This window comes from Vibrio sp. R12-SW3-ISO1, assembly GCF_059834005.1.
Genome location: NZ_JCBDGK010000040.1, coordinates 173,015 through 227,337 on the forward strand (window position 1 = coordinate 173,015; position 54,323 = coordinate 227,337).

General features: G+C 50.2%; 49 protein-coding genes and 4 pseudogenes (1 of these 53 cut by a window edge). 17 read left to right on the forward strand and 36 right to left on the reverse strand.

Going from position 1 to position 54,323, the window contains the following annotated elements:
- Nucleotides 1-1,116, reverse strand: the 5' end (the start) of a protein-coding gene (locus AC6R0R_RS11505; protein WP_500626768.1) for a retention module-containing protein. Its footprint begins 13,503 nt before the window's first position; the window shows 1,116 of its 14,619 coding nt (coding positions 1-1,116); the start codon lies at nt 1,114-1,116; the stop codon falls past the left edge of the window.
- Nucleotides 1,117-1,406: 290 nt separating this feature from the next.
- Nucleotides 1,407-2,315, reverse strand: a complete 909-nt coding sequence (locus tag AC6R0R_RS11510) for an aldo/keto reductase (protein ID WP_500626769.1) — start codon at nt 2,313-2,315, stop codon at nt 1,407-1,409.
- A 93-nt stretch (nt 2,316-2,408) separates the two neighbouring features.
- Here AC6R0R_RS11510 and AC6R0R_RS11515 point away from each other — a divergent pair, with 93 nt between their 5' ends.
- The gene (locus AC6R0R_RS11515; RefSeq protein WP_500626770.1) at nt 2,409-2,807 is read left to right on the forward strand and encodes an XRE family transcriptional regulator; all 399 of its coding nucleotides are present in this window, start codon (nt 2,409-2,411) and stop codon (nt 2,805-2,807) included.
- 91 nt (nt 2,808-2,898) lie between these two features.
- Complete coding sequence (locus tag AC6R0R_RS11520; RefSeq protein ID WP_500626771.1) at nt 2,899-4,965, forward strand: alpha-amylase; 2,067 nt, start codon at nt 2,899-2,901, stop codon at nt 4,963-4,965.
- A gap of 108 nt (nt 4,966-5,073) precedes the next feature.
- Here AC6R0R_RS11520 and aroG read toward each other — a convergent pair whose 3' ends face one another.
- The 5 genes from aroG to AC6R0R_RS11545 form a co-directional block, all read right to left on the reverse strand.
- On the reverse strand, nt 5,074-6,129 hold the full coding sequence (aroG, locus tag AC6R0R_RS11525) for a 3-deoxy-7-phosphoheptulonate synthase AroG (RefSeq protein ID WP_500626772.1): 1,056 nt from the start codon (nt 6,127-6,129) through the stop codon (nt 5,074-5,076).
- Nucleotides 6,130-6,314: 185 nt separating this feature from the next.
- Entirely contained in the window at nt 6,315-7,211 is an 897-nt protein-coding gene (cyoE, locus tag AC6R0R_RS11530; protein ID WP_500626773.1) for a heme o synthase, read from the reverse strand.
- Nucleotides 7,204-8,295, reverse strand: coding sequence for a COX15/CtaA family protein (locus tag AC6R0R_RS11535; protein WP_500626774.1), 1,092 nt, complete (start codon nt 8,293-8,295; stop codon nt 7,204-7,206). The genes cyoE and AC6R0R_RS11535 overlap by 8 nt, the downstream gene beginning before the upstream one ends.
- Nucleotides 8,296-8,305: 10 nt before the next feature.
- Nucleotides 8,306-8,890 (reverse strand): redox-active disulfide-containing membrane protein, encoded by a 585-nt coding sequence (locus tag AC6R0R_RS11540; protein WP_500626775.1) that lies wholly within the window; start codon nt 8,888-8,890, stop codon nt 8,306-8,308.
- A complete protein-coding gene (locus tag AC6R0R_RS11545; protein ID WP_500626776.1) occupies nt 8,874-9,653 on the reverse strand; it encodes an SURF1 family protein in 780 nt (259 codons plus the stop codon). Before AC6R0R_RS11545 ends, AC6R0R_RS11540 begins: the two co-directional genes overlap by 17 nt.
- A gap of 46 nt (nt 9,654-9,699) precedes the next feature.
- Between AC6R0R_RS11545 and AC6R0R_RS11550 the strand changes: the two genes are divergently transcribed.
- Nucleotides 9,700-9,933, forward strand: a complete 234-nt coding sequence (locus AC6R0R_RS11550) for a DUF2909 family protein (RefSeq protein ID WP_500626777.1) — start codon at nt 9,700-9,702, stop codon at nt 9,931-9,933.
- A 51-nt stretch (nt 9,934-9,984) separates the two neighbouring features.
- Here the strand turns inward: AC6R0R_RS11550 and AC6R0R_RS11555 are convergent, their stop codons facing one another.
- The 4 genes and pseudogenes from AC6R0R_RS11555 to coxB form a co-directional block, all read right to left on the reverse strand.
- Nucleotides 9,985-10,869 carry a cytochrome c oxidase subunit 3 gene (locus tag AC6R0R_RS11555; RefSeq protein WP_500626778.1) on the reverse strand — a complete coding sequence of 295 codons (885 nt, stop codon included), beginning with the start codon at nt 10,867-10,869 and terminating at the stop codon, nt 9,985-9,987.
- Nucleotides 10,870-11,057: 188 nt separating this feature from the next.
- Nucleotides 11,058-11,594, reverse strand: a pseudogene (locus AC6R0R_RS11560) (cytochrome c oxidase assembly protein); the annotation flags it as partial.
- Between the two features lie 8 nt (nt 11,595-11,602).
- A complete protein-coding gene (ctaD, locus tag AC6R0R_RS11565) occupies nt 11,603-13,270 on the reverse strand; it encodes a cytochrome c oxidase subunit I (protein ID WP_500626779.1) in 1,668 nt (555 codons plus the stop codon).
- Nucleotides 13,267-14,427, reverse strand: coding sequence for a cytochrome c oxidase subunit II (gene coxB / locus AC6R0R_RS11570; RefSeq protein WP_500626810.1), 1,161 nt, complete (start codon nt 14,425-14,427; stop codon nt 13,267-13,269). Before coxB ends, ctaD begins: the two co-directional genes overlap by 4 nt.
- Nucleotides 14,428-14,944: 517 nt before the next feature.
- On the opposite strand from coxB, the gene AC6R0R_RS11575 reads away from it, so the two are divergent.
- Nucleotides 14,945-16,657 carry a phospho-sugar mutase gene (locus AC6R0R_RS11575; RefSeq protein ID WP_500626780.1) on the forward strand — a complete coding sequence of 571 codons (1,713 nt, stop codon included), beginning with the start codon at nt 14,945-14,947 and terminating at the stop codon, nt 16,655-16,657.
- A 72-nt stretch (nt 16,658-16,729) separates the two neighbouring features.
- Here AC6R0R_RS11575 and AC6R0R_RS11580 read toward each other — a convergent pair whose 3' ends face one another.
- Nucleotides 16,730-17,062: a winged helix-turn-helix transcriptional regulator gene (locus AC6R0R_RS11580; protein WP_500626781.1), complete on the reverse strand. Its 333-nt coding sequence runs from the start codon at nt 17,060-17,062 to the stop codon at nt 16,730-16,732.
- 183 nt (nt 17,063-17,245) lie between these two features.
- Here AC6R0R_RS11580 and AC6R0R_RS11585 point away from each other — a divergent pair, with 183 nt between their 5' ends.
- From AC6R0R_RS11585 to AC6R0R_RS11595, 3 genes are all read left to right on the forward strand, one after another.
- Nucleotides 17,246-17,659, forward strand: coding sequence for a YybH family protein (locus tag AC6R0R_RS11585; protein WP_500626782.1), 414 nt, complete (start codon nt 17,246-17,248; stop codon nt 17,657-17,659).
- A 159-nt stretch (nt 17,660-17,818) separates the two neighbouring features.
- A complete protein-coding gene (locus tag AC6R0R_RS11590; RefSeq protein WP_500626783.1) occupies nt 17,819-18,535 on the forward strand; it encodes an AzlC family ABC transporter permease in 717 nt (238 codons plus the stop codon).
- The gene (locus AC6R0R_RS11595; RefSeq protein WP_487902175.1) at nt 18,532-18,840 is read left to right on the forward strand and encodes an AzlD domain-containing protein; all 309 of its coding nucleotides are present in this window, start codon (nt 18,532-18,534) and stop codon (nt 18,838-18,840) included. Before AC6R0R_RS11590 ends, AC6R0R_RS11595 begins: the two co-directional genes overlap by 4 nt.
- Nucleotides 18,841-18,853: 13 nt before the next feature.
- On the opposite strand, the gene AC6R0R_RS11600 is transcribed toward AC6R0R_RS11595, so the two are convergent.
- The 3 genes from AC6R0R_RS11600 to lamB all read right to left on the reverse strand — a co-directional run bounded on the left by AC6R0R_RS11600 (nt 18,854) and on the right by lamB (nt 22,166).
- On the reverse strand, nt 18,854-19,468 hold the full coding sequence (locus AC6R0R_RS11600; RefSeq protein ID WP_500626784.1) for a fumarylacetoacetate hydrolase family protein: 615 nt from the start codon (nt 19,466-19,468) through the stop codon (nt 18,854-18,856).
- Between the two features lie 376 nt (nt 19,469-19,844).
- Nucleotides 19,845-20,756, reverse strand: a complete 912-nt coding sequence (locus AC6R0R_RS11605) for a MalM family protein (protein ID WP_500626785.1) — start codon at nt 20,754-20,756, stop codon at nt 19,845-19,847.
- 81 nt (nt 20,757-20,837) lie between these two features.
- Complete coding sequence (gene lamB, locus AC6R0R_RS11610) at nt 20,838-22,166, reverse strand: maltoporin LamB (RefSeq protein ID WP_500626786.1); 1,329 nt, start codon at nt 22,164-22,166, stop codon at nt 20,838-20,840.
- A gap of 450 nt (nt 22,167-22,616) precedes the next feature.
- On the opposite strand from lamB, the gene glgX reads away from it, so the two are divergent.
- Both glgX and AC6R0R_RS11620 read left to right on the forward strand, forming a co-directional pair.
- Nucleotides 22,617-24,569, forward strand: coding sequence for a glycogen debranching protein GlgX (gene glgX / locus AC6R0R_RS11615; protein ID WP_500626787.1), 1,953 nt, complete (start codon nt 22,617-22,619; stop codon nt 24,567-24,569).
- 4 nt (nt 24,570-24,573) lie between these two features.
- Nucleotides 24,574-25,440: a glycerol kinase gene (locus AC6R0R_RS11620; RefSeq protein WP_500626788.1), complete on the forward strand. Its 867-nt coding sequence runs from the start codon at nt 24,574-24,576 to the stop codon at nt 25,438-25,440.
- 18 nt (nt 25,441-25,458) lie between these two features.
- Here the strand turns inward: AC6R0R_RS11620 and AC6R0R_RS11625 are convergent, their stop codons facing one another.
- On the reverse strand, nt 25,459-26,349 hold the full coding sequence (locus AC6R0R_RS11625) for a LysR substrate-binding domain-containing protein (protein WP_500626789.1): 891 nt from the start codon (nt 26,347-26,349) through the stop codon (nt 25,459-25,461).
- Between the two features lie 205 nt (nt 26,350-26,554).
- Here AC6R0R_RS11625 and hisC point away from each other — a divergent pair, with 205 nt between their 5' ends.
- Nucleotides 26,555-27,634, forward strand: a complete 1,080-nt coding sequence (hisC, locus tag AC6R0R_RS11630) for a histidinol-phosphate transaminase (RefSeq protein ID WP_500626790.1) — start codon at nt 26,555-26,557, stop codon at nt 27,632-27,634.
- A gap of 22 nt (nt 27,635-27,656) precedes the next feature.
- Nucleotides 27,657-28,424 carry an ABC transporter substrate-binding protein gene (locus tag AC6R0R_RS11635; protein ID WP_500626791.1) on the forward strand — a complete coding sequence of 256 codons (768 nt, stop codon included), beginning with the start codon at nt 27,657-27,659 and terminating at the stop codon, nt 28,422-28,424.
- A 164-nt stretch (nt 28,425-28,588) separates the two neighbouring features.
- On the opposite strand, the gene AC6R0R_RS11640 is transcribed toward AC6R0R_RS11635, so the two are convergent.
- The 7 genes from AC6R0R_RS11640 to AC6R0R_RS11670 all read right to left on the reverse strand — a co-directional run bounded on the left by AC6R0R_RS11640 (nt 28,589) and on the right by AC6R0R_RS11670 (nt 34,915).
- On the reverse strand, nt 28,589-29,023 hold the full coding sequence (locus AC6R0R_RS11640; protein WP_500626811.1) for a YccF domain-containing protein: 435 nt from the start codon (nt 29,021-29,023) through the stop codon (nt 28,589-28,591).
- A gap of 68 nt (nt 29,024-29,091) precedes the next feature.
- Nucleotides 29,092-29,823 (reverse strand): sulfite exporter TauE/SafE family protein, encoded by a 732-nt coding sequence (locus AC6R0R_RS11645; protein ID WP_500626792.1) that lies wholly within the window; start codon nt 29,821-29,823, stop codon nt 29,092-29,094.
- 128 nt (nt 29,824-29,951) lie between these two features.
- Nucleotides 29,952-31,508: a cryptochrome/photolyase family protein gene (locus AC6R0R_RS11650; RefSeq protein ID WP_500626793.1), complete on the reverse strand. Its 1,557-nt coding sequence runs from the start codon at nt 31,506-31,508 to the stop codon at nt 29,952-29,954.
- The gene (locus tag AC6R0R_RS11655) at nt 31,509-32,849 is read right to left on the reverse strand and encodes a DASH family cryptochrome (protein ID WP_500626812.1); all 1,341 of its coding nucleotides are present in this window, start codon (nt 32,847-32,849) and stop codon (nt 31,509-31,511) included.
- A gap of 105 nt (nt 32,850-32,954) precedes the next feature.
- Nucleotides 32,955-34,160: an MFS transporter gene (locus AC6R0R_RS11660; RefSeq protein ID WP_500626794.1), complete on the reverse strand. Its 1,206-nt coding sequence runs from the start codon at nt 34,158-34,160 to the stop codon at nt 32,955-32,957.
- A gap of 11 nt (nt 34,161-34,171) precedes the next feature.
- Entirely contained in the window at nt 34,172-34,405 is a 234-nt protein-coding gene (locus tag AC6R0R_RS11665) for a hypothetical protein (protein WP_500626795.1), read from the reverse strand.
- Nucleotides 34,406-34,489: 84 nt separating this feature from the next.
- Nucleotides 34,490-34,915, reverse strand: coding sequence for a rhodanese-like domain-containing protein (locus AC6R0R_RS11670; protein ID WP_500626796.1), 426 nt, complete (start codon nt 34,913-34,915; stop codon nt 34,490-34,492).
- Between the two features lie 124 nt (nt 34,916-35,039).
- On the opposite strand from AC6R0R_RS11670, the gene AC6R0R_RS11675 reads away from it, so the two are divergent.
- Both AC6R0R_RS11675 and norR read left to right on the forward strand, forming a co-directional pair.
- Nucleotides 35,040-36,032 carry a helix-turn-helix domain-containing protein gene (locus AC6R0R_RS11675; protein WP_500626797.1) on the forward strand — a complete coding sequence of 331 codons (993 nt, stop codon included), beginning with the start codon at nt 35,040-35,042 and terminating at the stop codon, nt 36,030-36,032.
- 80 nt (nt 36,033-36,112) lie between these two features.
- Nucleotides 36,113-37,651, forward strand: coding sequence for a nitric oxide reductase transcriptional regulator NorR (norR, locus tag AC6R0R_RS11680; protein WP_487902946.1), 1,539 nt, complete (start codon nt 36,113-36,115; stop codon nt 37,649-37,651).
- 54 nt (nt 37,652-37,705) lie between these two features.
- Here the strand turns inward: norR and AC6R0R_RS11685 are convergent, their stop codons facing one another.
- From AC6R0R_RS11685 to AC6R0R_RS11695, 3 genes are all read right to left on the reverse strand, one after another.
- Complete coding sequence (locus tag AC6R0R_RS11685; RefSeq protein ID WP_487902941.1) at nt 37,706-38,179, reverse strand: peroxiredoxin; 474 nt, start codon at nt 38,177-38,179, stop codon at nt 37,706-37,708.
- Between the two features lie 87 nt (nt 38,180-38,266).
- The gene (locus AC6R0R_RS11690) at nt 38,267-39,232 is read right to left on the reverse strand and encodes a succinylglutamate desuccinylase/aspartoacylase family protein (protein WP_500626813.1); all 966 of its coding nucleotides are present in this window, start codon (nt 39,230-39,232) and stop codon (nt 38,267-38,269) included.
- A gap of 46 nt (nt 39,233-39,278) precedes the next feature.
- A complete protein-coding gene (locus tag AC6R0R_RS11695) occupies nt 39,279-40,457 on the reverse strand; it encodes an MFS transporter (RefSeq protein ID WP_500626798.1) in 1,179 nt (392 codons plus the stop codon).
- Nucleotides 40,458-40,572: 115 nt separating this feature from the next.
- On the opposite strand from AC6R0R_RS11695, the gene AC6R0R_RS11700 reads away from it, so the two are divergent.
- Nucleotides 40,573-41,067 (forward strand): GNAT family N-acetyltransferase, encoded by a 495-nt coding sequence (locus tag AC6R0R_RS11700; protein WP_500626799.1) that lies wholly within the window; start codon nt 40,573-40,575, stop codon nt 41,065-41,067.
- A gap of 4 nt (nt 41,068-41,071) precedes the next feature.
- Here the strand turns inward: AC6R0R_RS11700 and AC6R0R_RS11705 are convergent, their stop codons facing one another.
- Nucleotides 41,072-41,350 carry a GNAT family N-acetyltransferase gene (locus AC6R0R_RS11705; protein WP_500626800.1) on the reverse strand — a complete coding sequence of 93 codons (279 nt, stop codon included), beginning with the start codon at nt 41,348-41,350 and terminating at the stop codon, nt 41,072-41,074.
- 170 nt (nt 41,351-41,520) lie between these two features.
- On the opposite strand from AC6R0R_RS11705, the gene AC6R0R_RS11710 reads away from it, so the two are divergent.
- Entirely contained in the window at nt 41,521-42,258 is a 738-nt protein-coding gene (locus AC6R0R_RS11710) for a flagellar brake protein (RefSeq protein ID WP_500626801.1), read from the forward strand.
- Between the two features lie 57 nt (nt 42,259-42,315).
- Here the strand turns inward: AC6R0R_RS11710 and gltS are convergent, their stop codons facing one another.
- Nucleotides 42,316-43,542, reverse strand: coding sequence for a sodium/glutamate symporter (gene gltS, locus AC6R0R_RS11715; protein ID WP_500626802.1), 1,227 nt, complete (start codon nt 43,540-43,542; stop codon nt 42,316-42,318).
- Nucleotides 43,543-44,110: 568 nt separating this feature from the next.
- On the opposite strand from gltS, the gene AC6R0R_RS11720 reads away from it, so the two are divergent.
- Nucleotides 44,111-45,031 (forward strand): polyprenyl-phosphate transporter, encoded by a 921-nt coding sequence (locus tag AC6R0R_RS11720; RefSeq protein ID WP_500626803.1) that lies wholly within the window; start codon nt 44,111-44,113, stop codon nt 45,029-45,031.
- Nucleotides 45,032-45,077: 46 nt separating this feature from the next.
- Here AC6R0R_RS11720 and AC6R0R_RS11725 read toward each other — a convergent pair whose 3' ends face one another.
- From AC6R0R_RS11725 to AC6R0R_RS11755, 7 genes and pseudogenes are all read right to left on the reverse strand, one after another.
- Complete coding sequence (locus tag AC6R0R_RS11725; RefSeq protein ID WP_334552806.1) at nt 45,078-45,554, reverse strand: Lrp/AsnC family transcriptional regulator; 477 nt, start codon at nt 45,552-45,554, stop codon at nt 45,078-45,080.
- A 69-nt stretch (nt 45,555-45,623) separates the two neighbouring features.
- A complete protein-coding gene (locus AC6R0R_RS11730) occupies nt 45,624-45,857 on the reverse strand; it encodes a hypothetical protein (RefSeq protein ID WP_334552808.1) in 234 nt (77 codons plus the stop codon).
- Nucleotides 45,858-46,023: 166 nt separating this feature from the next.
- Nucleotides 46,024-47,511, reverse strand: coding sequence for a sodium/proline symporter PutP (gene putP, locus AC6R0R_RS11735; protein ID WP_487902934.1), 1,488 nt, complete (start codon nt 47,509-47,511; stop codon nt 46,024-46,026).
- Nucleotides 47,512-47,583: 72 nt separating this feature from the next.
- Nucleotides 47,584-48,120 (reverse strand): annotated as a pseudogene (locus tag AC6R0R_RS11740) (1-pyrroline-5-carboxylate dehydrogenase); the annotation flags it as partial.
- A 101-nt stretch (nt 48,121-48,221) separates the two neighbouring features.
- Nucleotides 48,222-48,306 (reverse strand): annotated as a pseudogene (locus AC6R0R_RS11745) (1-pyrroline-5-carboxylate dehydrogenase); the annotation flags it as partial.
- Nucleotides 48,303-51,458: a bifunctional proline dehydrogenase/L-glutamate gamma-semialdehyde dehydrogenase PutA gene (gene putA, locus AC6R0R_RS11750; RefSeq protein ID WP_500626804.1), complete on the reverse strand. Its 3,156-nt coding sequence runs from the start codon at nt 51,456-51,458 to the stop codon at nt 48,303-48,305. The pseudogene AC6R0R_RS11745 and the gene putA, both read right to left, overlap by 4 nt.
- 218 nt (nt 51,459-51,676) lie before the next feature.
- Nucleotides 51,677-52,492: a helix-turn-helix domain-containing protein gene (locus tag AC6R0R_RS11755; RefSeq protein ID WP_500626805.1), complete on the reverse strand. Its 816-nt coding sequence runs from the start codon at nt 52,490-52,492 to the stop codon at nt 51,677-51,679.
- 396 nt (nt 52,493-52,888) lie between these two features.
- Between AC6R0R_RS11755 and AC6R0R_RS11760 the strand changes: the two are divergent.
- A pseudogene (locus tag AC6R0R_RS11760) lies at nt 52,889-53,566 on the forward strand (SUMF1/EgtB/PvdO family nonheme iron enzyme); the annotation flags it as partial.
- A 98-nt stretch (nt 53,567-53,664) separates the two neighbouring features.
- On the opposite strand, the gene pdxH reads toward AC6R0R_RS11760, so the two are convergent.
- Entirely contained in the window at nt 53,665-54,300 is a 636-nt protein-coding gene (pdxH, locus tag AC6R0R_RS11765) for a pyridoxamine 5'-phosphate oxidase (RefSeq protein ID WP_500626806.1), read from the reverse strand.
- Between the last annotated feature and the right edge of the window lie 23 nt (nt 54,301-54,323).

Here is a 54,323-nt window from a genome sequence, read left to right on the forward strand (position 1 = left end):
TATCGTTCCCGTTACAATCGGGCTAACACTGCCTGCCTCCGTTCCCGTCGCCAAACTTGATTCTAGTGCCGTTTTACCGTCGATAGGAGACAGTGTCGGCGCCTCACCGTCACTGATCGCCGTGCTCACACTGACGGGTGAGCGTAATAGGTTACCTAAAGTATCCGCTCCCTGAATCTCAATGTTGATCGTGATTTGGTCATCATTAAACGCCACCAATCCTCCCGCCACTGACGGAAGATGATCGATCGGTTGACTCAGCGTTGTGGTGATCTCCAGATTGATGTCTCGACCAATATTGGCTGCGTTAATGTCAATGCGTAATACTTCCCCTTGCACATTGACACCAATAATTGCATTTTGCGAGTCATTATAGGAAAACAGGACATCCCCGCCATTCGAAGTGATATCACTATTGAGTTCTGTGAGCAGCGCGGCTATGGACGAGGTCTCAGGAACAAAAGACTCGGGATCGAGAGTAAGATCCCCGGCAGCAATGAGAGTGCTGCTGACAATAGTGGCAGGATAGGTCCCGAGAGATAACGAACCTTCAGACAGGGTGGCTGCTACGCTCTCGCCACCTTGAGAAAATTGAAAGCGGCGTCCAGTATCTTGCGTTTCAGACTGGGTCTGAGCATTGAAACCCGCGGTTTCGAAAAAGGTGCTCGCCAGTACTTCGGGATTATTGTACGCGATAGTAATGAAGCCGCCGTTGGCTGAGCCACTCGTCCCTGCACCCGCTGCCGTGGCTTCTAAAATCGCCGTCGGGTCAGCGCCCGCAAGAATAGCCTCTTGAATGGCCGCCAATTCATCACCGCTCAGTGCCCCTTCACCAAGTAGCGCATCATCAACCTGAATGTCGCCGCTGACTGGCGCGGTTGCCCAACCAAATCCGTCACCTGGTTCTATGCAGCTGACGCAATTTTCATCAATAAACAGTGTTTCTGATACGTCTTCGAGAACGAGCGTCCCACCTTGAGCGGTGATGATCACCTCACCGATGTTGATATTCTCACCGACTTGCGCTTTGCGCGCCTCCCCGTTGGGCGAGGCGATCACGACATCACCATTCACTTCTTTGACACGACTTGGCTGGCGAATGACTTCTACGTCCATAACATTTCCCTTTGTGTAGTAGCGTCCCACCTCTTTGAGTGGATACGGATATTGCACTAGAGCGAACTGACTGAAACGAGAATTTATTATTAGAGTTGTAATTTTAGAGAAGCAAAAAACATGCACATCTAACATCATCACTCAAACTCACAGCGAGAGTAAGCAAAGATTGAGCTTTTTCGCCACAGTCTCAACAATGACATGAGGCACTTTCAGTATAGGAGACGATAAAACAAAAAGAGCCAGCAAATGCTGACTCCCTTCTCATTATTGTTATTCTTTTGCGATTTCTATGGTACACCGTGCCCTTTCGATGCAACCCAAACACGATACCACTGCTCACGAGTGAGCTCGAACGGAAGCGACTCGACGGCCGATTTCACTCGCTCAATTTTGCCTGAACCGATAATAGGCAGCGGATTCGACGGTAGACGACGTACCCAGGCGTAGATCACTTGATCGATGCTGCTTGCGCCGATTTCAGCGCGGATCGCTTCCAGTTCATCACGTACGCGAGCAGCTTGCTCTGTGTCCCCACTGAAAATGCTGCCTCCACCAAGACAAGACCACGCCATCGGTAGCGTGCGAAGCATTTGCATTTGATCTAGGGTGCCGTCATGGACAACATCAAAATTGAGTGGGTTAATTTCCACCTGATTGGTCACCAAAGGCTGAGAAACGCGCGATTGCAGCAGTTCGAACTGACGAGGAGAAAAGTTCGATACACCAAAGTGCTTCACTTTACCTACTTTGCGTAGCTCGGTAAAAGCCTCTGCCACTTCGTCTGCGTCCATCAAGGCATCTGGACGATGGAGCAGCAATACATCAATCTGCTCCACTGCCAAACGCTCCAGTGAATTATTCACCGATTGGTAAATGTGAGCCGCGCTGGTGTCGTAGTGGTTCACTTTACGCTGCGGGAACTTATCCACGCACAAGTTGATATCGCACTTAGTGACAATCTCAATTTGGTCACGTACACAAGGATCCAGCTTCAACGCTTCACCAAACAGCTGCTCACACTCGTAGCCACCGTAAATGTCAGCATGGTCTACCGTGGTTACGCCTAGCTCAATGTGCTGCTTAAGGAACGTCAAACGCTCTTGCGGCGTCATACCCCATTCTGCTAAACGCCAGTAGCCTTGAATCATCTGTGAAAATTCGGGGCCCTGCGGCGCAATTGTTACTTTAGACACCATCTTTTACCTCCTAAAAAAGAACGCTTCTACCCTATTCTTGTTTGTTTCAACCTACAACGTATACTGTGCAGAATTTCGAACTGGAGTACGAAAATGAGTTTTGCACTGCGTCTTCAAGCCCTCATCGGTGAAGAGTCCATTTCTGGTTTTGCGCGTCGGGTCGAGCTCTCCGAAGCCCTGATTCGCAAATATCTCAAAGGCAGCGAACCTAGCTTGGCCAAAGCGAATCAGATCGCGATGAAGGCCAACTGCTCACTGGAGTGGTTAGCCACAGGGTGTGGCTATCTGTACAGGCAGGCGGAAGTGGTCGATATGCCCGCTTACAGCATGGCGTATGAGACCGTCATGGGCCAAACACCAGAGCCCATCGAGCAACATCGCAAGGTGATCGCGGCATACCAATATTTACGCGCCCATAAAAAATCCGATGGCTATCTTGACCAGGCGTCGATGCTGCAATTTCTTCATCGTCACAGCCCGAAAGAACTGTGACTAAGAGCAAAATTTAGGGCGTAGATCGGGGGTAGGATGTGGCGCCGCTTCGTTCACAGTATCCTGTCTAAAAAAACAACAAGGACAGAACGTGAAACGATATCAACCACACTGCATAGTGATTGGTGGGCTGTTGAGTGCGACTGCATTCGCGTCACCCACTCTCACTCTCTCAACCACAACCACCAGCCGAGATTTTCCTCTCAATAGCAATACGCCCTTGGTCTTACCGCTGCCCAAGCAAGAGTATACGCTACACATTTCCGCTACCGGTGGTGACTGCCCCACCACAAACCTCGAGCAGGTCAAGTTTAGGCAGCCGATTGCCCTGAACTGTCAAACGTCAACGACTCTGCCCGTCAACATCCGCTTTAGCGGCGATTACTCCTTCGAATACGATGCCGAAGCAAATACATTGGTGATCGCCCGCGAAGCGAAGAAAAACACCACCACGACATTCAAACGGCCGCTGCCGGATGTGAATTGTCGTCAATACGTGGGTGGCCCCGTCACGCTAAACTTAGGTGACACCTTCCCCGATGGTACCGAGCTAAAAGAGGCCTTAAGCGGTCAAATCGTCACCGTACGCGACAGTCAAGTCTCACTCGAACCGAGTGAAAACAGTGGTGGCGTCCTACTCCTTGAGCCAGTACTCACAGAGCCCGTAGAGCGCGACTTTACCTATCGTAACGCCAACATTTATTTCGCTATGGTGGACAGGTTCCACAACGGCGATACCAGTAATGATGCCAGCTACGGTCGTCGCAAGGATGGCAAAGATGAAGTGGGCACCTTCCACGGCGGCGATCTTAAAGGGGTGATAGAAAAACTCGATTACATTCAAAGCTTAGGAACGGATGTGATTTGGCTATCGCCCATAGTAGAACAGGTGCATGGCTTTGTGGGGGGCGGCGAAAAGGGCAGCTTCCCGTTTTACAGCTATCACGGCTACTGGACTCGTGATTTCACGAAAATTGACGCCAACTTTGGGCAAGAGGACGATCTGAAAACGTTAGTCGCCGAAGCCCACAAACGCGGTATGAAGATTTTCCTCGATGCCGTGATCAACCATTCGGGGTACGCCACCTTAGCCGATCTACAAACCGACAACATCGACGTTGTCAATGCAGATAAAATGCCGACCACTTGGCAAGATTGGCAGCCAAACGGTGATGAGAATTGGCACAGTTTCCACCAAGCCATCGATTACAACAGCCCACAATGGCAATCTTGGTGGGGTGGCGATTGGGTCAGAGCGGGCCTACCTGGCTACCCTGCACCGGGCTCCAGCGACATCGAAATGACACTGGCTGGGTTACCTGATTTCCGTACTGAATCACAACAATTTGTGACACCGCCGCAATGGCTATTGGACAACCCGGGCACACGCGTTCAACGCCGCGATAATTATCGCGTCTCGGATTATCTGATTGAATGGCAGAGTGACTGGGTTAAACGTTTTGGTATTGATGGTTTTCGTGTTGATACCGTCAAACACGTCGAGGGAGAAGTATGGCAACGACTCAAAGAACAAGCCAGTACAAGCTTAGAGCAGTGGCGTGAAGCCAATGGTCAATCGGGCGAGCCGTTTTGGATGATGGGCGAAGTCTGGGGGCACTCGGCTTACCGCTCTCCCTATGCCGACCAAGGCTTTGATGCCCTAATCAACTTTGATCTACAAAAGAAAATGGATAAGGGCGCAGCGTGTTTTAGCAAGATGCAAAGCACCTATCAAAACTACGCAGATTCCATGCAAGAAACGCCGGACTTTACCCCGGTAAGCTACATGTCATCACACGATACCGAACTGTTTTTCAGCCGCTTCAACTCGCTTGATGTGCAGCGTAGTGCGGCCAACGCGCTGCTGCTCAGCCCGGGAGCAGTCCAAGTCTATTACGGCGATGAAGTGGGACGTGAAATAGGCCCTTATGCCGATGACTTCCATCAAGGGACACGCTCAGACATGCTTTGGACACTGGATAAAGAGCGCCAGGCGCTTCTTGCGCACTGGCAGCGTGTGGGTCAATTTCGTCAGAATCACCCAGCGATTGGCGGCGGAGTCCACCGTGTGATTGACAACAACCAAGAGTACGTATTCTCTCGTACCTTAGGAGACGACAAGGTCGTTGTTGCCTTTGTCGGCACCAAGCGCGAGTAAAAAGTGAACGAGAACATTAGCCGCTAACGCACATTAGCGAGTGCAATAGAAAAGCAAACGGGCTCCGCGGAGCCCGTTTTTCTTGGAAAGAGGTCAAGAAGGTGAGAATTAACGGTTGTTACGACGCGTTTCGACCGCTTGAGCGAGTTGGCGCAGAACCTTCTCGGTATCATCCCAACCAATACACGCATCGGTAATGGATTGACCGTACGTCAGCTCACAGCCCGCCACCAAATCTTGGCGACCTTCCACAAGGTGAGACTCAATCATCACACCAAATACTGCGTCTTCACCGCCTGCAATTTGTCCTGCCACGTCCTCTGCCACAACCATCTGGTTTTGGTACTGCTTTGAACTGTTCGCATGGCTAAAGTCGATCATCACTTTTTGTGGCAACCCTGAGGCTTCCAGCTCCGCTTTGATGGTGCCGACGTGATCTGCGCTGTAGTTTGGCTCTTTACCACCACGCAAAATAATGTGGCAATCTGGGTTGCCTGCTGTCTCGACAATGGCTGAATGGCCAAATTTGGTCACCGAAAGGAAGTGGTGCGATGCGCCAGCGCTTCGAATTGCATCGGACGCGATCTTGATGTTGCCATCCGTGCCGTTCTTAAATCCAACCGGGCAAGAGAGACCCGAGGCGAGTTCACGGTGCACTTGTGACTCTGTCGTACGTGCACCAATCGCGCCCCAGCTGATCAAATCCGCCACATACTGCGGGGTGATCATGTCTAAAAATTCGCTTGCGGTTGGCATACCCATGTCGGTCAAATCCAACAGTAATTTACGCCCCATACGCAAACCATCATTGATCGCAAATGAGTCATTTAAGTACGGGTCGTTGATCAAGCCTTTCCAGCCAACGGTGGTACGCGGCTTCTCAAAATAAACGCGCATCACAACTTCAAGGCGATCGCCCAACTCATCACGCAGAACTTTAAGACGCTGACCATATTCCAGCGCCGCTTCAGGATCATGAATAGAACAAGGCCCGATGATGACCAACAAACGGTCATCATCGCCTTTTAAAATATCAGAAATCGCTTCACGCGAACGAAACGTGGTTGAAGAAGCTGACTCAGTCGCCGGAAACTTCTCTAAAACAGCAACAGGGGGTAATAACTCTTTTACTTGGTTAATTCGTACATCATCAGTTTGAAACATCGCTTACTTCTTCCTATTTTCTTGGCCTGAACACAGCATCAAAGACAGTGATGCAAAAATGTTCAATCTCTCGTCACTTTGTTCCCAGTAACTTATCTGCCAAAAACAAGGCTTGCAAGCATTATTTCATTTAAAAGGCAATATTATATCTAATTTTAAAATTTACACCGACTGTTCATTAATATTTACATCCAGTAATGATCAACTAAAAGTAGCAGAAACAGCAGCATTAACTGATAGATTGAGTACTTAAACGTCTCGATGGCTGATTTGTCGGTGGGAGCGAATTTCAGTTTCCAGGCATGAGCAACAAAGCCGAGGCAGAGCAAAGTTACCCCGACCCAATACATGGTGCCTGCCATACCGACTAAGGCAGGCATTAAGCACACCAATGTCAACAGCACGGTATAGAGCAAGATCGAGGTTTTTGTGTACTCCTCGCCATGCGTCACAGGCAGCATGGGGATGTCGGCTTTGGCATAATCCGCTTTGCGATGGATAGCCAGCGCCCAAAAATGAGGCGGGGTCCAGATGAAGATGATCATCACCAGCAACCAAGCATGTGCGTGCATCTCACCGGTGACCGCCGTCCAACCAAGTAAGGGAGGCATAGCCCCAGCGATGCCTGCGATAACAATGTTTTGCGGTGTCGCACGTTTAAGGTAGAGCGTGTACACCACCGCGTAGCCCAGAAGGCTCGCTAATGTCAGCCAAGCCGTGAGTGCGTTGACGCCAAAGAGCAACACCCCCATCCCCACGGCGCCAAGAGCAAAGGCGAACACAAATACATTGACCGCCTTGATGCGACCAGAGGGCAGAGGTCTTTGATAAGTACGCGCCATAATCGCGTCAATTCGGCGATCGATCAGGTGATTAAACGCCGCTGCTGAACCCGCCATCAAGGCGATGCCGACCAACCCAAGCACCGTTTGCTGTATGGGTAGTGAGCCTTCCACGGCCAAACACATCCCCACCAGCGCGGTAAGCAGCATCAGCGCCACCACTTTCGGCTTGGTGAGCGTGAAATAGTGATGCGCGAGTGATTTCTCCGCGCTTGAGGTAAACGTCGCGGTTTTACTCATGAGCACTCTCCTTAATGTCGATCACTGACTGGCGCTTTGGGGATTGCGCCCTCACAGACGCGGCGATTCTCGGGCTAATGCGCTGCGTCGCTTTCGTTGGCGCACTGACTTGGCTCAGCAAGTAATTGGCTCTCAGCGTGGCGACCAACAGCAGCGCTGCGCCAAGGTTGTGCGCAACGGCAATAGCCAAAGGTAAACTGAGCAGTACGTTACTTACTCCCAGTGCGATTTGAAGGACCAACAGTCCAAGTAGCCAATGGGCACAGAGGGTAAACTCTGTATTCCGATAACGCTTAAGCGCGACCACCAACGCGAGAACAAACAGCATCACCAGCATGGCACCAAAACGATGCGTGACATGAATCGTCATTCGCGCGCCATAGTCGAGAGTACCGAATTCGTAACTCTCACTCTTAGGCTGGATAAGCTCAAAGGCCGTCTCAAAATCCAAATATTGCGTCCAGTTTCCCTCACAAATCGGCAGCGAAGTACACATCAGCGCGGCGTAATTTGATGAGGTCCATCCCCCTAATGCCACCTGCGCTACCACTACCAATGCCGTGCTCCCTGCCAGCCAGCGCAGTCCACGAGATACTGAAATGTCACCCAGTCGGTGCGCCAACGGATAACGAGTCACATGCCAATAGCTCAAACAGAGCAGGCTAAACAACGTAAAACCACCAAGCAGGTGCCCCATGACGACAATCGGCATCAGCTTCATCGTGACCGTCCACATCCCCAGTAACGCTTGAAACACAATCACGGCAGGGAGTGCGAGAGACAGCCCAGCAGGTAAGGCTCGATGCTTCAAACCAAGGTAGGCGATGGCAAACACCAGCAAGCCAAGGCTGCCGGCAAAGTAACGATGGATCATCTCAAGCCACGCCTTGTCGGCTTCTACCGTCAGCTCAGGGTAAAGCGCGTTCGCTTTGGCCAGTTCGTGGCTTTCGTTGGGCACCGTTAAATGGCCATAACAACCGGGCCAATCCGGACACCCGAGTCCTGCGTCAGCCAAACGGGTATAGGCACCAAGAAGAATGACCATCAAGGTGAGCAGTAAACTGGCTCTTAGTAATGTAATCATACTTCCCCCCTTACCCGACCCGAGACAGCTTGAGCAATTTGCGCAAATCCGCCAGTAAGCCTTTACTTTGCGCGGGTAGTTGGGCGAGATCTTGCTCTGGCGGGTAACGCATCACTAGCTGCCCCAATGGGTCGATAATCACATATTCAAAGTCCCCGACCACTTGATGAAACGCGTCATTGATCGCAATGCTGGTCAGCGCGCCCTCTTCTAGGAGCGGTGCGCTTTTATCGGTGCGCAGCAATACTGGGGCGACGCGTTCTTGATATTTTCCTAGTGCAATGTGAGTTTGACCAAGAAGGTGAATTTGCTGTTGGCATCGCGCCTCACATTCGCTCGGCACAACGTAGCCTAGTTGCCATTGTTTGTGCTGAAAAGGATTGGCGACACCGAGCGACTCAAAGGTGGTGAGGGGCTCGATGAGAGTCCCTTGATTGGTCACGCCCGAGTTGTACCACTGCTTAACCAAAATCGCCTTGGCGGCAATCACGGGGAGAGTGAAAAACAGCACCAACGCGATCAGCGTCAAGCGCCCTCGGGTGACACGACGTGTATCGACCGAATTCGGGGTTCCCATTTTAGCGGCATGAGTCATGCGACACCTCCTTGTGAGTAGAGTCTAGGCTGCGATGATGCGCCTTGACCTCTGCAAGCGTTCTTTTGATGGTACGAAACAGAAGCAGTGAGACAATCAGTAGCAAAGCCAGCGCCATAGAGAACCATTGCACGGCGTAACCCAAATGCTTCTCTGGGCTCATCGATATGGGTTGCCACGGCTGAGGGTAGGGCCAACTTTCCCCAGTTGTTGCCCCCATCGACCAAGTGGTAGGCTGGGCGATAAATGTCGCCATCGGTGCGGCCCACTGTTTGGCAAGCGCCTCTGTATTGATATTTTGCACCCGCGCGGGGTTGCCCGCTTCGTAATACAGCTCATTGCTGAGCGGGTTGAACGATTTCTGATACAACCTTGCGCTCATCGAACCGGGCTCGTTCAACCACTCCACCTCAGGTAATACATCTCGCGTTGCTTTTGCTTCCACCCAACCGCGCTCGACCAACAGATGCTCATCCACACCCCGCACATCCACCAATTGAATCGCTAAGTAACCAACCTTGCCTTGGTATGACTGATTGTCGAGCAAGACGGTTTTTCCTGCGATGGGGGTGTAATCGAAACGTACCATCACACCGGTTGGCTGCACTCTCTGCGCTTGAGACAACGCACTGAGTGCGACAGGGCCTTGCTGCAAATGCTCGGCGACGCTTTGCGCTATCTGCGTTTTTTCTTCTGCGCGCGAGAGCTGCCACAAGCCAAGTTTGACCAAAAAGCAAAAGGCAACCACAGTTAACAGAACCATCAACGCAAAGCCTCGGGTATAAAACCGGCGACGTAAGGAATCTCGGATGATTTTTTTGTTTAAACTGCTGCTCGTTCTCTTGCTACTGTTCATTCTGTTTAATCTTGGCCTTGCATTAATTGAGATGGTCAAAGGCCCGCGCCAAGACACCTCCAAAGAAGACGACAAACCCATGAGTCACTATTTGGGGCGACGCGTGTTCCTCTCTGCTCTCGCGGTTATTCTGTTAATTGCCGCGCTTCTTAGTGGTTTCATTGAGCCGAACGTGCGCCCCTACTAACGGCTCTCATCTGCCTGTCTTTTTTCTTTGTCTACCTCGTCGTCTGCCTCTTTAAAGCACGTAGACAAAGACAAACAAACACAGCCATACCACATCCACAAAGTGCCAATACCAACTGCCCGCTTGGAAGGCGAAATGGTCTTTCGGCGTAAAATGATCTTTCGCCACACGTGCCAGCAAAATGATCAAAAACGTTGTCCCGAGCAGCACGTGCATGCCATGAAATCCCGTCAGCAAAAAGAAGGTGTTGCCGTACACCCCTGATTGCAGAGTGAGCCCTAAATCTTGATAGGCGTGCACATATTCCACCCCTTGGTAGTAAAGGAAGAAGCAGGCCAACACAATCGTGAGCTCCAACCAAACGATCAGGGCCATGCGATGATTTTTTTCCAAACTGGTGTGGGCCAAATGCAGCGTGATGGAGGAAGTCAGCAGCAACAAGGTATTGATCAGCGGGATGCCCTGCCAAGGCATCGCTGTGGTGGTCGTGCCTGAGGGAGTGGTGGTGAGCGGCCACAACGCCTCAAAAGCGGGCCACAGCACCTCATGAGTCATGGCGTTGTTACTCGCGCCGCCAAGCCAAGGGACAGAAACCATGCGCGCGTAAAACAGCGCACCAAAAAAGGCGCCAAAGAACATGATTTCCGAGAAGATAAACCAGCTCATTCCCTGACGAAACGAGCGAGAAAGCTGCTCGGAGTATTTGCCACTCATGCTCTCAGTGATCACATTGCTAAACCAACCTGCAACCATATAGAGTAAAAACAGTAAGCCTGCGGTTAAGATCAGCTTTCCGAAGACACTGGTATCGCCCCCTTCTGCCATACTCTGCACCGTGATCCCGGCGCCAACAGCAATTAAAAAGAGCGCCACGGCGCCGACAATCGGCCAGCTACTCTGCGCGGGAACAAAATACGGTTGATGTTTCGTACTCATGGGGTAACTCCTTGCTCAAGGCTTCCTTGACTCACCCTTTCTTGACTCACAATACCTCGACTTCCATTCCCTTGACGTCCATTACCTTGACTCCGACTACCTTGACGGAATATGTCTTGAGCCGCCAGTGGCACCGATGCGACCCGAGCCATCGCAGTGACAGGCGTTGAGGTGTCATCAACAACGGATGGCGTCTCTTTTTGCGTGATGTCGTACAGGGTGTAAGAGAGTGTCAGTGTATGAATCGAATCGGGAATGTCCGGTTCGATGTAAAAAATCAGTGGCATCTCGGCATCTGCCCCTGAATCTAGGGGTTGCTGATTAAAACAAAAGCACTCTATTTTGTTGAAATAGGTCGCCCCTAGACCGGGTGAGACCGACGGTACTGCTTGCCCCACTACGGTATGATTGGCGAGGTTTTTCGCCTGATACGCGGTTTGAATCACCTCGCCCGGGTGCACATCGAGATGGGTCAATTTGGGCTGAAACTGCCACTCGATACCCGGATTATTGTGCGCCATAAACTCCACTCTCACGGTTCGCGAGGTATCGATACTCAACCCGGCAGGTGCCACCACCGACTCGCTGTTGGTTTTGCCATTGATGCCCAACGCATCACACATCACGTCATACAGCGGCACGAGTGCAAAGCCAAAACCGAACATAGCGACGACCGCAGCGCACAGCTTTAAGGTCAATTTCTGGTTCGCATTTGCTTGGCTCATCTCTCACCTCAATCAATCTTAGGTGGTGTTGAAAACGTGTGATGTGGTGCAGGGCTAGGCACGCTCCACTCCAAACCTTCTGCACGCTCCCACGGTTTCGCGCTAGCCTTTTCTCCGCCGCGAATACACTTTATGACGAGCCACAAGAAGATCAGTTGAGAGAGACCAAAGGCAAACCCACCGATGGAGACGATTTGATTGACGTCGGCAAACTGAATGGCGTAATCAGGAATGCGTCTTGGCATCCCCGCAAGACCAAGGAAATGCATCGGGAAGAACAAGATATTGACGGAAATGACCGAGCACCAGAAATGCCACAAGCTCAGCCTATGGTCATACATGTGACCCGTCCACTTAGGCAACCAGTAATACGCTGCCGCCATGATCGAGAAGACTGCGCCCGAGACTAAGACATAGTGAAAGTGTGCCACCACAAAGTAGGTATCGTGATACTGGAAATCCGCGGGAACGATCGCCAACATCAAGCCCGAAAATCCACCAATCGTGAAAAGAATGATAAACGCGATAGCAAACAGCATCGGCGTTTCAAACGTCATCGCCCCTCGCCACATGGTCGCGACCCAGTTAAACACTTTCACGCCAGTCGGCACCGCGATGAGCATGGTGCAATACATAAAGAACAGCTCTGCAAACACCGGCATGCCGGTCGTAAACATATGGTGCGCCCAGACCAAAAAAGAGAGCAGCGCGATACTGCACGTCGCGTAGACCATTGAGTGATAACCAAAGAGCTTTTTACCACTAAAAGCGGGGATAATCGCCGAAATGATACCGAATGAGGGCAAAATCATGATGTACACTTCCGGGTGACCAAAGAACCAGAAAATGTGCTGGAACATTACCGGATCGCCCCCTCCAGCCGCATCAAAAAACGAGGTGCCAAAGTACTTATCGGTCAACACCATGGTCACCGCCCCCGCCAATACCGGCATGACCGCGATCAGCAGAAACGCCGTGATCAGCCAAGTCCAAACAAACATGGGCATTTTGAACCAAGTCATTCCTGGCGCGCGCATGTTGACGATAGTGACGATCACATTGATCGCGCCCATGATGGAACTGATGCCCATGATATGTACAGAAAAGACGAACAGCGCGGTGCTATCGGGGCCATAGGTGGTCGATAGCGGTGCATAGAACGTCCAACCGAAATCGGGACCGCCGCCTTCAGTAAACAGCGAGGCAATCAGAATCAAGAACGCAAAAGGCAGAATCCAAAAACTTAAGTTGTTCATTCGAGGTAGCGCCATATCCGGCGCGCCAATCATAATTGGAATCATCCAGTTTGCAAGCCCAGTAAAAGCCGGCATTACGGCGCCAAACACCATGATCAATCCATGAACCGTGGTCATTTGGTTAAAAAACTGCGGTTCCACCAGTTGTAGACCCGGTTGGAACAACTCAGCGCGAATCACCATCGCCATCGCGCCGCCAGTAAGGAACATGATAAAGCTGAACCAAAGATAGAGCGTGCCGATGTCTTTGTGGTTGGTGGAGTAAATCCAGCGGTAAATACCGCTTGGCGCATCGTGGTGATCGTCATGATGATCTTCTATCACCCCTTCAGCGTGCCCAGCGCGGCTTAGCTCCGCATCCGTTACAGGCGCAGATTTGACGTTGTCTGCCGTCATAGAGTCAGATTTGGACGTTTTCATTGTCCCTCCTCGGCTGCGCCAGCATTGTTAGCGCTTTTTGAAGCTTTATAGGCATCAACGTCTGACGCTTGTATAACGTCACCCGTGTTATTACCCAGTCCATTACGTTGATAAGTCACCACCGCCGCGATTTCTTTGTCGGACAATTGATTAGCAAACGCCTGCATGGCAGTGCCCGGGCGGCCATAGACAATGGTGTCAATGTGATTGTTTATCTCACCCGTAGCCACTTTACTGCCCGTGATTGCCGGAAACGCCCCAGGAATACCAGCGCCATTGGCTTGGTGACATACCGCGCAGCGATCGAGATAGACTTTCTCGCCCAAGGTGACGAGCTCTTCGAGAGAGAGTGTTGCCGTCAGTGACGCCGCAGCCTCTTGTTTGGCTAAAGCGAGCTGTGCTTTTTTATCCGCTAGCCACTGCTCGTACTCTGCTTCTTCCATTGCGTGGACCACGATCGGCATAAAACCATGCGCCCTCCCACACAACTCAGCACATTGGCCGCGATACACGCCTGGCTTATCGATGCGCGTCCACGCCTCGTTGATAAATCCTGGAATGGTGTCTTTCTTGACCGCAAAATCTGGCACCCACCAAGAGTGGATCACATCATCGGACGTCATCAAAAATCGTACTTTGCGATTGATCGGCAGCACTAACGGATTATCAACCTCCAGCAGGTAATGGGCGCCTTTTTCTTCAATGCCATCGATCGCTTTTTGACTGGTCGCGAGCAAGCTGAAAAACTCGACCTCTTCATCAAAGTAGCTGTAGTGCCACTTCCACTGCGACCCGGTGATTTTGATCGTTAAGTCCGATTGTGAGGTATCTTCCATGGCCACTAAGGTTTTGGTGGCGGGGATCGCCATCAAGACCAAGATGACTATAGGGATCACAGTCCAGATCACTTCGACTTTGGTGCTTTCATGGAAATGGGCCGCAACCGCACCTTTGGATTTTCGGTGGTGATACATGGAATAGAACATGATGCCAAACACCACCAGTGCGATGGCGCAGCAGATGTAAAAGATCAGCATGTGCAGTTCATACACCTGACCGCTGATATTGGTCACACCTTGTGTCATGTTGTAGGTGGTGTCTATGGGGCTTTCCTCGGCCGACGCGTGGGCGGGTAACACCAACCACACACTGGTTATTCCATAGCCAAGCCATTGCCCAAGTAATCGCCACAGTGCCTGCTGTACTCGTTTCAAACGATGTCTCCTTTGCTCGGTAGCCTACTGGCTATCTCGCTTGAACTCAGCGTTCCCTCACCGCACCTCGGCCTACTACACATCACCCGAAGGGAGTCGCTCAGTTGATTCCTATAAACAGCGAAATTTGGTTTAATTTGTTATATTTATGTTAACAAAATGAGTGTAATTAAAAGCTAGTTGGCGTTTTCAGATTGTGCAAGCGGTTGATCAGGTCCAATGATTTTTTTGTGACCCAATGTTTTTTATCGGCAAAGTAATTTTGTCGGCATAGCCATTTTGGCCGCATAGTGATTTAACGATTGCGCTCCTATAAATGATAATTGATATCAATTAAAATCATCACAACCCTATTTACACTGTCGTCCATTGCTGTAGTCCATTGCTGTAATAGATAGCTACAATACAAAGAGAACGACATACAAACCGTCAGTCGCAAGACCTACGAGGAACCCTTAACATGAAACAGTATGATCAATGGCTAGCACGCGATCCCGATCCCGCCACCCGTGAAGAGCTACAACGTCTCATCGAGCAGCAGCAACAAGCAGAACTGGACGATCGTTTTAGCCAACGGCTCGAATTTGGCACCGCGGGCCTAAGGGGCAAAGTTGGTTGTGGGCCTAACCGTATGAATAGGTTGGTGATTCAAGAAACCGCAACAGGGCTAGGTCACTATCTGCTAGCACAAATCCCGCAGGCAGCTGAGCGCGGCGTTGTGGTCGGCTACGATGGCCGCATCGATTCCAAACAGTTTGCACACGATACCACTGCGGTACTGACGGCCCTTGGGATTAAAGTCTTTCTCACGCATCACGTTGCCGCGACGCCTATCGTGGCGTTTGGTGTCAAACACTTTGGCGCGGCAGCGGCGGTAGTGGTGACTGCTAGCCACAACCCACCGGAATACAACGGATTTAAAGTCTACTGGGAGAATGGCGCTCAGATCATTCCACCGCATGATTCCGGCATTGCGAAGCACATTGAAGACGCCGCGACGGCGCCGCTCTCGCTGATGGATCTTAGTGATGCTGAGGATCAAGGCTTGCTCGTTTGGCTTGATGACGCGTACTACAACACCTATCGACAGGCCATCAACACTCACCCGCAACTCGGCCAAGCGCCAGCCCCCATTACCATCAGCTACACCGCCATGCATGGTGTCGGCGCAGAGATGGCAGAAGCACTGCTCAGCGATGCGGGCTTTAACCAAGTTTACAGCGTCAAAGAGCAGCGTGAGCCAGATGGCCATTTTCCGACCGTTAACTTCCCCAACCCCGAAGAAGCGGGCGCGATGGACAAAGTGATTGAATTAGCCAAGGCGCACAACGCCGATCTCGCCTGCGCCAATGATCCCGATGCGGATCGCTTTGCGGTGGCGGCAAGAACCGCGCAAGGCGACTATCAAATGTTAACCGGCGATCAAGTGGGCGCTCTGTTTGGTCATTATCTACTCAGTCATTTTGATCGCAGCCAAGGTGTCACACCGCTCGTGGGAAATACCATTGTCTCTTCAACGCTGCTCGCCAGCATCGCGCGCTCGCTTGACGGTGAGTACTACCAAACGCTGACGGGCTTTAAGTGGCTGACTAACGTTGCCATGAGTAAAGTATCGAGTGACCGCCCGTTCTTGTTTGCCTATGAAGAGGCGTTGGGTTATACCATTGGCAGCACTGTCTGGGATAAAGATGGCCTGTCAGCGCTGGTGGCGTTTGCTCAGTTGACGGCAGAGTTAGCACGCCAAGGAAAAACCGTGTGGGATCAACTGGAGACGATTTATCGTCAACATGGCATGGTGGTCAATGCGCAGCGCAGTATTGCCCTTGACCCAAGCGCACCCGCTATTGGAGAGAGCCTAAGAGCCTCACCAGTCAGCCAAATTGCAGGGCGTGACATCGAACGCGTCGACGATCTCAAAACGCTCACCACCACCTATCAAGATGGTCGAGCGGAGACCATAAATTTACCGGCCAGTGATGTGCTTATCTATCATCTCGCGGGTGGCGCGCGTGTGATTGTTCGCCCTTCCGGCACTGAACCTAAAATTAAATGTTATTACGAAGTGGTCGAAGCCTTCCCACATGAGCAAAGTTTTACCGAAGCCAGCAACCACGCCCAGCAAGTGATGGATTTACTCATCAGTGAACATCAAACTAGCTTAACGCACCTTTAAGCCTCTCTATCCCCAATGGGAGATCTTCTCCCATTGGGATGACACACACGAGCAAGCGGTGCTCACCAATGGCTAGGTTTGCTCGTTCCACCTCTCCGCTTTAGCGACTATCAAATCAACCACTTGCGCTAACTCTTTACCTTTATCCGTCAAGCCGTAATACACGGTCACTGGGATGGTGTCTTCCTGCCTGCGCCAAACAAAGCCCTCTTCCTTTAGCATTTTGAGCCGTTCGCTCAATACCTTGCTGGACACAAATACCAAATTTTTTCGCACCTGACCAAAACGGATCTCCGCCTGTTGGCCGAGTAGCCAAACGATGTGGGCCGTCCACTTAGTCGAGATTAAGGTTAAATACTTATCTACGCTGCAATACCCTTCGGGCTCTCGTTTATGTTCGCTCATAACTTACCTCTCGTCGTCAGTATATGACAGCGTCCTTCTCTCTGGTGATAGTTACTCGAAGGTAACTAGTTTCAAATAGGTAGCTAGTTTTCTTTAGTAACTAATTTTCTTAATCTTATCTTCATACCGCGCGGCACCACAACTTTTAACACGCGCTCACGCGCCACAATTTAGGTAACAATTATGAAGCAATTATTGATTCTACTCATTAGCACGCTCTCCCTGTCCGTTTTTGCCAATACGGGCTACCCAAAACCGCAAACGCCTCAAACGCTGCACCAATTGTTTGGCCAGTACTTTGCCAAGGAAGATCTCGATGGTCTCGGCTCTCTCTTTCATGAAGACGCGGTCTTTATTTTAGATGCCGAGGGGAATCAGGCGCGCGGAAAAGAGGCAATCAAAGCGGTACTCAAAACCTTCATGCAGGGAGATGTGGAAATGATCACCCACAGTGTCTCAATCCATGTAAACCAAGATGTGGCCCTGATTCGCTCTGAGTGGGAGATCCCAAATGCCGTCTCAGGTACCGCACTGGAGGTAATGCACTATATCGATGGCGGTTGGCTGTATGTGATTGATAATCCAAACGGCTATTAACCTCGCGTCTCTTGTTGTCTATCCATTAATCTCACGAAAGCGCTTTGTATAAAGGCCTCATTATCGATAAGCTAGCGGAATCAATGGCATGTCGCCTATCGCGCTGGCTTTTCACCTGGCGAAAAATAGAGACCAGTGCAAAACGGATAATTGAGGCTTATGGATACCGACACACTCCCCACCCACCAAACCCGTAGACGAGAACAACTTCTCAAAGGTAGCCTTGCTATGGTGCCTCTGAGTATTGCGGTGATCCCCTGGGGATTGCTCGCAGGCTCGTTTGCCATCGACGCAGGATTGACCAGTTTAGAGAGCCAAGCGCTCTCGGCAATTTTGTTTGCGGGTTCCGCGCAATTAGTCGCAACAGGCATGTTTAAAGCGGGCGCAGGGCTTGCCACTATGTTGCTCACCACCTTCTTTATTACTTCCCGTCATTTGCTGTACAGCGTGTCGATGCGCAATCGAATCAGTCCACTGCCACTAAAATGGCGTCTGACGCTCGGTTTTTTGCTAACCGATGAACTGTTTGCTATCTGTGGTCAGCAATCTGAGCAGCAGTTCGATCGCTGGTATGCCTTGGGCGCTGGCCTCAGTTTTTATCTGTGCTGGAACCTAGCCACATTAGCGGGCATTGTGCTTGGCAATCAAATCCCGATGATGAATGAGCTCGGTCTCGAGTTTGCGGTTGCTGCGACCTTTATTGCCATCGTCGTGCCCAATATTCAGTCGTCGCCAGTGATCGTTGCCGTACTCACTTCGCTGATCGTCGCGGTCACTTGTCACTATTTCTCACTCGATGGAGGACTGATGCTAGCGAGTATCAGTGGCATGTTGGCAGGTTATGTGACGGAGCAAGTGAAAGGGAGAGCGGTATGATTTTAGGGTCAATTTTAGCGATGACGGCGTTGGTGTTTCTCAGCCGCTACCTGTTTCTTGAGCCCAAATTACCACTCAAGCTCAATCACAGTATGCAGCGCTTGCTCAGCTACTCAGCGCCTGCGGTATTAACCGCCATTTGGGCACCGATTGTCTTTATACCGGAGGGAGAGCTATGGCTGTCACACAGCAATCCCTATTTAGTGGGCGCAGTGATTGCGGCCTTGATTGCTTGGAAAACCAAAAACGTATTACTGACCACCGTGATCAGTATGTGTCTTTTCCTACTATTGAAACTGATGTAACTCACACATCCGATTAATGTGCAATCCACTCAATCTCCATCAAGGTGGTGTCATCAGTTTTCAACCGCGCAAGGAAGCGATCGCCACTGTGCACTTCGCCCACACCTTGTGGCGTGCCTGTCATGACCACATCCCCGTCATATAGCGTGGTGTAGCTGCCGAGCTCTTGCAAAATTGTTTGTGGAGAATAGATCATCTGCGTGACTGCACCTTTTTGAACGCGCACGCAGTTGATGTAGAGCTCAATGCTCAGCGCATTCACCTCTATGCCATCGAGTGGCATAAAACGGCTAAGCACCGCAGAGCCATCAAACGCTTTTGCTCGCTCCCAGGGTAATCCTTTCCCTTTGAGAGACGACTGCAAGCCGCGTTTGGTCAAATCAAGCCCTAGCCCCACATGGCTATATTCTCCGTTCGTCACCACAAAACAGATCTCTGCTTCGTAATGAAGCGGCTCTTGATGAAAAGAGGACAAGGTTGACGTAATCGCACTGGCTGGCTTGTTAAACACCACCATCTGCTCTGGAACGGCGTTACCCAACTCGTGAATGTGTTCGATATAGTTGCGGCCAATACAGACGATTTTGCTAGGGGTAATCTCACTGCTGCCGAGTTTTATTGACGTCATTTTTCCATCCGTGGTCATCAATTGTCGTTGTCAACTAAAGCACCGATTCTAAATGAGTTTTTTGACAATTTAACCTACCAATCTGATAAATTCAGATCTGAGACTGTTATTTTTGGTTGTGTGTTAATACTTCTACCAACCAAAGGTATTACGAATGGGAAAAACTCAGTCGCACGGTAAACAACACCATAAATGACGAAAAGACATAGACCCTACTTTCAGTGGTGAGGCTAACCAACGAGGCGCCCATCACTGCCTCGCTTATGCCATCCAGACGGTTGGTTTATATAATCACGAAGAAGCCCATGGGATTCATCATCCACATGGGCTTCTTTTCAACCAATCGTAGGGTTAACTGCGTTCTGACCGCTAGTACTTATCGTACATTCACCGCTTGGATAAAGGTCTCTTGTGCACCTTCAACGTTGAGCGCTTTGGCTTCTTCTAGCAGGCTCAAGGCTTTGTCGAGTAACCCTGCATTTACCGCATTTTCAATGCTAGACAAGTAGAAAGACTGCTGAGCGTCAGTCAACAGTGATGACTCTGCTACTTCATCGGTGCTGATCACCGCAACCTCCGACGTCAGTTGATTCGCGGTACTCTTCTTCTCTGCCAACTCGTTTTGGAACTGAGCATGAGCGGTATCCGTGCTCGCAACGGTGATCGGCTCTTCAACGATGACCGCATCATCCACGGTTGCAACCAGTGTCAGCTGGCCAAATTCTGCATGAGGAATGATTGGGTTAGGGACATCCGGCGGATAGTTTCCGCGAGCAATAGCGTCAAGCTTAACGGGATGCAAGACTTCAGACTCCCCCGCGACCAACTCAGGCGTAGTAAAGACCAACAATTTTACTTTCTGTTTACCTACAGGCTGAACCGTCACTTCACTGACAAGGCGATCGCCATCAAGCGCGTACGCATGTTTGTATTCAAAATCGTCTTTTCCAAAACGCTTGAGGACTTGATTGTTTTCATTGAGCAGCAGCGCATTGGGGTAAAAGACCGTTTTTTTAAAATGACTAACGAGTTCTAACTCCAACTCTTTGCCTTGCGTATCGATAGTAAACGCCGCAATAGCACTGTGACCCGTTGCAAAGGTGTAGGTCTGGTTGGTGTCATCAATAGCAAAATTAATTCGCTTGGTTGGCGTGACTTCAACCCATTGAATATCCGAGTATGATTGAGCCAGTTGAGCGACACCCGTGGAATCAAAAACAACGGTTTCCGTCGCGGTACAGCCAAGTAGTGCCATGCTGATTGCACAGCTTAATACGAGTTGTTTCATCGCTACCTCTGCGTTAAACGAAAAAAGCCGACTATAATAAGCCGGCTTGGATTTATGGACTTATAAGACTAGGAAACTATATTACCACCAAGCTTCCATTTGAATACCAACACTGAACTCTGTGTCATCGGTATCATTTGCAAAGCTATCTGCTTCGTGATCCATGAAGTATGAACCGTAGATACGGATTTCAGGGCGCGCCCAAAAGCTAGAACCCGCAGACCATGCTTGTGCAATCGTTAGCTTAGAACCAGACGCGTCTGTCGTCGTGCCACCAGACTTTGTTTCGTCAGCAAAGTAACCCGCTTCAAAGATAGTACGCATGTTCTCATCCCACTTATACATTGGGCGAACAACTGCGTTGTATGCGGTGATGTCACCATCATCAGTATCATTTGCTTGTGCATACATGACTACGTGGCCCAATTCCCAAGCGTCACCCAGACCTGTTACACCCCAGTTGATGATACGGAAGCCATCAGCGTCATTGTTATCACCTGAGCGATCAAACCAGCCACCGCCACCGTAGGTCGCCATTTGCTTACCGTAAGAAGAGGTACCGTACTGAAGGACTGTTTGGTTAAAACCATTAGATAAACCTTGACCAATGACCGCAGTTAGCAATAGTCCATCATCAGCCGCCACTGTTTGGCCTTTCGCCTCAGAAGCAAAATCATAAGCCAATGCGAGCTCTAAGTTGGCATTTTCCCAAAGGTCGATACCCGCATAACGTAGGTCTAAAGTATAGCCGGACACAGTTTCATCTTTGGTTTTAGCTACCGTCTCATAATTTGTGGCATCGCCTTCGACAGAGAGCTCACAAGTTTTGTCTCCGTTACAATCAGCCCAAGCTTGAGATCCTGCTTTTGTCAACTGGCTCTGGTAACCATCATTAACCGTTTGCGAACCATCATCATGCATCAAAGCAACGGACAGTTTACCACCACCTAGAGATAGATTTTCGATACCGCCACCAGCACCACCAGACGTGTCTAGGAAGTAGAAGTCGGTGATATGAATGTCTTTACGTTGGTAGTAACGCTGACCGGCCCATAGAACGGCGTCTTTATCTGAATCGATCAAGCCTTTGGCTTGCACGTTCATCACACGTAATGCGTTAGAATTACCTTCCCAGTTATTGTTACCTGCTTGGCCGTAAGCAACCAATGACTCCAGTTTAAAAGAGACATCGCCTTTGTTGTACAGCTCAGCATTCAAGCCAATTTCTGCGTAAAGGTCGTCTTCATTACCAAGACGGCCTACTTTGTTTTTCTCGTAAGTCACGTGAGAACCTTCACCACTCAGGCCAACACCTGCACGAGAGTAACCGTGGAATTCCACATCAGCTGCGAAAGCACCAGCAGATAATGTCGCAGCCACTGCAGCAGCAATTACACTTACTTTTTTCATTATTTAACTCCATTTATAGGGATTATTATTCTTTTACTCTCTTCCTCTAAGGACATCCCGCAAGGCAGTAACGGAGTGTTTGAAAAAGAGAGGTAAGATAGGACTTGGCTTGCGCTTCATCCTCGTTCGTTTCAACTGTGGCTAGATTAACGAAGCGGGGTAAGGCTGACTTCCTCCACCTCAGATTAATTTGAGGGGGATGAGAAGGGAGGAGGAATGTGGGAGTACGCCGTTGATTTGGTTGAGATCACACTAATCGGGAGGAGTAGAGGAGGATCTCGAAACAAAGTTTCGCACCAAATGACACACGGCTCACGATTTGGTTTTTTGGTTTCATTAAATTGTAATTAAATTTCATTGAGAATTATTTTGGTAATAGGCTTGACCTGCTATAAACAAAACTATTTACTAAAGTGAGATTGAAAAACACACGACAATAAGTAAAAGACAATGCAGTGCTCTCGCCCATACCCATTAGGGGCCACCTTGGATGCAGCAGGTTGTAACTTCTCGATTTTTTCGCCTTCTAACCAAGACTTACAACTCGCGCTTTTTAAAGCCGATGGCTCTTATACGACGTACCCGCTCGATAATGAAGACGCGGGTATTAAGCACACCTATATAGAAGGGATTAAAGCGGGGCAAAAATACGGCTTTATTACCCGGGTCAACGATGCAGAGCATTATCTCTCTGACCCTTATGCCAAAGCCCTCGACAAGCCTCTCTTCTATGACCTCCCTTTCAATGCTGAAAAAAGTTTCCAATTAGCCAAGTGCGTCGTCACTAAAACCAGTTTTGATTGGCAAGGTGTCGCTAAGCCTCATCGCCCGCGTGACGAAATGGTGCTGTTTGAAACGCACGTCAAAGGGGTCACCAAACTTAACCCGAATGTGCCTGAATACTCTCGCGGTACCTACTTGGGCTTAGTCAGCGAAGCGATGATCCAATTTTACAAGCAGCAGAACATCAATACTTTGCAACTGCTGCCCGTCGCCGCTTGTATGCATGAGCCGCACCTGCTCAAGATGGATAAAGTCAACTATTGGGGTTACAACCCATACTTGTTTATGGTGCCTGACCCAAGATACGCGATGCACGACGCGGTGACTGAGCTGAAAACCACCATTCGCGAGCTGCATCGCAACGGTATCGAGGTGATTTTGGATGTGGTCTACAACCACACCGCAGAAGGTGGCGCAGATGGCCCGGTGTTTAACCTCAAAGCGCTGGATGTTAACTACTACTTGCGTCACGACGATCACTACGCCAACTACACCGGCTGTGGCAATACGGTGGATCTCTCTTACCAGCCGAGCCTCAACTTAGTTATGGACACCCTGCGTTATTGGGCGCAGGAGTTCCAAGTGGACGGTTTCCGCTTTGACTTAGCCGCGACCTTAGGTCGTGAACGTGAAGCCTTTAACCCCAATACCGCTTTCTTTAAAGCCGTCGCCCAAGATCCAATCTTGCGCGAGGTGAAGTTGATTGCCGAGCCTTGGGACATTGGCCCGAACGGCTATCAAGTGGGGAATTTTCCGGTTGGCTGGAATGAGTGTAACGATCGCCTAAGAGACATCACCCGCAGCTTTTGGCGTGGTGACCAAGGCTTTATGAAAGAGTTTGCGACGCGCATTATGGGCTCGCGTGACCTCTACAGCGCGGCGAATTGGCCCTATAAACTGACCGTTAACTACATCACCTATCATGATGGCTTTTGCATGCAGGACTTGGTCTCCTACAAGCAAAAACACAATGACGCCAACGGCGAACAGAACCGGGACGGTCACGGGGATAACCGCTCCGCAAACTATGGCATCGAAGGGCCAACCGACAATCCGCGCATTATCGAAAAACGCGAGCGGCAGAAACGCAATTTCATGGCGAGCTTACTGTTCGCCTTCGGCATTCCGCACATTTTGACCGCCGACCTCCTCTCTCACACCCAAGGGGGCAACAACAACGCCTACTGCCAAGACAACGAAATTAGCTGGCTCAATTGGTCTATGACCCAAGACAAGCAGAGCTTTCGTGAGTGGCTGGCGCAAATGGTGAAAGCACGTCAAACCTACATGGTACCGTTCATTCGCGCCTTTAGTGGCGATACCCGCAATGAAAACCGCGTACTGTGGCGACGCATTGATGGCACCTTCATGGAACATGAAGATTGGAACCAACTTAGTTGTGTCGCTTTGCAACTGGGCATCGACAAAGCAGGTGACGAGCTGTTCTACTGCATCAACCAAACCACGGCGCCCGCGCGCTTTACCTTGCCAGCAGAAAATCAACAAGAGTGGATGATGATCTGCAACACCGATTCGCACGAAGTGCATCAAACCATTGATCACAAACAAGTGCTCATCGCGCCAGGATCGATGGCGATTTTCCACTATAAGGCTAGTTAAGCCAGTGGCCGACAAACTCTCTACCACCGCGCTGGCAAAACAGCGCGGCTTGGATGCCAAGGCCTTGTTCAATCAGTTGAAACTGGCTGGCTACATCAATCGTGATGACGAGAGTTGGGTGCTAACGGAGCTGGGCAAAAAGTTTGGTGGTGACTACGCCACCCATCCCAAATTTGGCCAATTTATCGTCTGGCCAAGCAACCTACTGATTGATAGTGACGCCACCAGCGGCAAAACGCTCACCGCCACCGAGCTCGGCGAGCGCTTTTCCCTAGCGGCGAAAAAAATCAATCAACTGCTTCAAGAACTCGGTTGGATCCAAAAAACCGAACAAGGCTGGCAAGTGAGCCAGACGGGGCTCAGTGTCGGTGGTTACCAACGTGAGGATAAACAGAGCGGCCAGAAATTTGTCGTCTGGCATGACTCAATAGCGCGCAACAAACGCCTGAGGCAAACGGTGGTCGAGTTTTCCGGTCAAGATGCACACGCGCACGCGACGGATAAATCCCTCTCTAGCTTTCGGCAAAAGTTTGAAGCCAAACATCGCACCTTAGACGGGCACTATGTTCGCTCCAAAGGTGAGCTACTGATTGATAACTGGCTGTACATGAACGGCGTTGTCCACGCCTACGATAGACCGCTGCCTATTGAACAAGATGTGTTGAGCGATTTTTATCTGCCAACGGGCAACGTCTATATCCAGTATTGGGGCTCAGATAGCGGCGCAATGCCAGATGACCAACGTGAGACCCTTCGCGCCCTCTACGCTCAACATGGTTTTGAACTGATTGAGATACACCCAGAAGAGGTCGAGACACTCGATGAGTGTCTACCCGCCAAACTGCGCGCTTACGGTATCAAGGCGTATTAACCTTCCACTGGCCAAAGACTAAGGCGTATTCACCGACGCCAACCATTCAACAAAGGCACTCAAATTCGGATTGTCGCTGTCTGCGGGAGCGATCAAATAGTAGCCTTTGCCGGACAGCACCTCATGCTCAAAAGGCTGAATCAGTTGCTGATGCTCGATTTGACGTGCTGCCAGCGTGAGATCGCCGACCGTCATCCCGTAGCCCAGTTGCGCGGCATTCATCGCTTGATCTAATGTGGCGAAGGTTTGGTTGCGTGCGCCGCGCAGTTGACTTAACCCAATACTATCAAGCCACAGCTGCCAATCGGATTGCTCCGCATTCGCGTGCAGCCAGTTAACGCGCCGCAATGACTGGTAAGCATCACCGCCCCCCTCTTGCTGCGCTTGGTGCCAGATCTGCGGTGCACAAACTGGGGAAAGCCGCTCCTCAAACAAAAGCACCTGTCTCACACGCTTGGTCGCACTCGCTCGGCCATACATGATCACCAGATCAAAACTATCAAAGTTAGGGTGGAGCTGATGCTTGGTGGTCGAGGTAAGCTCAACATTGATATCCGGATGAGAAATCTGAAACGCCGTCAATTTTTCCAGCAAAAACGTGGTGATACAGCTAGGTGCATTGAGTTTAATGCGGTTGGCGCTCTCTGCGACCTCACGCACCGCATTTTGCAATTGGTGAATAACCGCTTCGGCCAGTGGCACAAACTTGAGTCCGTCTGGTGTCAGTGCCAAACCGCGAGCGTGGCGATAAAACAGGCTCACCCCCATCATGGATTCAAGTGACTGAATCTGACGGCTGATCGCCCCTTGCGTCATCGCCATCGCACTCGCCGCATGAGTAAAATTGAGATGCTCCGCCGTTGCCAAGAAGGCTTGCAAATTTTTTGTCGAAGGAAGTCGATGATTCATCGTCAATACTTGTCTGCCAGAATGCTACGACTCTAGCACAAATCATGTTAAAACCCCTAGCACAAGCCATGACAAAAATGCATGGCTATCATGTATTAATTTCGTTTCATCCAACTCCCATTTTTGACTAAATTGGCAATACAAACCGCTTATAAGAAATAATTTTTCATTTTGAGCGACTATAAAATCAGTCAAAGGAACGTAAATGGATTCATTAGCGGATAAATTAGCGCCTGAGAGCATAAAAAAATTAATACCTTATCAATCTGCTCGACGCATAGGTGGCCATGGACGCGTGTGGCTCAACGCCAACGAGTTAGAGACCCCGATCTTTTTTGATGAACAACAATCCGATTACTCCCGCTACCCTGACTACTTGCCTCACGACATCGCGCGCGCTTACCAAGCGTACTGCAATACCGATCAGGATGTGATGGCCGTGCGCGGTGCCGATGAGGCGATTGATCTGTTGGTCAGAACCTTTTGCCAGCCAGGTAAAGACAAGATCGCGATTTGCTCGCCAACCTACGCCATGTATGAGTTTTGCGCCGAATCCTTCGCGGTCGACACTATTGATGTCCCTTTGATGGGCAGTGCTTTTGCGTTAGATGTTGAAGGCATCAAATGCGCAGCGCCAAAGGTTAACCTTATTTTTCTCTGCTCGCCGAATAATCCGACGGGCCAACTGCTCGCCCGTCAAGACATCATTACCGTGCTCGAAAATACCGCGAACGACGCCATCGTGGTCGTGGATGAGGCATACATTGAGTTTGAACTTGGCGAGAGCGTGGTCGACCTTATCGATCACTATCCGCATCTAGTCGTCATCCGAACCTTATCCAAAGCCTTCGGTTTGGCGGCGGTGCGCTGTGGTTTTATCATCGCTCAACCAGCGGTTATGGACTATGTGAAAAAGCTCGTCCCTCCTTACCCGATGCCTGACAGCACGGCGGAGATTGTGCTTAAAGCGCTCAGCAACGAGGGACTAAAAAAAGTCGCCGCGGCGACCCAGCGTCTGATTGAGACCAAACAGCGCTTTATCGCGCGCATTGCCTCACTCAACTGGATCGAGACCCTCTACCCGAGCGCAACAAATTTTGTTCTAATTCGCACCAAACCCGGTGTGGATCTGTTTCAGTACCTCGCCGAGCATGGCGTGGTCACGCGCAATCAGGCTCATGAGCCAAGCTTGAAGCATTGCGTTCGTATTACCATCGGCTCAGAGCAAAGCATGGACGAAGTTGCCGAGCTCATGTGTCGCTACCCCGCCACTTCGGCGCAGTAACCCATTATAAAAAGGAACCACGATGAAAAAACTCCTCACTCTCATTGCTTGCACCGCAACTATGATGACTGCCCCAGCGTTGGCGAAAACCGTGCGTCTGGCGTCTGATTTCACTTATCCCCCTTTCAACTACATGGATGCCGATGGCAAACCTGCGGGCTTTGACATTGAAATCGCCGATGCCCTATGTGCTGAAGCAAAACTGGAGTGCACTTGGGTATCACAAGGTTGGGATGCGTTAATTCCAAGCTTACTCGCGCGTAAATCGGACGTCATCATGGCCTCGATGCGTATTACTGAAGAGCGTAAAAAGCGCATTCTGTTTACCGACAAGTATTACCAAACGCCAGCACGTTTCGTCACCGCTAAGCAAGGCGACATTGAGATCAGCCAAGCCGGACTGAAAGGGAAAGTGATCGGTGTGCAGTCAGGTACGATTCACGACCGTTACGTCACCGACAAGTTTGGTGATGTGGCTGAGATCAAACGCTACAGTGGTCAAGATGAAGTGTACATCGACATGCAAAACGGTCGTCTGGACGTCACCTTTGGTAACTCAGATCAACTCGCGCTTGCCTTCTTAGACAAAGAGATTGGTGCAGGGTTTGAATTTGTGGGTGAAGCGGTGACTGACAAAGCCTACATTGGTGAAGGCACTGCACTGGCACTACGTCAAAGCGACACAGCGTTAGCCGAGCAGTTTAACCAAGCCATTGCCGCCATTCGCGCCAACGGCACTTACGACAAGATCGCCAGCAAATACTTTAGCTTCGACATCTACGGCGAATAAATGACGGACGAACAAATAGAAGCTCGGCGAACCAATGACTCATTGAGTCACTGAGCGTAAGACGCGTTTTCCTAATCGTTCGTCTAACAGAGCGTCAAAAAGAGAGCCCCGCACACTGTTATATATAGTAAGCGGGGCTCTTTGGTGAGTGGTACTCGCGGAATCTACGGGCGATTTGAATAGCGTGCCCGAGCGGCTTGCTCGACGGGCACAACCGTTTTACCAATCGGTGCGAGCGAAATCAGCGCCAATTTCAGGTGTTGCAGCGCGAATGGGATACCAATGATGGTGATAAAGCACGCCACCGCAGAACAGATATGACCAATCGCAAGCCAAATCCCCGCCAGTAGAAACCAGATGATATTACCCACCAGCCCAAATGGACTGGTGCCAATGTCGACATCATTGGTCAGCTCTTCACGGGAAATCGCCTCTTGGCCAAACGGAAAAAAGGAAAAATTGCCCATCACAAAGCACGCACGCCCCCAAGGAATGCCAATGATGCTGATAAACGCCAGCAGACCAAATAACCACCACATCAGCCCCATAATGACGCCGCCGCACACAAACCAAATCACATTGCCTAGCATTCTTAGCATAGTCATTCTCAGATCTCCTCACTCACTGTTGGTCATCTATTCAAACACAAAACCGCTTCGCACGCTCATTAGCTGGCCAGTGCCTGCCACACAGCCGTGATACCACTGATACTGCACAGCAATAAGGCGCCCACGCGAATTTTCTCTTTGGGTAACGAATGCGTCGTCATCTGAGCCAGCTTGTAGCCTACCCAAGCAGCAGGGATCAGCGGCACGGTGATCCAGACATGGTGCCAATTCAAAAAGCCCGCTGGCATTTGAATCATCAGAGAAATGATAGAGCTAAAGACAAAGAACGCCGAGAGATTACCGCGCAACTGGTTTGCTTCTTGATGCTGCAACAAAAGCGCCATCGGCGGCCCGCCGATGGCGCTGCTGGTACCAAAAAAGCCAGAAAAGAAACCTGCGATGCCCATTTTGACGGGGGTTGGCTCAATACGAAAAGGCAGCAGACTCACCGCCACGGCAAACAGCACTAATAAACCGAGCCAAAGCGCGAGCATGTCGGTCGAGACCATCACCAGCAACACGCCACCAGCGATAGAGCCCGGCACCCGACCAATCAACGCCATTTTCAAGCCGCCAATTTCCACACTGGCGCGATACTTGAGCGCATTCAGCAGCGAGATAAACAGCGCAACGAGACAGATCGGGGCGGGAACATAATCCGGTGACACCAAGAACAGCAGTGGCGCCGCCACAATCGCCAAACCAAAACCGATGGCGGTTTGGACAAAAGAACCAATAAAAATAAGCAGCGCCGCAATCAGCGCCTCAGAAGTCATCCACTCAGCAAACATAGGTCAACGCAAACAAAAAACGGTGTTTACCGCTTTTGATAATCAATCAATAACGTATCTTAACTGAGATAGCGTCATGGAGATACCACAGATCACGCTAAGTACCTCATTGCTTGCAAGGTGCGGCGTTACAACACGTCTATCTGCGCTAGGTAACGCTCCGCCGTTGATAACACCTCTGCCTGCTCGGCCTCTGACAGCTTATCCCAACTGCGATAGATCATACCGATGCGTGGGTTACGACTGAGACGCTCACGATGAAGCAACATAAAACGCCAGTACAAACTATTGAACGGGCAGGCCCTATCTCCGCTGCGTTGCTTCACATCGTAGTGACACCCTTTGCAGTAATCGCTCATCTTGTTGATGTAGTTTCCGCTTGCACAATAAGGTTTGGTGGCGATGATGCCTCCATCGGCAAACAGCGCCATCCCTCGCGTGTTGGGCATCTCTACCCACTCTATGGCATCAATATAGATGCCAAGGTACCACGCATCGACCTCGTCCGGCGCAACACCAGCCAGCAAGCAAAAATTGCCCGTGACCATCAAGCGTTGAATATGGTGGGCGTAAGACCACTCAAGCGATTGACCAATACAGGCACGCATACACTTCATCTGAGTGCGGCCATGCCAAAAGTAGCTCGGCAAGGGGCGCTGGGCTTGCAGCTCATTGAGCGTCGCGTAGGTTGGCATGTTGATCCAATAAATACCGCGCATATACTCGCGCCACCCGATGATCTGACGGACAAAACCTTCAATCTGCGCCAAGGTAATCGGGTTGTCAATGCGCTGACTCTGGTGGTAACTCTCTAACGCTGCGTCCATCACCTCCCTTGGGCTGAGCATTTTAGTGTTGATCGCAAAAGAGAGTCTGCTGTGGTAGAGGCTCCATTGGCTAGGATGCTGATCGGTCATCGCATCTTGGAAGCGACCGAAAAGCGGCAGACACACTCGGCAAAAGTGCGCCAACAAGTTCAAACCTTGATGACGAGATATCGGCCAGACAAGACGCTCTTGCTGCTGCCCGATCGTCGGGATTTGATGACGCTTGATACGCTCATTGATCGATGTGACATCGTTGGCAAACAGCAAAGGTCTCGGCAGCGCTTCAATATCGGACTTTTTGAGCTTATTGCGATTGTCGCCATCAAAATTCCACTGCCCACCGACGGGTTTGTCTGCGTCCATCAAAATATCAAAGCGCTGGCGCATTTTGCGGTAGAAATTTTCCATCTTGACCGCTTTAACCGACTTAAAATAGTCGCCAATCTCATCAAATGGCAGCAAAAAGTGGTCACTCTCGACACAGCGCACTGTACATTGAGGCAGTGACAACAGTTCGAGCTGCCGCATCAGTCGGTATTCATCCGGCCTTTGATACTCGAACGTCTCGGCATTAACCCGCTCGACCCAATGCGCGATTAGTGAGGGCAGATCCTTGTAGGGCTCGGTGTCATCGAGAGTCAGATGCACCACGTGATGCCCCACTTCTTGTAGCTCACGCGCAAAGTTCGCCATTGCGGCAAAAAAAGCCGCGATTTTCTGGCTATGATGACGGGTGTAGTGCGCTTCTTGATGCAGCTCTGCGATGAGGTAAAGCACCCCTTCCTCTTTCTGTGCAAACCAAGCGTGCTGATGATTTAACTGATCCCCCAAAATGAGCCGAACGCAGGAATAGTTCACTTATCTCCCCTCCCCGCTATCCTCAATCGGCCAGCCATTGTAGTCGAAGGCATCTAAGCGCGAGAAGGCATCCAAGCACGAGTGCGAGGGTGTCCCCTGCCAACGGCGGATAAATTCACCATCAGGGTCGTAAGTTTGGGTCTGTTTCTCGAAATTAAATTGACGCCCGCTGCGTGGATCCGCTCCGACGCCCGCAAGATACTGCCAGTTTCCCCAGTTTGAGGCCACATCGTAGTCCACCAACTGCGTTTCAAAGTACGCAGCGCCATAACGCCAATCCATACTCAACTCATGAACCAAACAGCTCGCCACCAGTTGACGGCCGCGGTTGGACATATACCCTGTCGCACGCAACTGTTTCATGCATGCATTAACGATAGCATAAGGCGTCTCCCCTGCTATCCACGCCGCAAAGCGCTCCGGGTAAAACGACGTGAGCGGCGCTTGATCTGTGATACCTCGAAAAGCGAATAAACGCTGACGATGCAATCTTGCATACCAGTAGAAGTAGTCACGCCACAGTAGCTCAAACGCAATCCAATAGGTTGACTCGTTGGCTCCATGAGCCGCCTCATACTGCGCCAGTTTGGCCAAAATGGTCCGTGCACTGAGACAACCTTGAGCGAGCCACGGTGAGAACTTGGTCGAATAAGCCATGCCCTCAAGGCCATTGCGGGTCGTTTTATAGTGACTCGCGTTGGACGTCGAAAAGTAATCGTCACAATGAGCTAGCGCCGCGCCCTCTCCTCCCAGAAACTGTCCGCTTTGGCAGGGACTCGTCGTCACTAGGGGGTAGTCGACCTCAATCACACTTGGCAATGTCTCAACCACAGGCAAGGGCCCTGGCACTGCAAGGGGTTCGACACGGTTTCGAAATCGGCTAAAAGTGGCAGGCAGTTCGGCGAGTGAAAAAGGCAGCTCAGATTCATCAAGTATGTGGCCACTCTCTCTTTGGATGATATTGAGATCAGGACACGTTGCTTGCAACGCATCCACTATGCGCTGCTCATCTATACCGGCAAAACGTTGACAATAAAAGTGGGTAATGTCCTGCTCTCGAATGAGAGCTGCGAGCGAAGCGGCGCTAAGATCAGGCAAACAATAGAGGTTTTGACCCAATTTAGCCAAACTGGCCGCCAGATCGCTGGCCGATTGAGACCAAAAAGCCTCTCTGCTCGCTCCCAACTGGCACTGCTGAGAAAAGCGAGAGAGGAAATGGGTCATTTGAGGCGGGCTGCAGACGCAAAGCATCTCATCGACCTGCTCTGCTGCGGCTTGAAGTAATGGGTTGTCTGTCAGACGAAAATCATTGTGAAACCAGTACAACCCTCTTCGAGATATGGGGAGTGACAAAGCCTTGCTCCATAAAATCAATCACTCCCATTCAATACGCAGTTTCTACCATTATGGATTAGTTTAAGCTTTGGATTAGGTTGAACGGGCGGATTAGCTCGCAGCGGCCAATCTTGCCACAGGCTTGTCGTTGATCGGCAAATGAATCAATGCCGCAGCAAAAGCCAAGACCACGGTCGACCACCAAATCGGATCGTAAGAGCCATAGTAGTCATAAATTCGACCGCCTACCCACGCGCCAAGAAAGCTACCCACTTGGTGGCTGAAAAACACCAACCCATACAAGGTGGAAAGGTACTTCGCGCCAAAGATCTGCCGAACTAACCCCGACGTCAGCGGCACAGTCCCTAGCCATACAAAACCGATCGCCCCGCCAAAAAGCGCCGCCGTCGACTCAGTAACAGGCAAAGTAACAAACCCCGCAATGACTATAGTGCGCATAACATACAAAGCCGCCATCACGTGGCGTTTGCTGAATTTATCACCCAGCACGCCCCAAAAGTACGAACCAAAAATATTGAAGATACCGACATACGCCAGCGCCATCGCGGCCGTAGACGCAGGCAGGGCTTTATCGGCCAAATAACTGGGCAAATGGGTTGCAATGAACATCACATGAAAACCACATACAAAGAAGCCACCATGGATCAGCCAATACCCCTTGTGGGAGAAGGCTTCTTTCAGTGCCTGTTTTAGGTTTTGATCGTCCGCCACCTGTGTGGTCGCCGCATTCGTTTTAGGTGTTTTCATAAACAGAGCAAAAGCCACCATAGTAGAACAGAGCAGCGCAAACACCTGCATCGCACCCTGCCAGCCAAAATCAGACAGCAGAGCTTGAGCGCCCGGGATCATCGCAAACATGCCAAACGAGCCCGCGGCGGTCGTCAATCCAAACGCTTTGGCCGCGTGCTGTGCGGGGACCACTTTGGCGACGGCCCCGAGCACAATCACATAACTGGTTGCACTAAGGCCAAGGCCAACCAACACACCCAATGAGAGATACAACACGCTAGGCGCAGTGGCGATCGAGGTCAAATAAAGCCCCAATCCATAAGCCAGAGCGCCACCGACAATAATACGTTTGGCGCCGAAGCGATCAGCGGCCATACCAACAAACGGCTGAAACGCACCAAATAGCAGGTTTTGTAGGGCAATCGCGAAACTAAAAAACTCTCGACCGACCGTAAAATGCTCTGAAATAGGCATCATAAAAATGCCGAACGATTGGCGAATACCCAAACAGATGATGAGAATGGCAATGCCCAGCCAAACCATCAATGGAAATCGAAATACACTCATTATTGTTGCCCTTAATGATGGTGGTGAGAATGACTATTGCCGTGACTTGATGCACGTGAGTCTTGGCTTGAAGCATCATCGAACTCAAGATCTTGTCCATGACACCCCAGTGCCATCGCTTGTTCGGCCAGCGTACTAAGTAAAGAAGGGGAATGGTGAACACCCACCAAGACAAGCACAAGCACTAAGGTCATTCTCACAAGTTGAGCACTGAGTGATTGCGATAAAAGGGATGAAAAAAGCATACGTTTCAGCCTCAGTGACAGTAAAAAGAGCGCGGAGTGTAGAGCGCCGCGCGCCATGACTCAAATGACATTTCTACACTCATATTATGCATAAGATGCATTTTTCTGCTCGCTCTTAGAGCCCGTGACCAGAGCAAAGCCTTCATCCTGCCAACCTGTTACCCCACCAATCATCTTTTTCACTGGCCTGCCGAGGCGAGCCAAACGAACGGCGGCTTTTTCAGTGCCATTGCAGTGTGGCCCTGCGCAATACACGACAAACAGCGTGTCTTTCGGGTAGTGCGCCAACGCACGTTCATTCAATCGAGCATGGGGAATCGATACCGAGCCCTCAATATGCCCTGCGTCAAACAGCGCCTCACCGCGCACATCGATAAGAACGAAATCTTGTAATCCGTTACTTATCGCATGGTGTACGTCCCAGCAATCGGTCTCAAACTGCATTAACGATTCAAAATGGCGCAACGCTGCCTCACTGCTCGCTGCCGGTACTCTTGATACTGCGCTCATGGCTCTCTCCCTAGTTTATTGAGGTTAGCATCATTATCCGCACAAATTATTGCCCTTGCCATTGGCTTAAACGCCAATATGCGATAATAATAAGCCAAAAGCTGCATTCAGCTGGAGGCAAATAATGAGCACCGACAAACAGGGATTCACTGCAAAACCCTACGCACATCAGACCAAAACGGTGCGCGTTGCAATATTGGCCCATCAGCACGTGACTTTATTTGAGCTCTCCTGCGCGGTTGAACTGTTTGCCCTGCCAAGACCGGAATTCAAAGAGTGGTACGATACCCAAGTCATCACACTGGAAGACGCGCCAATTCAGACCACAGGCAACATGACCTTGGTCACTGAATCAGCAAGCTCGCTTGAGCCGTTTGACACCTTGATCATTCCCGGTTGGCCAACAGGGGATGACACCATCCCACCGCTGATTGCGAAAGAAGTAACGCGTTTTGTTAACGCAGGTAAGCGAGTGCTGTCTCTTTGCTCTGGCTCATTTTTGCTGGCCAGATTGGGGCTGCTCGCCGGTAGAAAAGCCACCACGCATTGGATGTACGAGAGCAAGTTTCGTGAACAATTTCCCGATGTGGACTATCAATCGGACGTGCTGTATGTGTTGGAGGGGCAAATAGGCTGCGCCGCTGGCAGCGCTTCTGCGCTCGATTTAGGACTGGCGATCATACGCGAAGATTTTGGTTACCAAATCGCCAACCAAGTCGCAAAGCGCTTGGTTGTCTCATCACATCGCACCGGCGGACAAGCACAATATGTCGAAACGCCCATGCTCAAAGTGCCGAGCTCGTTTTCCAACGCCGTTGAGTGGGCGAATGAACACCTCAGTCAAGCCATCAGCGTCGACGAATGGGCAAGCCACGCCAATATGTCGCGGCGCACGTTTGATAGAAAGTTTCGCTCAAGCTTCAACCTCTCCCCTAAAGCCTGGCTTATCAAGCAGCGCATTGAACGCGCCAAAGGGTTATTGGAAACCGAGCCGCTAAGCATTGAGCAACTTGCCCAGCAATCGGGTTTCGACAGCGCCGTCACGCTGCGCCATCACTTCCGTCGTTTAGTCGGCGTGTCGCCTCAGCAGTATCGGGAGAAGTTTAAACTGGGCTAAACAACCCAATGACATTGTTGATGTTAAAACAACATCGCAGTGCTACACTGCCTGCATGCCGATATGACAAAATGACAACCATGCAAGAGAAACTCAATCGCGTTTTACTCGATATCGCCCTTAACCTCAGTTCTAGCCAAAACAGTGAACGTCAATATCAAGTCTTAATTGACGGTGTAGATCGTGTCTTTCCCTGTGATGCGAGTGCGCTGTTCATTCTCGATCAGGATGGGCTGCTGACACCAGTCGCGGTAAAAGGCATTGCGGCGAGCATCTTTGGTCGCCGTTTCTATCCGAAAAACCACCCCAGACTTCAAGCCATCATGCAAAGTACCTCCCCGGTGCGTTTTGATGCTCAATGTGAGTTACCCGACCCGTTCAGCGGCATCATGCTCAGCGCAGAGAATGATTTGGATGTCCATGACTGCATGGGTTGCAGCTTGTATGTGGAGGGGCAATTGGTTGGCATCTTAACTTTAGATTCACTCACGGTCGGCGCGTTTGACAGCATCGATGTTGTCACGGTTGAAACCTTTGCCGCGCTCGCGGCGGCGACACTACGTAATATCTCGCAGATGAATGCGCTCAAAGCACAAAATCAGAAACAGAAGTCGGTGACGCAGACGCTCATCCAACAAGCACGATCGCAGACGGGTGAGATGATGGGTATCAGCCCCCAAATACGCCAGCTAAAAACCAACATCTCAACCGTGGCGCAGTCGGACTACGCTGTGTTGATCACCGGAGAAACGGGTGTGGGTAAAGAGTTGGTGGCGCACAGTGTCCACGCGCAAAGTCATCGCGCGGACAAACCGATGATTTACGTCAACTGCGCCGCCTTGCCAGAAGGATTGGCTGAAAGCGAATTGTTTGGTCATGTCAAAGGCGCTTATACCGGAGCCAGTCAGCACCGAGCAGGGAAATTTGAACTGGCCGATGGTGGCACGCTGTTTCTCGATGAGGTCGGAGAATTATCATTAACGCTGCAAGCCAAACTATTACGTGTGCTCCAGCAAGGTGAAGTGCAACGCGTCGGCAGCGATCAACGTTTGCTGGTCAATGTGCGCATCATCGCCGCCACTAATCGCGAACTGGAAAAGGCGGTCAATGCGGGTCAGTTTCGCGCCGATCTATTCCACCGCTTGAACGTTTTTCCTATTGACGTTCCTCCGCTTCGCAAACGCGAAGGTGATATTGCGGTGCTAGCGGGGTATTTGTTGGAGAAGGTTCGTAACCAGTTCCACATTCCTAATCTGCACCTGCATCCCAAATCCATTCTCTTGCTGGAAAAACAGACCTGGCCAGGCAACGTCCGAGAGCTAGAACACACCCTCACGCGAGCGGCCCTGCGCTGCATTCAGCAGCAGCAACATATTATTCAACCGAGCCATTTTGACACTGGGCTAACCACCTACAACACCGCATCACAACCGCACTTTTTACCCAAAGAGAGCCAGCCAATGCGCGAGCTTGTCGAGGCCTATCAAAAAGATCTGATTGTTCATGCGCTTGAAGTCACCAACGGCACTTGGTCAAAAGCGGCCGAGTTTCTTCAAATGGATCGCGGAAATTTGTATCGGATGGGCAAAAAGCTTGGGGTGATGGTGCAGGGGAAATGAAAGGCGTGTAAAAAAATGGCCCGCAATGCGGGCCATCGTTCAATAGGGCGTTGATTACAGTGTGTCGAGAATCGCTTCGGCGCTGCTTACCTCAAACTTGCTTGGCTCTTCGACGTTGAGTTGGGTGACAACGCCATTGTCGATCACCATCGCATAGCGTTGTGAACGCAGACCACCGAATGAAGCGGTATCTTTCTCAAGCCCTAACGCTTTGGTGAAGCTTGCATCACCATCGCCCAGCATCATAATTTCGGTGGCGTTTTGCGCTTCGCCCCATGCGTGCATCACAAAGGCATCATTGACGGAGACACAAGCAATCAAGTCAACGCCTTGCGCTTTGATCTTGTCTGCGAGCACAACGTAACCGGGGAGGTGCGCTTCAGAGCAGGTTGGTGTAAATGCGCCAGGTACTGCAAACAGAACCACTTTTTTACCTGCGAATAGTTCAGACGTTGAGTGTGACACCATTCCATCGCTCGTAAGCTCACTCAGTACCGCTTCTGGAATAGTTTGGCCGATCTCTATCATGGTGACGTTTCCTATGTCATGGGTTTCACTCATCATAGCGGTGAATAGCCAGATTAACCACGGGTAGATACTAAGGGTATTACACCCTCAGCAAATCAAGCGCACGACAAGTGACCCCGGCGCACGAACCGCTTCAACATTGTGGCTAATCACCGTCCCCGAGACTGGAGCGACGTATTCATCCACCACGTCGCCAAAACTGTCATATTGAGTCGCTAGCGACTGACCGACTTCAACTTTGGCCAGCAAAGGCACGTGACACAGGACAAATCCACCCTGGTTGGCGCGAATACTGACGATCTTTTTCCCTTCCACGCAGGGAGTTTCGCTGCGTGATACGGGTTCATCCAACATCTCATAGGCGCGCAAAATGTTCAGCACGCCTTGCGTCGCTCTTCCAACCATGTCGATGTCGGTGTAACGCCCCACACCCACTTCAATCGTAATAGATGGGATCCCCGCGCGGTTGTAGACGGTTTCCAAAATACCCGGGTCACCGGGATCATCAAGAATGACATCAGGATTGACGAGTCTTGCCATCGCAATGGCTTCTTCCAAGCGATAGTCGGCAAACACATACAAAGGATACGCTGATCCGCTGGTTTGCGAATGCAGATCAATCGCCAGATCTGCGTTGGGTTTGAGTAAGTTTTCCCACAAGCTGAAGGCATAGCGACTGGCATCGTCCCCCTCCGCACTGCCGGGAAACAGACGGTTAAGGTTAGCAGAAGAGCTGTCTGGCGCGGCTGAGTGAAAGTCGCGACTGTGTCGCTCGATACCCGAGAGGTTGACCGTTGGCACTATGGTCACCGTACCGGCTAACTTTCTGCCCACTAAGGCTCTTGCCAAACTTTGAGCAGTCAAGATGCCATTTTGTTCATCACCGTGAACGCCCGCCGTGATCATGACGCGCTTGCCCGCTTGCTCACCTTTGAACACTCTAACTGGCAAAGCTTGAGCGTGGCCCACCGCGTCGGTCGCCACCGCAAACCACAGTTTGTGCTCGCCGGGCGCCAGCGCATCGACATCCAACGCTTTCAACGTCGGATACATAGGAACGATATTTTGGTTGAGTGAGGTCGCCTCTTGTTTCACAGCGTTAGCTCCATCTTAATAGTCGGACTTCATTCCCTTCTTCAGGCTTGGCGGGAATGTTTAAAGATAACAGTAATGATACCCCTGCCATCGCCGCACCGATGTAAAACACCGCAGCGGGAGAGACAAGCCAAATAAAGCCAAAGGTCACTGGAATGACAACCGCAGCAATATGGTTAATCGTAAAGGAGACGCCCGCAGTTGAAGCCATATCAGCAGGGTCGGCAATTTTCTGCAGATAGGTTTTTATCGCCAATGCCAAAGCAAAAAAGAGATGATCAATCACGTACAAAGCGGCGGCCCACTCTGCGCTTTGCACTAATGCGTAGCCGACAAACACGCCAATCAAGCCGACATATTCAAACATCAAGGCTTTGCGCTCGCCCACATGGCCAATAAAGCGACCAATACGCTTAGCAAATAGGAAGTTAAACAGGTAGTTGATCAAAAACAGCATGGTGATATCGGCTGCCGAGTAGCCAAACTTCTCCACCATAAGGAAGCCGGCAAAAACGGTAAAGATTTGGCGACGAGCGCCGCTCATAAACGTCAATGCGTAATAGAGCCAATAGCGTCTGCGCAGCACCAACTTCTTATTTTGCGGGGTTTGTGCCTCAAATTGAGGAAACGCGAACGCCATCCAAGCGACCAACACCAGCCCGACGCCGCCAAACAGCAGGTACACCCATTTAAACTCCATCGCGAACACTTCCAAACACAGCCAAAGCGCGCCGTAGGTAACCAGAGAGGCAAGCGCGCCAACCGATATCAGCTTGCCGAGCATTTCTGGCGCTTCGTCTTTATTTAACCATTGCAGGGAGAGCGACTGTTTTAGAGTTTCAAAATAGTGAAAGCCGGTCGACATCAGTAACGTGGTCATCAATAGGCCAAATAGGGAGGGGAAGAACCCCGTAATCGCGGTGCCCAGTGTTAACGCCACCAAAGAGAGCAACATGAACTTCTGCTCACGGACAAACAGCAAAACAAACACTGCGGTAAACGCTAAGAAACCCGGTATTTCACGCACACTTTGCAATAGGCCGATGTCTGCACCATCGAAATTGGCCTTCTCGATCACAAAGTTGTTTAACAGTGCCATCCAGCTTGAAAAAGCGATGGGCACAACGATAGAAATGAGCAGCAGAAAGTTTTGCGGGGTTTTCCAAGAGGCAGAGCGATTCATAAGCCGTACATGTTGATGTGAAAGAAGTGTTACATTAATCGCAAACTGGCGACTTTACCAGTGCGGAATTCGCCAGTAATGTAGGTCAATCAGTACGCAAAGAGTATCAACAAACATGGATATCGTTATTCGCCCAGCCAAACTCAGTGATGCAGAAGCCATTTGTGACATCTACAGCCAGCCTCGCGCACAAGCGGAAACATTGCAGCTGCCCATGCCATCCATTGAACTCTGGCGTGAGCGGTTGGCGAATCAATCTAGCCACCATTACTGCTTTGTCGCTGAGGTGGAGGGTAAGGTGGTCGGCAACATTGGCTTCGAGCACTCAAAGCGGCCAAGAACCCAACATTGTGGCTCATTCGGCATCGGCGTTCATGACCAATACCACGGACTAGGCATAGGAAGTAAGCTCATTGAGTCTGTGATTGATTTGGCCGATAACTGGCTGCAAATCAAACGCATTCAGATTGAGGTCAACAGTGATAACGAACGCGCTATCGCCTGCTACAAAAAGTTTGGCTTTGAGATTGAAGGGCAAGCGCGCTGCTCAGTATTTCGCCACGGTCAGTACATTGATACTTACTATATGGCGAGAGTCAAAACCGATTAACATCTCACGCCACTAAATGTTGCCACTCAGGGTGACGCTCAAGGTAGTGGACAACGTAGCTGCAGACCGGGTGAATTTTTAGGTTTCGCTCCTCAAACAGGGGAAGGATCGCTTCCATCATAACCTTGCCATAACCTCGCCCTTGCAGCGCGTTAGGCACTTTCGTTGACGTAATGTGATAGACGTCTCCCACTTTATGGTAACGAACTAGTGCGTACTCTTCCCCTTCAAGGTGAACACGAATTTGACAGTTCGACTCATCGAAAATCAGTTTTTCCTGCATAATTACTCTTAAAAATGCTACTTGGCTCATAATTTTACCGCAAATAGATGTTTGAACAATCCTTCAAGCGTGAATAAAATCTAAGACTCTCGGAAACATTCTGACATGATTTTCGAAAAAATATGATGCTGACCGCAAAAACAACTAAAAAGCGGCAAGCAGGAGGCTAGATGACATCTCAGGCAGTGTTAAAACAACAACGACATTCGGGTTCGAAAATCAAAGACAAAAATAAATCCATAATTAAGAGCTCGGACGCTCTAGCCATGGTTGAGCATGGTGGAGAATTAACCATCGGCATCACGACTCCAGTGGGCACGACATTTCGCTGTAAAACCGCGTTCATCGGTTCGCACTCTGATAACTATGTGTTAGCCGAGTTACCCAAGGTCTCCGACGATGACCTTGACTATTTCTTCCAAGAAGGATTTTGGGCGACAGTGAGAGCCATCTCACCCCGTGGCGAAGGAGCGCTGATCCACTTCCGCTCACAACTCCTGCACGTTATGGTGTCCCCTGTGCCTATGGTTGCGCTTTCCATACCACAGACCATGGAGGTCACCCAACTTCGAAAAGAGCCACGCTACGATGTCAACCTCGCGGTCAAAGTGATTGCACAGTCCCATCGGCTGGACGGTGAAATTCGCGATCTCTCCAAAGGCGGTTGCCGATTCATTACCGCGCCACTGAGCCGTTCATTCCAAGTCGGAGAAGAAGTCTCTCTAAATGTGATGGTGCAAAGTGGTAAAGGGGTTGAATTTCAGCCTTTGTTTGGCAAGATCTGCAATCTTCAGCGCTCACACCATTACTCTCGATATGGTGTTGCCTTTACTGAATTAGGGGCAGAAAACGCGAAAAACCTGCTCGGTAAACTGAAGTTCGACGGCACCAAGCTCACCTTGAGATAAAACAATTAAAAAAGACCCAGCGTGGTAACACGGCTGGGTCTTTTTATACTCATTCTACTAACGGATAAAACTGATATAGCCTTGCAGAATGACCAAATTGACAATATCGATAAAAAACGCGCCGACAATCGGCACAACCATAAAGGCTTGAGGGGATGGGCCAAATTTATTGACCAACGAGCCCATATTCATGACGGCGGTGGGGGTCGCGCCGAGCCCAAAACCACAATGGCCGCCAGCAATCACTGCCGCATCGTAGTTTGCTCCCATCACCTTGAACGTCACGAAATAAGCAAACAGGCCGAGAATCACCGATTGCACGGCTAAAATCAGCAAAAACGGCAGCGCCAAATCAAAGATGTTCCACAACTTTAAGCTCATCAGCGCCATCGCCAAAAACAGCGACAACGATACAGTCCCTAGGATATCGACGGTTTCGGTGTCCACTTTGTGAGTTTTAGTGACTTCGAGAATATTGGTGATAAACACACCGATAAACAACGCATAAACAAAGTCGGGAATCATCAACCAAGAGATCGCCAACTCGCTGACCCACTGCTCTAGGTATTTAGCCCCCGTCACACAAAGCAGTAAGATAAAGAGCACTTCCACCACTTTTTTCGCGTTGACCTTGTCCTCTTCGTACTCGTTATAGGTGACAAGATCAGGAAACTTCTCGTGTGTGTGGCCGCCACAGCCATATTGAGATTCAATCTGGTGTTTATTAATCAGCTTCTGAGCCACAGGACTGCCAATAATGCCACCAATGATCAACCCAAACGTCGCTGACGCCATCGCGATTTCTAAAGTGTTCGGTAGTCCAAAGCTTTCGGAGAAGGTTTGCGACCAAGCCGCCCCTGTGCCGTGTCCACCCGACAAAGTTATCGAACCAGCGATAAGCCCCATGAGAGGATCAAGACCAAGCGCGGTCGCCAATGAGATACCTACGCCATTTTGAATCACGATGTAAAAAGAGGCGATCGCAAGAAACAAAAAGACCTTCGCCCCACCTTTCATCAATTGGGTATAGTTGGCCGCTAGGCCGACGGTGGCAAAAAACATCAACATGAAGATTTTTTGCAGCGGTAAAGAGAAGGTCACATCGACGTGGTTGAAATGCAGCACGGTAATGATGAGCGCCACCACAAGCCCGCCTACAATGGGTTCAGGGATATTAAAACGCTGCAAGATAGGAAGACGAGCATTGATAAACTGGCCGAGAAACAACACACTGATTGCGACTAAGAACGACTCTAATGGCCCAACGGAGATTATTGGATTCATATCACCTCTTTGACGTTGCTATGCCATCTTCCTTAATGACGTGGGTACTTTTCCTCTAGTGAAACAACTGGATAAAGACGATATCGACTGACAATCGGTCGTAAAAACTACCGTCTTTGTGCAATAAAAGCGGCCATTATGGAGAAAAAAGTGGGGATTTGTCGAGTTTTTCCGGAAAAAAGGCAAAAAAAAGAGCCAACCGCAATCGTGCGCTTGGCTTATATGTATTGTGAACAAAATTCATTCACTAACAACGTCAGTTGGCTAGGTGACCCTCGGCTTAAGAAGGGTCAATAATATAAATGCATGATGCATGCCAAGTTTATATTGGCCGTTTTAGCCTGTTGTATCGCACTTCTTGTCAGGCTTTGATTGCATTTTTGCAAAGTGCAATTGCATAATGCAAACAATGTGCATTTCAATAAGAAACTGATCTCTTATATTTAATTTTATCAATGGTAGCTATTGATGTTTTTTCCACATAGTCAGCGCTATACATAACGCGATAATTTAACTCCAACGCCTTAGGCGTTATACTCTCGCCACACAGAATAAGTGACCATAAACAATGAGCTATTTTTCTACATTTTTAAAAGGGTTAGCGATGGGCGCCGCGGATGTCGTCCCGGGCGTCTCTGGCGGCACTATTGCCTTTATCACCGGCATCTATGACACTCTACTCGAAAGCATTCGACGTATTAACCCAAGTCTAATCGGTGTGGTGAAGCGTGAAGGCATCGCCGCGGCGTTTTCTCATATCAATGGCCTTTTCCTCATCAGCTTGTTTGCTGGGGTATTTACCAGCATCGCCACCTTAGCCAAAGTGATCTCTTGGCTGTTAACCTATCACCCTATCCCACTCTGGTCGTTCTTCTTTGGTTTGATCTTAGTGTCAGTGGTACACATGCTTAAGCAGGTGCAACATAGATCGCTCAATCGACTGGTTTTTCTCGCGCTTGGCGTAGGGTTTGCCTACAGCATCACAGTGTTACAGCCCTTGCAGCTTGAACCAACCCACCTCAACGTGTTCTTAGCGGGCACCATCGCCATCTGTGCGATGATTCTGCCCGGTATTTCCGGCAGCTTCATCCTGCTACTTCTTGGCATGTACGCGCCAGTACTCGGCGCGGTCAAAGCTTTCGATCTGCCTATCCTGGCACTGTTCCTCACTGGGTGTGTGGTCGGCATATTGAGCTTTTCACATCTGTTATCTTGGCTATTGCGACGTTTTCGGGACTTCACTTTGGTCTTTCTGACCGGCCTTATGCTCGGTACACTGCCGAAAATCTGGCCATGGAAAGAGACCATCAGTTGGCGAGTGAACTCGAAGGGCGAACAAGTACCCTTGGTGCAGCACAACCTTTCACCGTTTGAATTTGAAACGTTAACTGCCCAGTCCTCACAGTGGCTGTTGGCGATTGTGCTCATGCTTTGTGCCGTTGGGTTGGTACTAGGATTGGAGAAGCTTTCCGAACGTAATGACGGCTAAGCACAGTACTATCTTAAGGAAAAGCGGGGCGCTTCAAGCGCCCCGTTTACAATTTCGCGATAAGATCTGGATTGATGCCAAAGCTGGTTTTGTGCTCTTCAATCACCACTTCACTGCGGGTTTGAATCACACCCGGTAATGTCCCCATCTTGCTCGACATGAAACTCTGATAAGCCTTCATGTCTTTCACTCGTACTTTGATCATGGTGTCAAAGTCGCCAGACAAGGAGTAACACTCTTCGATTTCCGGAATATCGGCCACGGCTTGGGCAAATTTATCAAAAATAGAGAAACTGGTTTGATCAAGACGAATATGGATGAAAACCTGGACATCTAAGCCCAACTTTTCTGGGTTGAGTTCGGCATGATAGCCTTTGATATAGCCTTCTTTCTCAAGGCGTTTCACACGATCGGAACAAGGAGAGGTAGTGAGATTCACCTGCTTCGCCAATTCAACAATGGGCAATCGACCCTTAATGTTTAAGGCGCGCAGTATTTCTTTGTCTATTCGGTCTAATTCCATTGCGTCTCCAGTCTCGCTTTGATTCCAATCGAGCTGGATTATACAACGAACATAAATAAAGTCTGAGTCTTACGCCGCTTTTGCGTGGTCGAAATCTCGGTTCGAAGGGACATGGGTCGCTTGGGTGTTGCAGACGCGACAGAAGCTTTGTTGCTCCATTTTCACGTAGTGTGCGCCTTTAAAAAGAGTAGAGAAAAAACACGCCAAACTTTTTACGACGGAATCATGGTTTTCATCACATCGTTTCATCACCGCTTTGTGCGCTGTTACCTTATCGCAGCAATGGCAGTACATTTGTGGCATTGTCCTCTCTCCTTTTCTATGCGTTCCATTTAATCGACATAGTTTTAATGACAGAGTTCCGAGTTCTCAAACTTTAGTTTAAAAAATGTGAGCTGTGTACAAATAATAGACTGGAAAATGTCTAAAGCCCTGCGAACAGGGCTTTAGACACTAGAGTGATGATTGATTAATCAAGGGTTTGCAGCTGTTTCTCATAGTCAGCAAATTGTGCTTTTACTGACTCTTCAGGCTCTGCGCTCAATAGACTCACCATCACGATCGATAGGGTAGAGAACACAATTCCTGGAACGATTTCATACACATCGAACCAACCGCCAGACAATTGCTTCCAAACCACGATTGTCACACCGCCGACAATGATACCCGCCAACGCACCATTACGATTCATGCGCGACCAGTACAAGCTCAATACTAATGCTGGGCCAAATGCAGCACCAAAGCCTGCCCATGCGTAAGAGACCAAACCCAGTACAGAGCTGTCGGGTGTCATCGCCAGTACGAGGGCGACAATCGAAATACCGACAACCGCAACGCGTCCAACCATCACAATCTCTTCAGAGCTGGCATCTTTCTTAAACACTTGTTTGTAGAAATCCTCCGCTAGCGCGGATGAAGACACAAGTAACTGAGAGTCCGCTGTACTCATGATCGCCGCAAGAATCGCGGCCAGTAGGATACCGGCAATCACTGGATGGAATATGGCGTTCACCAACAACATGAAGATGGTTTCGCCATCATCCACATTTCCACCGGTATTGGTCACGTAAATAAGCCCGACCATCCCCACCAAAAGCGCGCCAGCCATAGATAAGCCTGTCCAGATCACCGCGATACGGCGTGCCGTCGTCAGGTCCTTGTTGCTGCGAGATGCTTTAAAACGCGCCAAAATGTGTGGCTGACCAAAGTAGCCCAAGCCCCATGCCACAAGCGAAATGATCGCGATAGCAGAGAGTGGCTCGCCTTTGGAGTCATTCCACAGTGTCAGGAGTTCCGGGTTGATGCTATTGAGCTGAGCAGCAACATCAGAGAAGCCACCCTCCATCGCCACAACGGGAACGATCATTAACGCAGCCGCCATCAACAGCCCCTGAACCAGATCCGTCCAAGAGACCGCCAGGAAGCCACCAAATAATGTGTAAGAGACCACACACACCGTACCGATGATCACCGCCATGGTGTAATCCAAACCAAACACGGTTTCAAACAGTTTTCCGCCCGCGACCAAGCCAGAGCTGGTATAGAAAAGGAAGAACAGCAGAATGAAAAATGCGGAAATCACCTGAATCAATTTTGAGTTGTCATTGAAACGACGTGACAAGAACTCAGGTAGCGTTAGAGAATCGGTTGTAATCGAGTAGGTGCGTAGGCGTTTGGCGTTGATTAGCCAGTTGAGCCATGTCCCGACAAGAAGACCACCGGCCAACCAAAATGCTTCAATACCAGCTGCGTAGGCATAGCCTGGCAAACCCAGCAGCAACCAGCCACTCATGTCGGATGCCCCAGCCGATAGCGCCGCCGGCCAAGGGCCAAGCGAGCGACCGCCCAAAAAGTAATCCGACGAATTTTTCGTTCGCTGATACGCAATCACGCCAATCGCCAGCATCATGATCAGATAGGCGATGAACGTTGTTGTAATAGCAAAGCTATTTTCCATCTATATTGTCCTCTTTTAGAATTCGCTTTCCCTAAACATCCTCTTTCTTAGAAGAGGATGTCGCATTTAGGTTTAGTGACTTTCGCTACCGAGTTCGAGCAAGGTAGCGTTACCACCAACAGCAGTTATGTTTATCGTTCTAGTGCGCTCGGTAAGAAACCTCAGCGCCAAATGCGGATCCTGCGCCACAGGCAGCGCGGATAGATCCGTCTCTGAAACCAAACTGACAATCGCGCCAGAACGTTTCGCAAGTTGTCGGTTGAGGCGAACGAGCGCCTGCGTTTGACCGACATAACCGATACAGCGTATATCGGATTCCAATAGCTGCGGGTGCGCCTCTAAGGGGGCGACCTGCAGCACATGAGTAGGCAGTGATGAGTACGTGCTGGCGTCTTCTAACACTGTGCACAGTGTGTCGTCATCGCTGCATAAGATGACGCTATTGCCCGCGAGCAACGCCGTCGTCAGTTGCGCAAGCACAGACCACTTCGCTTGCGCTGATTTTTCTTCCTGAATAAGAACCGTCACACCGCGACCTGCAGCGTAGAGCTCGTTAGTCTCTCCGGTTGGGCCTGACAAATCATGGCAATGCGCCAACAGTGATGTCGCACGCGCAAGTTGAAAACGCATGACGTTCAGCCCAGCGTTCCAATCTGCGTCTTCACTGTGGTTTTTAGCCTTGCCCATCGCTTCAATCAGTGAGGAGACATCCTCTTTTTTAGAGGCAAAATCGGTCAGATTCCAATTCTCAAACGCAGAGAGAGCATCGGTATAACGTGTCACTTGATGAATCATGATAATTCTCCTGCCCCTGATGATTGAACGGCCTGCGTGTAGTGTGGCTCGGTAAAACGATACAAGTAGTGTGGGCCGCCAGCTTTAGGTCCAGTGCCCGATAAACCTTGGCCGCCGAATGGTTGAACCCCAACGACTGCGCCAACTTGATCGCGGTTGATGTAGCAGTTCCCCACCCGAGCGTGCTTTTCGATCCAGCGGTAGGTCGTTTCGTTGCGGCTGTGAATGCCCATCGTCAAACCAAAACCGGTCTGGTTTATTTTCTCTACCACTTGCACTAGCTCACGGGCTTTAAAGCGCACGATGTGCAAAATTGGGCCGAACTGTTCTTCGCTGAGCGCATCGATGGAGTCAATCTCAAACGCAGTCGGAGCGACAAAATCTCCATGCTGATGGGTCTCATCCAACGTCAACTGGGCGACAAGCATTTGTGTCCGCGTCATGGTATCAATGTGTTGATTGAGTTTCGCTTTGGCTTTGCCATCGATCACTGGTCCCACATCCGTTGAATGTAGATAGGGCGCCGCAACGCGCAGCTCTTGCATCGCACCTTGAATCAGATTGACGATGCGATCGGCAATGTCTTCTTGGATATACAAAACTCGCAGCGCACTGCAACGTTGCCCCGCAGAGGCAAACGCCGAGCGAATCACATCGCGCACCACCTGCTCAGGCAATGCGGTACTGTCGACAATCATCGCATTCTGTCCACCGGTCTCCGCAATAAACGGTACCGGGTCAACATCGCGCTCCGCCAACGTTTGATTAATGCGTTGCGCCGTCGCAGTCGAGCCCGTAAAGGCAACACCGGCAATGGCTTCATGGGATGTCAACGCGTGACCAATATCGCTGCCAAGCCCAGGCACAAGTTGGATAACACCAGCTGGAAAACCAGCTTCAAGCATCAACTCAACGGCACGCGCCGCAATTAAACTGGTTTGTTCAGCCGGTTTGGCGACGACGGTATTTCCGGCAACAAGCGCAGCGGTAACCTGACCAAGGAAAATCGCCAACGGGAAGTTCCAAGGGCTGATGCACACAAAGACACCTCTGCCTACTCGCTCAACCGTTTGAGGCTCACCACTTAGTGATGTAGTGGTCATTGGCGCTAGCTCATGAACTTGCTTGGCGTAGTAGCGACAGAAATCGACCGCCTCGCGGACTTCATCAATACTGTCATGAATAGTCTTACCTGCTTCTTGATGACACAGCGCCACCAGTTCAGCCATGTGGGTTTCTAACAGATCCGCCAACGTCTCCAAGCATTGTGCTCGCTCACTTGCAGGAGTGGCACGCCATGATGAAACATGCTGCGCCGCAACATCAATCGCTTCGGAAACATGATCAAGGTTGGCATACAGTACATGACCGACTTCAATGCGACGATCATAAGGGGCCGTGACCAGCACAGACTGGCCACTTTCCTTGATCATGCTTTCGCTCGGCACTTGACCATTGATCATCGGCCCTGCAAACCACTGGTGAGCTAAGAATTGCTCTACTTGCTGCTCAAACCCCAGTGCTTCACTTTCAATGTCAATATTGATCCCAAGCGAGTTTTTGCGCTCCGGGAAAATCGCGGGCGGCAGAGGAATGCTCTTGTTATCGAAGCTGTCAAAAGCGAGCAGCATATCGACCGGATGTTGTGTCAAAGAGTCAATCGGGCATCGCGCATCGACCAAACGGTGGACAAAAGAGCTGTTGGCGCCATTTTCCAACAAGCGTCTAACTAAATACGGTAACAAGTCTTTGTGACTGCCCACAGGCGCGTAAATGCGCACTGATTGTTGGTAGCTCGCCATCGCGTGGTGATACAGAGCGTCACCCATGCCATGCAAACGCTGAAACTCAAACTCTTTGTGCGGCGCCATCACTGCAATAGCACTAACCGTCTGTGCGTTGTGACTAGCAAACTGAGGAAAAAGTCGACCTCGCACTGAGTCACTGAGCAAAAATCGCGCGCACGCAAGATACGCCACATCGGTCGCTTCTTTGCGAGTGTAGACCGGATAGTTGTTATAGCCCGCCTGCTGAGACCACTTGATCTCGCTATCCCAATAGGCGCCTTTGACCAAACGCACCGGAATCATTGCTCCGACTTGTGCCGATAAGCCCGTTAACCACACCAACACAGGCAACGCACGTTTGGAGTATGCTTGAACCACAAGACCAAACTTGCCCCAACCTTTCACCAGATCCGTGCGGTAGATTTTCTCGAACAGTTTCAGTGACAGCTCAAGTCTATCGGCCTCTTCGGCATCAATAGTGATCGCCACATCAAGTTCAACAGCGCGTGACAGAAGCTGCATCACGGTGTCATACAGCTCGCTAAGCACACGCTCTTCGTTCGCCACTTCATAGCGAGGATGAAGCGCGGACAGTTTGATAGAGACCGACGGCGCCGGGCTGGTCTTCAATCCATAGTGATCGCTGCCAACGGCTTCGATCGCCATCAAGTAATCTTTGAAATATTTGTGAGCGTCATTGGTCGTCAGTGCCGCTTCGCCGAGCATATCGTATGAATAGGTGTAACCTTTGTCGCGCATGCTGCGGCCATTCTTCTGCGCCTCAGCGATGGTGCGTCCCAAAACAAACTGGTGCCCCATCACCTTCATCGCCTGATGCATCGCCTTGCGAATCACAGGCTCAGAAAGCTTATTGACCAATCGATTTACCGCACTGACTGGGCTTTGCGCTTGTGGCTCAGACAACCCAACGACTTTACCTGTGAGCATTAAGCCCCAAGTTGACGCGTTGACAAAAACAGAATCTGAGTGTTTTAAGTGAGATTTCCAATCGGCGACACTGAGTTTATCGCGGATGAGCGCATCGGCGGTGGCCGCATCTGGGATGCGCATTAACGCCTCTGCCAGACACATCAATAAGATCCCTTCTTGGGTATCTAGACTGTATTCAAGCAGCAGCGCATCAATCATTTGAATGGCTTTTTTGTCTGCGCGAATCGCTTTAATAAGCTGCGTTGTTTTTTCTAGTGTGGCTTGTTTTTCGACTTCTGTTGGCGTGGCCAATGGAAGTAATTGTTCTAACCATTGCGACTCGTCCACCATGTAAAGTGGCGAGATCAACGACCAAAGTTTGTCTAGCGGTTGCTGAACAAACTCGGCGTTTAACACATCCGTTGCTGTAAACATGCGTTTTCCTCAATCTCACACCCGACGTCTGTCGGAAACGGCTCAAAGCGGAGAATGCTTTGAATTTGTTAATCACAATGGCAAGCAGTGTATTTTGAGCTTGAGTGGAATACTTGTCAAAAACTCCGAGCTTTTTGCTGAATTCTACGTTTTTTAACAAAACAAAAACAGAATCACACCCAAATCAGCAAAACAAAGCATCGGAACTGTTATCTTTTTTAACCGAATTGTTTCTTGTATTGCGAAGGAGAGAGGCCTTGCAGCCGGGTAAAGGTGTGAGTGAAGGTGCTTTGACCAGAGAAGCCAGTGAGCTCCGCAACTTGACCAAGAGAAAGCTGACCTTGTTGAATCAGTTGCTTGGCCATATCAATACGTTTACCTAGCACATACTGATGTGGGGTGATCCCCATTTGTTCTTTAAAGAGGTTGTGAAACTGGCTTTCACCAAGAAACACGCTACCCGCTAACTGAGCCACGGAGATCTTCTGACTGAGATGCCGGTCGATATAGCGGTCAATAGACTCAAGATCAAAGCGTGACTCCTTGCGAATCGTCTCAAAGGCAGACATGTGTCTTTGCAATAAAGCCACCACCGTATCGTTGCAGGCGCGGCTAAGCAACAAATCATCAGGGCTCGATTGCATTTCACACACTAGCATCTGAATCAATTTTTGAATTTGGCTATCGAGTTGAAAATAGGTGTCTTTTTGACTCAGATCGTTAATTTTATTGAGCATCAAAGGGTCGTCTGACGTCGGCATCGGCATATTGAGGACCAAGATATCCGAGTGTTCTACCACGCCACCAAACGCATGATCAGACCCTGAGGTGACGACGCAGCCCTGCCCTGGCCCCACGTAGTTCCCATAGCCATTAACCTCAAACTCCGCCTTGCCTTTCAGACCAATAACCACTTGCGTATAACTGTGGTCATGGCAGGTCATATAAGAAGGCAGGGTGATCAACTCCGCCGGCCTAGGCGACAAAACTTTGGCAGGTTGAGTGTCTTGGGATTGAGATTTTGCTCTATTCATCAGCTAATTCTTGCGCCTATCCGGTGATCTCGATCATGGTATAACAAAGTTTGACGAACACGAAATCCACCGAGCCCGTCGCTCATTGAACATACAAATGGTGAAAATATCATCAACACTCTGTTCATTACCGACAAGAATAGCAGGTCATTTCTTTACCGGAAGAATGATCAAGCGCACATAAATTACGGCTCATGTCACTTCTATCCCTTTTCTTATTTCGATATCGGGATTCTTTGCTTGCATATTTCATTAATCTGCCCAAGCAAAAAGCGGTGAAAACCTTTAAAGCGAAACTATTCGACAACCTGACTGAACCCAATATCGTCAAGCGCAATGAAAAAAGACGTGCAGCTTAACGTCTCCATTCAAGAGAGCTTGCCCGGTAGCTTTCGAGCGCCAGAAATGATCACCATTTTGCCGGGGCGCTACTTCATTGGTGAACATGCGTCTTATCAAGCGCACCTTGATCATGCTTTCGGGATTGGCGCGACGCCTGTTACCGTGACTCAGTTCTCTTCTTTTGTGGAACAGACCAACTATCAAACCGATGCTGAATTGCAAAACACCTGCACCGCCATCGTCAATGGTGAAGTCACCCCAGTTACCAACAGCTACTGGCGTAACCCAGGGTTCAAGCAATACGCGAACTCACCTGTAGTGTGTGTCAGCCAGAATGATGCCAATGCATACGCCCGCTGGTTAACCAAACAAACTGGCGCTCTGTACCGCTTGCCAACCGAAGAAGAGTGGGAAGTGGCCGCGAGAGCGGGCAGTCAAAATCGTTACTGGTGGGGAGATAAGTTTATTCCCGGTCAAGCGAATACCGGCTGGAGTGGTACCCCTTGGGCAAACAAGAGCACGTCACCAGTCAGCGCCTTTAAGCCTAACCCACTCGGTTTGTATGACGCTGTGGGCAACGTATGGCAGTGGACAAACAGCGCTCGTCACATCGCCAAGGGTGGAGCTTGGAACTTTGCTCCGGATATGTCCGCCGCTCATCAGCAGCTTTATTTGTCCGACTCTACCGCCACCAACTATGTCGGTTTTCGAGTGGTACGAGACATTAACTAACGCTGAAGCCAAGTCTCTGTTGAGCTCGAGTAGCAATAAAAAATGCCACAATTGTGGCATTTTTTGTGTCTCTTACACTGAATGTTTTGTGTAGACAGCTACGGCGCTAAACGATCCACCAGCCAGTTGTCTTGCTGTTTCGAAAACAAGAAGCGATCATGCAGACGATGCTCACCACCCTGCCAAAACTCGATGCTCTCTGGGCGAATGCGGTACCCCCCCCAAAAGCTGGGCACCGGAATTTCACCCTTTTCGAACTTCTTTTTTAGCTCTAGGTATTTACCTTCTAGGATGCCGCGCGCCGAAATACGGCTACTCTGCTTACTGGCAATGGCCGCAATTTGACTTTCTTTGGGTCTTGAAGAGAAGTATTTCATGTTCTCCACAACACTCAGCTTCTCCGCCACGCCAGTAATGTGCACTTGGCGCTCGAGTGGGTGCCAAGGAAAGTGGAGGCTGACTTTCGCATTGCCCTCAATGTGCTGAGCTTTGCGACTGCCTAAATTGGTGTAAAAGACAAACCCTTGTTGGTCGATATGCTTAAGCAACACAATGCGCTGAAAAGGTTGGCCGTTGGCATCTACTGTCGCGACGGTCATGGCGGTAGGGTCGGTAAGCTTGGCGTCTACCGCTTGCTTTAACCACAGATCAAATTGCTCAATCGGGTCCGCAGACAAATCCTTACGGCGTAGACCGCCTTTAGTGTACTCACGACGAATGTCTTCCAGTTCCATCTTTTCTCCTCATTGACCGCGAC

Coding starts and splice junctions, on each gene's coding strand:
- AC6R0R_RS11510 (WP_500626769.1), bottom strand. CDS start 2,315: ATGGTGTCTAAAGTAACAATTGCGCCGCAGGGCCCCGAATTTTCACAG.
- AC6R0R_RS11515 (WP_500626770.1), top strand. CDS start 2,409: ATGAGTTTTGCACTGCGTCTTCAAGCCCTCATCGGTGAAGAGTCCATT.
- aroG (WP_500626772.1), bottom strand. CDS start 6,129: ATGTTTCAAACTGATGATGTACGAATTAACCAAGTAAAAGAGTTATTA.
- cyoE (WP_500626773.1), bottom strand. CDS start 7,211: ATGAGTAAAACCGCGACGTTTACCTCAAGCGCGGAGAAATCACTCGCG.
- AC6R0R_RS11535 (WP_500626774.1), bottom strand. CDS start 8,295: ATGATTACATTACTAAGAGCCAGTTTACTGCTCACCTTGATGGTCATT.
- AC6R0R_RS11540 (WP_500626775.1), bottom strand. CDS start 8,890: ATGACTCATGCCGCTAAAATGGGAACCCCGAATTCGGTCGATACACGT.
- AC6R0R_RS11545 (WP_500626776.1), bottom strand. CDS start 9,653: ATGGTTCTGTTAACTGTGGTTGCCTTTTGCTTTTTGGTCAAACTTGGC.
- AC6R0R_RS11550 (WP_500626777.1), top strand. CDS start 9,700: ATGATTTTTTTGTTTAAACTGCTGCTCGTTCTCTTGCTACTGTTCATT.
- AC6R0R_RS11555 (WP_500626778.1), bottom strand. CDS start 10,869: ATGAGTACGAAACATCAACCGTATTTTGTTCCCGCGCAGAGTAGCTGG.
- ctaD (WP_500626779.1), bottom strand. CDS start 13,270: ATGAAAACGTCCAAATCTGACTCTATGACGGCAGACAACGTCAAATCT.
- AC6R0R_RS11575 (WP_500626780.1), top strand. CDS start 14,945: ATGAAACAGTATGATCAATGGCTAGCACGCGATCCCGATCCCGCCACC.
- AC6R0R_RS11580 (WP_500626781.1), bottom strand. CDS start 17,062: ATGAGCGAACATAAACGAGAGCCCGAAGGGTATTGCAGCGTAGATAAG.
- AC6R0R_RS11585 (WP_500626782.1), top strand. CDS start 17,246: ATGAAGCAATTATTGATTCTACTCATTAGCACGCTCTCCCTGTCCGTT.
- AC6R0R_RS11590 (WP_500626783.1), top strand. CDS start 17,819: ATGGATACCGACACACTCCCCACCCACCAAACCCGTAGACGAGAACAA.
- AC6R0R_RS11595 (WP_487902175.1), top strand. CDS start 18,532: ATGATTTTAGGGTCAATTTTAGCGATGACGGCGTTGGTGTTTCTCAGC.
- AC6R0R_RS11600 (WP_500626784.1), bottom strand. CDS start 19,468: ATGACGTCAATAAAACTCGGCAGCAGTGAGATTACCCCTAGCAAAATC.
- AC6R0R_RS11605 (WP_500626785.1), bottom strand. CDS start 20,756: ATGAAACAACTCGTATTAAGCTGTGCAATCAGCATGGCACTACTTGGC.
- lamB (WP_500626786.1), bottom strand. CDS start 22,166: ATGAAAAAAGTAAGTGTAATTGCTGCTGCAGTGGCTGCGACATTATCT.
- glgX (WP_500626787.1), top strand. CDS start 22,617: ATGCAGTGCTCTCGCCCATACCCATTAGGGGCCACCTTGGATGCAGCA.
- AC6R0R_RS11625 (WP_500626789.1), bottom strand. CDS start 26,349: ATGAATCATCGACTTCCTTCGACAAAAAATTTGCAAGCCTTCTTGGCA.
- hisC (WP_500626790.1), top strand. CDS start 26,555: ATGGATTCATTAGCGGATAAATTAGCGCCTGAGAGCATAAAAAAATTA.
- AC6R0R_RS11635 (WP_500626791.1), top strand. CDS start 27,657: ATGAAAAAACTCCTCACTCTCATTGCTTGCACCGCAACTATGATGACT.
- AC6R0R_RS11640 (WP_500626811.1), bottom strand. CDS start 29,023: ATGCTAAGAATGCTAGGCAATGTGATTTGGTTTGTGTGCGGCGGCGTC.
- AC6R0R_RS11645 (WP_500626792.1), bottom strand. CDS start 29,823: ATGTTTGCTGAGTGGATGACTTCTGAGGCGCTGATTGCGGCGCTGCTT.
- AC6R0R_RS11660 (WP_500626794.1), bottom strand. CDS start 34,160: ATGAGTGTATTTCGATTTCCATTGATGGTTTGGCTGGGCATTGCCATT.
- AC6R0R_RS11665 (WP_500626795.1), bottom strand. CDS start 34,405: ATGCTTTTTTCATCCCTTTTATCGCAATCACTCAGTGCTCAACTTGTG.
- AC6R0R_RS11670 (WP_500626796.1), bottom strand. CDS start 34,915: ATGAGCGCAGTATCAAGAGTACCGGCAGCGAGCAGTGAGGCAGCGTTG.
- AC6R0R_RS11675 (WP_500626797.1), top strand. CDS start 35,040: ATGAGCACCGACAAACAGGGATTCACTGCAAAACCCTACGCACATCAG.
- norR (WP_487902946.1), top strand. CDS start 36,113: ATGCAAGAGAAACTCAATCGCGTTTTACTCGATATCGCCCTTAACCTC.
- AC6R0R_RS11685 (WP_487902941.1), bottom strand. CDS start 38,179: ATGATAGAGATCGGCCAAACTATTCCAGAAGCGGTACTGAGTGAGCTT.
- AC6R0R_RS11690 (WP_500626813.1), bottom strand. CDS start 39,232: ATGTATCCGACGTTGAAAGCGTTGGATGTCGATGCGCTGGCGCCCGGC.
- AC6R0R_RS11695 (WP_500626798.1), bottom strand. CDS start 40,457: ATGAATCGCTCTGCCTCTTGGAAAACCCCGCAAAACTTTCTGCTGCTC.
- AC6R0R_RS11700 (WP_500626799.1), top strand. CDS start 40,573: ATGGATATCGTTATTCGCCCAGCCAAACTCAGTGATGCAGAAGCCATT.
- AC6R0R_RS11705 (WP_500626800.1), bottom strand. CDS start 41,350: ATGCAGGAAAAACTGATTTTCGATGAGTCGAACTGTCAAATTCGTGTT.
- AC6R0R_RS11710 (WP_500626801.1), top strand. CDS start 41,521: ATGACATCTCAGGCAGTGTTAAAACAACAACGACATTCGGGTTCGAAA.
- gltS (WP_500626802.1), bottom strand. CDS start 43,542: ATGAATCCAATAATCTCCGTTGGGCCATTAGAGTCGTTCTTAGTCGCA.
- AC6R0R_RS11720 (WP_500626803.1), top strand. CDS start 44,111: ATGAGCTATTTTTCTACATTTTTAAAAGGGTTAGCGATGGGCGCCGCG.
- AC6R0R_RS11725 (WP_334552806.1), bottom strand. CDS start 45,554: ATGGAATTAGACCGAATAGACAAAGAAATACTGCGCGCCTTAAACATT.
- AC6R0R_RS11730 (WP_334552808.1), bottom strand. CDS start 45,857: ATGCCACAAATGTACTGCCATTGCTGCGATAAGGTAACAGCGCACAAA.
- putP (WP_487902934.1), bottom strand. CDS start 47,511: ATGGAAAATAGCTTTGCTATTACAACAACGTTCATCGCCTATCTGATC.
- putA (WP_500626804.1), bottom strand. CDS start 51,458: ATGTTTACAGCAACGGATGTGTTAAACGCCGAGTTTGTTCAGCAACCG.
- AC6R0R_RS11755 (WP_500626805.1), bottom strand. CDS start 52,492: ATGAATAGAGCAAAATCTCAATCCCAAGACACTCAACCTGCCAAAGTT.
- pdxH (WP_500626806.1), bottom strand. CDS start 54,300: ATGGAACTGGAAGACATTCGTCGTGAGTACACTAAAGGCGGTCTACGC.